Below are 50,010 nucleotides of genomic sequence, written 5' to 3'. Positions count from 1 at the left end.
AGCTGGTCGACAAGGCCAAGAACTGAAGGAAATCCACATTCGTTTCGTTGCGCGTCCTCAGGCTTCGCGCTGCGGGCGCGCGGGGGATTTCCAAAAACAAGCTGGTCGACAAGGCCAAGAACTATCGCAATTTCATTGCCGATCAAGAAAGGCCGGCGGAGCGATCCGCCGGCCTTTTCGCATAAAGATTGTGTGGTTCCCACGCTTGTGGACAGGCGCATTATCCTCATCACCGTGGTATGCCTGTGCGGGGCATGGCACAGAAGTGCCAAAGGGGGCTGAGACTTGGAACTCAAATTTCTGTTGGTCGGGTTTGCCTGCGCGGTTGCCGGCATGCTCTCCCTCGTCACGTTCCTGAAGTGGTGGGAGGTGAGGGCGGTCAGCCGCTGGTCTCCGACGCTGGGAAAGATCGTCTCGTCGCGGGTCGAGGCTCGCGAGGTGACCAGTTCGGGATCCGGTTCGGACAGCAGAGGGTCGACCGAAATGCGCAACTTCCCGGCGATCACCTTCGAATACAAGGTGAACGGCAAGACATTTCGCAGTTCGCACTACAGCGTGCAGGAGAACCTTGGAAACTTTGCCGTGGCGGAAACCCTTGCGAAATTTCCAAACGGCTCTGGCGTAACCGTCTTCTACAATCCGGCCGATCCAGCCAAGGCCGTGATCGAACGCACCATGCCCGAAGGTTCCTTCAAATTCATGGTCCAGCTTTCGGCTGGGCTGGTGGTTGGCGCGCTGGTATTGGTCTTCTCCGTCGGCGGCGCCCTGGAAGCGATCCGGCCGTTTTTGCCCAAGCCGCAGAACCTCGGCGCCGCGGCCCTGCTGCTGTTCATGGGATTGTTTGTCCTGCGCATGGGCTTCGCCCAGAAGTCACTAGCGGAACAGGCGGCGAAATGGCCCATCACGGCAGGACGCATCGACGCCTCGGGCCTGCAGAAATTTGAGACCCGCGACAGGTCCGGAGGCGGCTATCGGCCCTGGCGAACAGTCTTCAAATCCCGCATCGTCTACAGCTATAGCGTCGCCGGCCAGCGCTACGCCGCCGATCGCATCGCTTTCGGCGCAAACGTGACGGCTTCGCTGCCGAGCCTCGTCAGCGGTCAATCACGGCGCTACCTCGAGGGCGACAAGGTCGAGGTCCACTACGATCCCGCCAATCCGGCTGCCGCGGTTCTCGAATGCAGGGTGAGTGGGCTTTGGCTCCTGTGGGTCTGCGCAGTTGGCTTCATAGGTGGAGCCGCGCTGCTTGTCGGGGTGATCTAAGGCTGAAACTGCCGTCCTCGACGCTGTAGATCCAGAGGAAGGGCACTTGTCTTCAGCATCTGACAAGAACTCCGCTGTCGTAGCCCGGCCATGTCAGTCTCAACGTCGCCCCGTCGACCACAATATGGATGACACGGGAGAACGGCTCTTCCGCCGACGGGTCGGATCCGTAGCATTGGCTGGCCGGCGCCACCCAACCCGTGGGTGTCTTGAGAAACATTGCGTGTTCACAGCCGAGAGCAGGGACCGACAGCGCATCGCGGTACAATGTGTAGACAGTCTGGCGTTGAACATCCGCAACGGCGGTGCAGTTCGATCTGTCCCGGGACCATGTGCCGACATAGGGTTCCGTGGCAAAGGCGCTGCCGCACGAAAATGTTGAGATCGAAATGAGCATCAAGAGATTTCGGATCATCGATTCTTTCTTTCGACCATGACATCGGGCCATGCTAAAGCATTGATGCTTAGACTTCACAATGATGCTGCTCCAGGGACTTAAATGATCATCCGCAAGGCAGCAGCTGTTTTTCTGAGCATGCTGAGCCTGTCGCAAACAGCGAACGCAACAGAATGTTCGCTCAGCCATGCGACCTATCGCGAGCCGCGTTCGGGAGCGACGATACAGTTCCGGCCCACAGACAACGAGCCGGCTGCGCTGACGACCGAGGTCTTTTCGCTGATCGTGCCCAACACCGACCTTCGTCTGCCGTCGGACATCACCTGGACCAATGGCAAGTACTCGTTTCCTGTGGGTACGATCCGGCACACCTGCACCGACAACGATCGCGAGGCGGGTCTTGAGGACGGCACCGGACTGTGCAGAGTGTGGGACGGGCAGGTCTATGCGTTCAGTGCAGGCGGTGCCGAGCAGCTGAGTTCCCGCGAAACTTCGCCGGCACCGGCAGGGTTGCTGTTGCCTGACTTCGGCGCGATTTTTACCGAATGGTCCGATTTCGCCAAAGCCAATCCCGACGGTTCGGCCTGGGACGCCTTTAGCTTGACGGGTTGCAGCGATGAATAACAAGAGACTGCCGGCCTGCATCTGCACCCTGTCGGTCCTTGTGGCCATGGCCCCGGGGGCTCGTGCCGACCAAAGCACGCCGTCGCGTCCGCCCGTCGACAAATGCAGTTGGGAACGGTTGGCGGACAGGGATGTCGGGCTGGCTGCCTGGGTACAGCGCTGCGATTTCGGTTTTCGCCGGATTCATTTCGAGCTTGGCGGCAATGCTCTTGCCATCAAATACAGCGATGGCGGTTCGGCCGATCCCGTCGTCGAAGTCTTCGATATGCTGCCTGGCGAGGCCGCCGATGCTGCGTTGCGGCGCATTTTTACGCAGAAGACCGAGAAAGCCATCAGCACACGTTGCGTGCTCATGCCTTACACCGAAGGGGCGACGCCCGCGCGCATCCTCCGGTATGTTTTCAGTCCCGATGCCGCCTATCGTGAGGAATTGAAGACCGTCGCCAACCCTGACGAGGTCGGCGAACCGCCTTGCGGCGAATGGGGCGAAGCCCCGGACGGCATTCAGTATTTCGAGGTGCAATCACCCGAACTGCGAAAGCTGCTATTCGTTCGCGTCGGCCAGGATGAGCCGCTGTTTGACGAGCAGACACTGCAAGTCCTGCCACCCGGATAGCGCCGGTAGATATCAGCCGTAATGCCAACTGGGCTTTGGCTGGGTGCCGGTGAACATCACGCCGATGCGGTCCTCGCGGCGCCAGCGGACCACGGCCTTGTAGGCGATGCCGTCGGTCGGAACATAGAGCAGGAACTCATCGGGCACGCGCGCGTCGATCGAGACCTTCAATTCGGCGCCGCCGGCATGCATGTTGCGCAGCGTGCATGTGACCTCGGAATTGGTCATGCCGGTCAGGATCGTTGCGCCCTTCAAGACGCGCTGCCGGCGTTTGTCCCTCTGTTCGTCCTCGGCCATCGCACGCAATCCAGCCATTTTTCGCGTCTCGGGCGTTCTGATCGGGAGGATTATTAGACCTGCCTGATAAAAATAGCGTTATCAGCAGTCGGGACTGGGAGATGTTCGCGGTTCCTGGCTGGAAGAAAAAGGCGCCGCGAAGCACGGCGCCGAACGATGCTTGTTGTCGGCCTGCTTACCTATAGGGCGAGTAGCATTGCTGGCGCGGCCCGTAATAGGGCTGGAAGGTATTGTCCCAGGCGCGGTACGACCGGTAGCGATTGTAACACCATTGGACATGTGCACTGGAAAGCCGCCCTGCGCGATAATAGCGGCGCGGTGGCGGCGCGTCGTAGTAGTTGTAGCTGTTGTACAGGCTGCCAAGGCCGAGCCCCAGGCCCAAGCCAAGAATCGCGGCACCCGCACCATCATCATAGTAGCCGCCGCGGTAATGGCGGCGATGGTGGCGCCAGCGCCAGCTGTCGTCCCAGCCGCCATTATCCCAGTGTCTCGAAAAATGACGGCCGCGGAAATTGTGGGACCGCCATCTCCAATCGTCGCCGCCGTGCCATTGCCGAAAGCCGCGATTGCGCCAACGCCAGATCTGCCTGTCATTGCCGCCTGCCCAATCTTCACGAATTTGCACGATGTCGGCAGCATTGCCCGCCACCGGCAGCAGAGGTTTGGGTATTGGCCCGGCAAGCGAGGGGGACGAGAGGCCGGTGATCAGACCGAGGGCCATCAGCCCGGATCTGACAGAAGATAAAAAGAGCGGTTTCATCGCACTCTCCGAAGATTCAGGCCCCACGCCCAGAATACCCCGGGGAAGGGCCTATTGATGGAACTTTCCATCTGAACGGAAGATGAACAAAAAGGTTCCGTCAGCCATAGCGAGCGCGCGATCAAGCAGAGCCGCCTGATTTCTGCGCCCTTGTTTTCGGGCGCGCTTGCGGGCAAAGGTCAAAGCCATGTCGCTGCGCCTTGCCACTTTCAACGTCGAAAACCTGATGAACAGGTTTGATTATTCCGGATACCGCAATCAGCTCAACGAAGATCGCACGCTGGCGCTTTTCGACATTCAGAGCGAGGCCGAATACAAGATGCTCGAGCAGGCGCGGGCCATCGCGCAGTCCGACGACACGCGGCAGTTGACGGCGCTGGCGATCGCGGCCACCCGCGCCGACATCATCTGCATGCAGGAGGTCGACAATATCGAGGCGCTGAGGGCATTCGAATATGGCTATCTGTTCAAGATGGTGGGGCAAGGCTACCGGCAGAAATACACCACCGCCGGCAATGATTCGCGCGGCATCGACGTCGCCGTGATGATGCGCAACGAGACCGCGCAGGGCCAGCCGATCGAATTCGTGCGCATGACCAGCTACGCCTATGTCACGTTCGAGCAATTCGGGCTGCACACGGCGGAATTGGCAGCACTTGGACATCAGGCCAATGAGCGCATCTTCCGGCGCGACTGCCTGGAAATCGATCTGACCGTGGCTGGCGCGCCGTTGACGCTCTATCTCGTGCATTTCAAGTCGATGGGCTCGCCCCGTAACGGCCTCGACGGCCGCGAGGCGACAATGCCGCTGCGCATCGCCGAGGCGCAGGCGGTGCGCCGGATCATCGAGGAGCGCTTCGGCAAGGACCATGCCGCCGACAAGCGCTGGGCAATCTGCGGCGACATGAACGACTACCGGCAGCGCGTGAAGATCACTGGCGATGTTTTCGACGGCTATCGCTTCGAGGTGATCGACGAGACCCGGTCCTGCATCGACGTGCTCACTGCCGGCGGTTTTTGCGAAAACGCGGTCGAGCGGCGGCCGGAAATGGACCGCTGGACTTTCTATCACACGCGCGGACCGGAAGAGCGGCATCTCTGCCAACTCGACTACATCCTTTTGTCGAGGGCGCTAGCCAGGCAGAACGCCACCGCCGTTCCCGATATCATCCGTAACGGGCAGCCTTGGCGCACCATATTTCCGGCAGGCCAGGAGGTCGAGCGCTTCCCACGCGCCGGGTGGGACCGGCCGAAGGCATCCGACCATTGCCCGGTAGCAATTGCCCTCGACATGGCGTGAGACAGGCGTGAGTTTCGACCTGCCGCGCAACGTCATCCTGCCGGTCGATGCCATCGACGTCAGGCTCGATCCTGGCCCGCATCCATTCGAGCGCGATAATGCCGAGGCGATCGCGGCGAACTGGCGGCGTGAGACCGCATCGAAGCCGGCGCTTTTCGACGGCACTGTGGTGCTGCTTTCCGCACTCAGCTACCGCGACAATCGCCTCGTCGGCCGCTGCCATGCGGTGCGGTATTCGACCTTCATGCTTTGGCGCAGCAATAGACAGGTGCCTGGCGCCGAACATGCCTACGCGCACGCCTTGCTGGTCGCTGGCGACAATGCGCTGGTGGCGATCCGCATGGCGCCGCATACGGTCAATGCCGGGCGCATCTACTTCGCCGCCGGCTCGTTCGAGCCAACCGATTTCCGCGACGGCCTTGTCGACGTCGACTTCAACATGATCCGCGAGGTACGGGAGGAAACCGGCCTCGACCTATCAGGCGCGACACGCGGCAGGCGCCACTACGCCCTGTCGACGGCAAGCGGCACGGTGATCTTTCGCCGCTACCGCGAGACGGCCTCCGCCGACGACCTGGCACAGCGGATCCGCGCTTTCGTCGCGGCCGAGTCAGAGCCTGAAATCGAAGGTCCTGTGATCATCCGCAATGCAGCCGACCTGCCGGACGGATTGATGCCGCATATGAGACCGCTGATCGAATGGCACTTCGCGCAAGGATTCCGACTCTAACGTCGCGACCTGCCTTCAATAGCCTTGCGGTCGCTGCGGGCAGCGACAAAATACAGCAGTACGCCGAGACCCAGGAGTGCCCCCATGGCCGTTCCCATCGTCTGCCCAATTACCTGCTGGAAGTCAGCTGTGACGCGATCGGGATTATCCATTCCATAACGGATCAAATTCCACCAAAGCCCTGCCAATGCGGCTTCGACGATCACCATCGCCAGAGCCAGTCGCCCTCTCTTGCTCATCCATTGTTCCCCCTTAGTCCCCAACAGCATTGTTATCATTGCAGATTGTCCTGCGACAAGGGCAGGTTGCTTATAAAATTGGCAGCGTCGCGAGGCGACATTTGCTGCAACGCTCTATTCATGCCTCAGCGCGTCGATGGGGTTGAGCCGTGCGCCGCGCAGCGCCGGGAAGAAGCCGAACACCATGCCGATCAGCGCGGAAAAGCCGACCGCAAGCAGGATGACCGCCGGGCTTGGCGCAAACGGGATCGTCAGCGTCAGCGAGGCGAGGCCGGCCAATGCCAGGCCGATCAGGATGCCGATGATGCCGCCAAGCAGCGACAGCACCGTCGCCTCGACCAGGAACTGGATGAGGATGTGCTTTTCGTGGGCGCCGATGGCGAGCCTGATGCCGATCTCGCGCGTGCGCTCGGTTACCGACACCAGCATGATATTCATAATGCCGATGCCGCCGACGAGCAGGCTGACGCCGGCGACGGCGCCGAGCATGCCAGTCATGGTGGTGGTGGCGCTGGCCATGGCATCGGCGATCTGGGTCATGTCGCGGATCGAGAAATCATCGTCTCGGTCGGGCGTGATGCGGCGTGTGTCGCGCAAGATGTCCTCGACGCGCTGCTGCAGCACCGTGGTTGGCGTACGGTCGTCGGCGGCGACATAGACCGATTCGATGTCGCGATTGCCGGCAATGCGACGCTGATAGGCGGCGAGCGGCATCAGCACGACATTGTCCTGGTCCTGGCCGAAGCCGGTATAGCCCTTCGGTTCGAGCAAGCCGATGATCTTGCAGGAGGTGCGGTTGACGCGGATGATCTCGCCTTCGGGGTCACCGGCGCCGAAGAACTGCTGGCGCACCGTCTCGCCGATGAGGCAGACGCCGGTGCCCGAGCGGGTTTCCGAATCGCTGAACGGGCGGCCCGAAACCAGCTTCCAGTCGCGAGCATCGAGATAGGCGCTGTCGGTGCCGGTAACGCCCGAGGTCAGGCTTTCGGTGCCGAAAATGACGCGCACCTGCTTTTGCGACGCCGGTGAGATGGCGCGCGCGCCGTCCAGGTGCGCGACAAGCGCTGCAAGATCTCTGTCGCTCAGCGGTCGGACGACCTGATCGAGCCCTCCAGGTCCGCCAGGCCCGGCCGGACGGCCGGAACGAATGACGAGCAGGTTGCTACCAAGCTTGGAAATATCGGACTTGACCTTTTCGGTGGTGCCCGAGCCGATGGTCAGCATGGCGATGACGGCGGCAACGCCGATGACGATGCCGAGCAGCGTCAGGAACGAGCGCAGCACGTTGCGGCGGATGGAGCGGAGCGAGAGGCGGACGGTTTCCCAGATCATGGCTAGGCCATCTCGAGACTGGCTGTATCCGAGGCGACATGGCCATCGAGGAAACGGATCGTGCGCTGGGCATAGCCGGCAACATCTGCTTCGTGCGTGACCATGGCGATGGTCAGGCCGAGCTCGCTGTTCAGCTGCGTCAGGAGCTCCATGATCTCGTGCGTGCGGGCGGTATCGAGATTGCCGGTCGGCTCGTCGGCAACGAGCAGCGTCGGCTTGGTGACGATGGCGCGGGCGATCGCCACGCGCTGCTGCTGGCCGCCGGACAGCTCGGCTGGCGTATGATGCTCGCGGCCAACAAGGCCAACCTCGGCAAGTGCCTGCATGGCAAGGCCGCGACGCTCGCGGGCGCCAACGCCGCGGTAGATCAGCGGCAGTTCGACATTCTCCGCCGCCGTAGTGCGCGGCAAGAGATTATAGCCCTGGAAGACGAAGCCCACATAGAGATTGCGCAGCTGAGCGCGGCGGTTGCGGTCGAGACGGCCGGCATCGATGCCTTCGAAGCAGTAAGTCCCAGCGGTCGGCGTGTCGAGGCAGCCAATGATGTTCATGGCCGTCGATTTGCCGGAACCGGACGGGCCCATGATGGCGACGAATTCGCCGCGTCTGATGGCGAGGTCGACGCCGGCCAGCGCATGCACCCGGGCTTCGCCCTGGCCATAGCTTTTCCACACCTTGTCGAAGCCTATGAGCGTGGTCGCGACCGATGCCACGATCAGCTCCGCTGCTGCGAGGCGGTAATGACTTGTGCGCCTTCCTCCAGGCCGGAGACGATCTCGGTCAGTTCGCCGTCTGTCGAGCCGACCCTGACGTTGACAGGATGCGGCCGCCCATTCTCCAGCAGGTAGAGCGTGCGCGAGCCGTCGGTGGGCTTCGTCGCCGCCTGGTGCTGGCGGTTGCCGCCGGGGCGTCCCATGCGGCCTGTGAACAGGTCGGTGAGGCTCCAGCCGCGCTCCGCCGTCTGGGCCGGCCGGTAGCGGAAGGCGATCGACGGCACGGTGAGCACGTTCCTGGCCTGCTTGGTGACGACCGAGACGGTGGCTGTCATGCCGGGCCGCAACAGAAGTTCGCTGTTGTCGACATCCAGCCTTGCATCGTAAGTGACGACGCCGTCGGTGGTGACTGAGGCATAGTAGATGTCGCGGATTTCGGCGTCGAACGGCCGTTCCGGGAAGGCATCGACGGTGAAGCGCGCATGCTGGCCGGGTTTGACGGCGCCGATATCGGCCTCGTCGACCGCCGCCTTCAACTCCATGTTCTTCAGATCGGCGGCGATGACGAACAGGACCGGCGCCTGCAGCGAAGAGGCGACCGTCTGGCCGGGATCGACCGAGCGCGTCAGTATGATGCCGTCGATCGGAGCGTAGATGGTGCTCTTGGCAAGATCCGTCTGCTGCGCCTTGAGATCGGCACTGGCCATGGCGAGGTTGGCTTTGGCAATATCGAGCGCCGCCTTCGAGCGGTCGCGCGTGGCGGTTGCCGCTTCGAGCGACTGGTCCGTCGCCATGCCGCGCTTGGTGAGTTGTGCCGCGCGCACCAGCGCCTTTTCGTTTTCGGCCAGGGTCACAGTGGCGTCCTCGACGCTCGCCGTCGCTGCCTTGGCGGAGGCCTGGGCGCGCTCGATCTGCACCTCCAACTTTGCGGTGTCGAGCGCAGCCAGCACATCGCCCTTCTTCACCAGCTGGTTCTCGTTGACCGAAACCGAGCGGACGACGCCGGAGAGTTCGCTGGAAATATCGACCTGGGTGAGGGGCTGCAGCGTGCCGGTAGCCGAAACCGCGACGGTAAGGTCGGTCATGGCGGCCAGTGTCGTGGTATACTCGATCTTGGCGGGCGAGCCCGCATACCAGGGGTAGCCGACGACACCCGCGGCCACTGCGAGTAGCGCAAGCAGCGCGTAAAACCAACCGCGACGGCGTTTTGTCTTCAGGCCCTGGTGGTCGAGCCCGAGCGCCGTCTCGATGGCGGAAGCGGATTCCGTCTTTGGCAGATTGACAATCTGGTCCACGCCGGCCCCCTATGTTCAGTGATTTCCCATCAGTGCACAAATCAGGCCTTATGGTTCGAAATTCAAATTAAATTTCGCCCATGTTGGGAATGAGGCAGAGGACTTACTGAGATGCAGCCGCGGAATTACTTACTTTACGACGTATTCACCACCAACCGGCTGGCGGGCAATCCGCTGGCCGTGGTGCTCGACTGTAACGGGCTGGACCTTGCTGCGATGCAGGCGGTGGCGCGCGAGTTCAACCTGTCCGAAACCGTCTTCGTGCTGCCGCCTGATAATCCCAAGCATCGGGCCCGCATCCGTATCTTCACACCCGACTATGAAATGCCGTTCGCCGGCCACCCGACCGTCGGCTCGGCGATAGCGCTCGCCGAAATGGCGGGAGAGGCCGCCGGCATCTTCGTGCTCGAGGAGAATATCGGCCCGGTGCGCTGCGCTGTCAGCAAGCACGATGGTTCGACCTTTGCCGAGTTCGACCTGGCGAAACTGCCGGCGCAGCTGGAATTGTCGGCCGCTCCCGAGGCGATCGGCGCGGCCCTTGGCCTTGGGCCGCACGAGATCGGCTTCGAGAACCACCGCGTTTCGTTCTGGTCGGCTGGAGTGCCCTACGTGACCATCCCCGTCGCCAATCTGGAGGCGGCCGCCCGGATCAGGCTGGACAACCAGGCGTGGTCGGAGTTGGCACCACGCAAGAGCGAATGGGCCTTCGCCAGCCCCTATGTGTATTGCCGCGAGACGGTGCACCATGACAGTGCCTTCCATGTCCGCATGATGGTGCCCGGTAATCCGTCCTACGAAGACCCGGCGACCGGCTCAGCGGCGGCCGCGTTCGCCGGCGCGATCATGCATTTCGACGGCCCGACGGACGGCGTTTCACAACTCTGGATCGAGCAGGGGCTGGAGATGGGCCGGCCGTCGCGCATCCGCCTCGAATTGAATGTCGAAGGCGGCGAACTGGCGGCCTCCCGCATCGGCGGCCATGCGGTGAAGGTGGCTGAAGGCAGGCTTTTTGTTTGACGACCTCGGCACTTCGGCGATTTGTCGGGAAATGAATCCCACGGGGCTGGACATGGCGGATGGCGGCGGCTATATGCCCGCCAACGCCGGTTTTACCGGCCGAGTGGGTGCGTAGCTCAGTTGGTAGAGCAGCTGACTCTTAATCAGCGGGTCCACAGTTCAATCCTGTGCGCACCCACCAAAGATTTCAAAAATTTGGTGGAAAAGACCCTGGAATGCGAGACGCGTTGACGCGTCTCGGGCCTGTGGCGATAAGGCGCCGGTTTGATGCTCAGCTGCGAAGCAGCAGTAAATTTTTCTCTTGGCTAGACGTACGGAAAGACAGATGGCAATTTCCGAGCTTGCTGTCTTCTAGTCATTGAGAAGAGAACGCTTGGTACCTGATCACTATGCCATCGTTTATACGGAAGAGACGCGAAGAATCTTCGTGATAATTTCTGAAATTTTCGGTGATTTTGTCCTTACCAAGAGCTGTTCCGGCTCGAATTGCGGCTGCATCGGCTGCATGATGTTCTCGTCGAAAGTGCTGATTGGCGAAGCCGAATTCTCGGTCCTTGAGCTTGATGGATCGAAGGCTCTGGATGAAAATCTGATGGCTTATTCATTCACAGAGGAAGGAGAAACCTTTCTTTTCGGCCTTAGGCACAAGTACAAGGCTTACAAGGGTACGATTAACAAAGAGAAGCTTGACAAGATTTTCAGATTTCCAGATGCCGTTGTCATCATCAAACGTGAGGAGGACGGCACTTTTACCCATTCTTATGTTTCGCCGACCGTGGACGGGCGTGTCATATCACGGGGTTGCCGGGCAACACCGCACTGCCCATGCGTCGGATGCCGGATCGTAGATATGTGGTACACCAAGGCGCCCGGCCATATCACACCTGCGGTGGATATCTCAGAGGGGAGGGCTTCTGCAGAAGGAGAATTGATCCTTCCGGTCTTTGAGGGCGAAGAAATTATTTCGAAGATGCTGACGCGCGACCCGTCCGTTCGCCATGCCTTTTCTCCGAATATCTTCGATTCTCCCCTTGAGCGGATGTTCTACGAGCTCGCCTTTCTAGACCTGCATATATATCCACAGCATCCTGTCGGGAAATATCGCTTGGATTTTGCGATCCCCGACAAGCGCATAGCCATCGAACTCGATGGACATGAATATCATAAGACCAAGTACCAGCGTACCCACGATGCAAAACGAGACCGCTGGTTGTATGGCCAAGGATGGACCGTCTTACGATTTACAGGGACGGAAATTCATCAGAACTTGGACCACTGCCTTGACGAAATATGCACGTTGGTCGGCATCGAGCGTGTGAGTAAGTCCAATAGAGCGCCGTAGAATGTGCAGGCCCGGCCGGCCACAGCTGTGTTATGGGCGGGCTTGTCAAGGCCGGGCTTGAACTTGACCTTCATGGCAATCTAGCGGGTCACTGTGATCTGCGAACCAGGATCCATGCTGCGGTCCCAGAATGCCAGCCGCAACCTCTTGCGGATCAAGCTCATAGGCCGATGTTGAACTGGATCACTTCTCCGAAACACCAGCCTCCGCAAAACTTGCCATCCTGGCATGGCATTCGAGTGCCGAGCGGACGATGTTGACTGCGAGGCAGGCGCCGGAGCCTTCGCCGAGCCTCATACCGAGGTCGAGCAAGGGCGGCAGGCCGAGCGCCTCCAATAGACGACGGTGGCCGGATTCGGCCGAGACATGGGCTGCCAGCGTGTGGGCGAGGCCAGCAGGGTGCAGCGCTGCCAAGGGTGCCGCTGCGGCGGTGCAGACGAAGCCGTCGAGCAATACCGGCACGCCGAGATGACGCGCAGCCAGCGTCGCACCAAGGATCGCCGCGAGCTCGCGGCCGCCGAGGGCTGCCGCTACCTTCAGCGGATCGGCCAGCGCCGGGGCGTGGCGCTTCAGGCCGGCCTCGATGGCGACGATCTTGCGCACGAGGCCGGCATCGTCGACGCCGGTGCCGCGCCCAGTCCATCGTTCGGCGCCGCCGCCGAACAGCGCGGTTGAGATGGCCGCCGCCGGCGTGGTGTTGCCGATGCCCATTTCGCCGAAGCAGACGAGGTCGAGGTCCTTGCTGACCGCGTCGTAGCCGGCCGAGACAGCGGCGAGGAAGGCCTCGTCGTCCATCGACACCTCTTGCGTGATATCGCCGGTCGGATGATCCAGATCAAGCGGGATGACGTCTAGCTCCGCGCCGGCGATGCGGGCAAGCTGGTTGATGGCGGCGCCGCCGCCGGCGAAATTCGCCACCATCTGCACGGTGACCTCCGACGGGAAGGCCGACACGCCTTGCGCGGTGACGCCGTGATTGCCGGCGAAGACGAAGACCTTGACACGGTCGAGCTTTGGCATGTCGCGGCCCTGCCAGCGCGCCAGCCAGGCGACTATTGTCTCGAGGCGGCCAAGGCTGCCTTGCGGCTTGGTCAGCGTGTCCTGGCGGCGGGCGACGGTATTGGCCGCGGCGTCGCTGCCAATGGGCAGGCCGAGGCAGGCGGCGCGCAGTTCATCGAGCGATTTGAAAGGCATGGGGGCAAAATCTCCGAAACAGAGTCAGGAAAGGGAAATGGAAGCGACGAGCAGGATTGCGATCTCGCCCAGCTGCTGAAGGGCGCCGACGGTGTCGCCGGTCTGGCCGCCGATCTGATTGAGGCAAAGCGCGCGGAAGGCGGCGAATAACAGACCGAGCAGGATGATCGCGAAAACGGCAGCGCCGAACCCAAGCGTCAGCAGTGCGACCGCACCGAGTACGGCACCGATGCCAGCTGTTTTAGCCGCGACGGTGCCCGCTTCGGCCGAAAGGCCGTCGCTGCGGGCCGGCTGCAGCAGGTGCATGAAGGCGCCGAGCAGGCCGCGCGAGGCGGCATGCGCGGCAATGAGGGCCCAGAAGACATGAGCCGGGCCGGCGAGTTCTGAGAGCGCGCTCCAGCGGATCAGCAGCGAGATGCCGAGCGCGCAGGCGCCGTAGGCACCGATGCGGCTGTCACGCATGATCTCCAATTTCCTGTCGCGGGTCTTGCCGCCGCCAAAACCATCAGCAACATCCGACAGCGCGTCCTCATGCAGGCAGCCGGTGACAAGCAAGATCGCGGCAAGGGCGAACGCTGCAGCAGGACCTCCGGCTAGGCCCAGTCTCGTGCCGACGGCGTAGGCCAGCGCACCGGCCATAGCGACGGCGAGACCGGCGACCGGTGCAGCCCAGATCGCAGCGGCAAGGCTGCGGCCACGGAAGTCGGCTCGCGGCAGCGGCAGCCGGGTAAAGAAGACGAGGCAAAGCGCGATATCATCGAGAATTTGCTGTTGCGAGGCCTTCATCCGGCCCTCGCAATGGCATGGAAGAACGTGCCGCTGACATTGCCGCGCCGGTAGCCGGAGGCGCCGAGCGGGTTGCCTTGCCCGTCGGCGAGATCGGCCAGCGGCCCGTCATTGCCGGTCGCAACCATCTGCGCGTAGTGGAATTCATGGCCGCGGATCAGCGTGCCTTGGCTGCCGAGCGGACAGCCGGACCGCAGCCGCGCCTCGCGGTAGCCGAGATTCATCTTGCGCTTGGCGAAGCTGGTCGAATGGCCGAGCAGGCCAAGCATCCGATGCGTCTCGCCCGATGCATCCTCGAGCGCCGCGCCGAGCACCATGAAGCCGCCGCACTCGCCATGCACCGGCCGCGTGGCGGCGAACCTCGCCATGCCCGCCCTGAAATTCGCAGCGGCGGCGAGGCGGCCGGCGTGGAGCTCGGGATAGCCGCCGGGCAGCCAGCAGACATCGCAATTGTCGCCGGGCGCTTCATCGGCGAGCGGCGAGAATGGGACGATCTCGGCGCCGGCCTTGCGCCAATGCGCGGCAACGTGCGGATAGAGGAAGGTAAAGGCGGCGTCCTCGGCGAGTGCAATGCGCTGGCCGGGGGGCGGCAGCGCGTCGCCGAAATTGCCCGGCGCGGGCGTGAATGGCGCCGCCAGAGCCATGATGGCGTCGAGGTCGAGCGAGTGCTCGACCATATCGGCCAGCCGGTCGAGATGCGCCATCAGATTCTCATATTCGCCGGCCTGAACGAGGCCGAGATGACGTTCGGGCAGGTTGAGCGAGGGATCGCGCAGGATAGCGCCGACGACAGGCAAGCCGAGCGCTTCGATGGCATCGCCGCACAGTCGGCGGTGGCGTTCACTGCCCAATCGGTTGAGCACGACACCGGCCATGCGCACATCGGGGTCATAAGTAGCAAAGCCCTTGGCAACGGCCGCCGCCGTGGTCGACTGGCCGGAAACGTCGAGCACCAGCAGCACCGGCAGGCCATAAAGTCGGGCAAGGTCGGCGGCCGAGCCGGTGCGGCCCGGAGCAGCCGGAATTCCATCGAACAGGCCCATGGCGCTTTCGAGGAAGATAAAATCGGCATCTTCGGTCGCTTCGCCGGCCAGTGCGTTAAGCAGGGCGGGCGGCATTGCCCAGCTGTCGAGGTTGATGCCGGACAAGCCTGTGGCGGCGGTGTGGAAGCCGGGATCGATATAGTCCGGGCCGGACTTGGCGCCGCGCACCTTCAGGCCGCGCCGGGCGAGCGCGCGCAGAATGCCGATGGTGACGCTGGTCTTGCCCGAGCCCGAGCGCGGCGCGCCGATGATGATGGCGCGGGTCATGGCTCGCCCGCCAGTGCCGCACGCATAGCGACAATACCGCCGACGACGATCAGCGCCGGCGAGGTCAGACCGGCGGCTGCTGCCTCTTCCGCAATGGTGGCGAGCGTGGCGACGACGATCCGTTCCTGCGGTGTCGTCGCAGCGACAATCACCGCGGTGGGCGTCGAAGGCGCCAGCCCGCCCTCGAGCAGCGAGGCGGCGATCAGTGGCAGATTGGCCATGCCCATATAGATGACCACCGGCTGGCCGGTACGGGCGATGGCCGCCCAGTCGAGGTCGTCATCGGTGCCGGCGGCGTGACCGGTCGCCAGGATCAGCGCCTTGTTGATGCCGCGCATGGTGCCGGGAATGCCGGTGGCGGCCAGCGCGCTGAGGCCGGACGTCAGGCCAGGCAGGATGCGGAACGGGATGGTTTTCCCGGCCAGCGCAAGCGCCTCTTCGCCGCCACGCCCGAAAATATAGGGGTCGCCGCCCTTCAGCCTGACGACGCGCCGGCCCGCGCGCGCCAGCCGAACCAGCAGAGCGGTAATGTCGTCCTGCTTCATCGATGGTTTGCCACCGCGCTTGCCGGCATAGAACAGTTCCGCGCCCTCGGCGACGGCGACGACCGCGGGCGAGACCAGCGCGTCATAAACCAGCGCGTCGCACTGTCCGAGGGCGGCCAGCACTTCCAGCGTCAGGCAGCCGGGATCGCCAGGGCCGGCACCGGCCAGCCAGACATGACCGGGCTCCAGCTGGCGCGGCTTGAAGTCCAGCCGGGTGAGCGCCTGCTCGACCGTAGTGTTTCTATTGCTGCCGCTCACAACCCGCCCCGTCCGCGAAAGCGCCGCTGGTAGTGCGCGTCATACAGTGAACTTTCGCCAAAGCCTTCCGCCGCCAGCGAGCGGCCGACGAAGATGATTGCCGTGCGCTCCATCGGATCGGCGGCCAATTGCGCCTCGATGGTGGCCAGCGTGGCGGTCAGCACGCGCTCGTCCGGCCAGGAGGCACGGAAGACGACCGCGACCGGGCAGTCGGCGCCGTAATGCGGCGTCAGCTCGGCGACGACGCGGTCGATGGCGTGGATGGCAAGGTGGATGGCCAGCGTGGCGCCGGTGCGGCCGAAGCCGGCCAGCGTTTCGCCGGGCGGCATTTTCGAGGCGCGGCCGGAGATGCGGGTCAGCACCAGGCTTTGCGCGACTTCTGGAATGGTCAGCTCGCGGCGCAGCGCTGCCGCCGCAGCGGCGAAGGACGGCACGCCCGGCGTCAGCGTATAAGGGATACCATGCTTCTCCAGCCGGCGGATCTGCTCGGCAACTGCGCTCCAGACAGACAAATCACCGGAATGCAGGCGGGCGACATCATGGCCGGCCGCGTGGGCGGCCACATATTCGGCCTCGATCTCGTCGAGTGACATCGGCGCGGTGTCGATCAACCTCGTTCCGGGCGCGCAGTGCTGCAACAGCTCCGGCGCCACGATCGATCCGGCATAGAGGCAGACGGGACAACTGCCGAGCAGGCGGCTGCCGCGCAAGGTGATGAGATCGGCAGCACCCGGGCCGGCACCGATGAAGTGAACGGTCATGCCGCATCTCCGCTGATGGCGATGGCGCAGGTGACAGCACCGAGCACCGTGCGCGGTCCGAGCAGCTTTGCGCCTTTGCCGGCGGCGGCAAGCGCCGAGGCTTCGGAAACAGACGGCGTGCTGGCATGCTCCTGTGATAGGTCGGAGTGGCTGGTCGTAGATGCAGCTTTGAGTTCGTCCTGCTCGACAACGATCACCGGGAGGCGGAGTTCACGTCCGGCGGCGAAGATTGCCGCTTCATCCTGCTTGAGAGACGCGGTCGCGAGGGCTGAAAGCGCGGGCAGGGCAAGCCCGTGCGCCTCCAGCGCGGTTTCTACCGCAGCAAGCACGTCGCGTGCGCTGACACCTTTGCGGCTGCCGATGCCCGCGACCATCATGGCTTGGCCCAACTCCATTGCGTGACCGGCATAGCCGGCCGCCAGGCCTGCATCGAACCAACCGGCGAAGCACGGGATATAGCGATCCGGGTAAGCTCGCCTCCGAGCGCAGCGTGACGGGAAAGCAGCAGTACCTCCATCTCCAAGGTCACTGCGTTGGCGACTAGGCGGCCGCCGGCAGGTAAGGCATCGATGGCTGTTTCCAGCACGCCGGCATCGCTGCCGCCGCCGCCGATGAAGATCGCTGCCGGCGTTTCCAGCCCGGCAAGAGCTTGCGGTGCCGAATCTTCAACGACGGCGAGACCGGGAACGCCGCAGGCCGCGGCGTTGCGTCGGATGCGGGCGGCGCGGGACGGATCGGCCTCAACGGCGATGGCACGCATGGAAGGATGGGCCAGCATCCATTCGATGCCGATGGAGCCCGATCCGGCGCCGATGTCCCACAGCAGTTCGCCGCGCCTTGGCGCGAGAGCGGACAGGGTGACGGCGCGCACTTCACGCTTGGTGATCTGGCCGTCATGCTCGAACAAAAGATCGGCACGTCCCGCTGTCAGCGGCAGGATGGGTGCTTGCGGAGTCGATTCAACTTCGATCGCGAGCACGTTGAGCGGATTGATCTTTGCGAGGTCGAAGGTGCCGGCGCTCGCCGAGCGCAGCCTTTCGTTCGGCCCACCCAGCGCCTCCAGCACCGTCAGCCGCGACGCGCCGAAGCCGAGCTCGGTCAGGAGACGGGCAATCGCTTCCGGTGCATCGCGGTCCGAAGTCAGCGCGAGAATGCGGGTGCAATCATGCAGCAACGGCCGGATCAGGTCGAGCGAGCGGCCATGCAGCGAGACGGTCTCGACGTCCTGCAGCGCCCAGCCCAGGCGTGAGGCGGCCAGCGAAAAGGCCGAGGGCGCGGGGATCACCCGCATATCCTCTGCCGCGACCTTGCGGGCGAGGATGACGCCGACACCGTGGTAGAAGGGATCGCCGGAGGCCAGCACGCAGACGCGTCTGCCGGAGAGCGCCAGCACGTCGCGCATCTCGGCATCGAAAGGCGTCGGCCAGGCGCGCGCTTCACCTTTGACCAGTGATGCGACAAGGGCGAGGTGGCGCTTGCCGCCGAAGACGAACTCGGCCTCAGCGATCAACCGCTTGGCCTCGTCGCCGAGACCCGCTACACCGTCCTCGCCGATGCCGACGATCGTGAGCCACTTTGAGGTGAGCTTGGCGCCGCGCGGAGCTTCAGCAGGCATGATGACCCACCGCATTCTGATCCTCGGCGGAACCACCGAAGCACGGCAACTGGCCGGCAAGCTTGCCGCGCGCGCGGATATTTCGGTCATGCTGTCGCTGGCCGGTCGCACCGAAAACCCGGCCGCGCAGGGGGTGCCGGTGCGGGTCGGCGGCTTCGGCGGTGCCGGCGGGCTGGCGTTTTATCTCCACCAGAACAAGATCGACCTGCTGATTGACGCCACGCATCCCTATGCGGCGCAAATCTCCGCCAATGCTGCGGACGCTGCGGGCATGACCGGCGTGCCTATCGTTGCGCTCAGGCGTCCCGAATGGGAGGCGGTCGAAGGTGATCGCTGGATGTTGGTCGACACCGTTGCCAGCGCGGTGACGGCTTTGGGATCGGTGCCGCGCCGTGTGTTCCTGGCGCTCGGGCGGCAGGAGGTCGCTGCCTTCGAGGCAGCTCCCCGGCATCATTATCTCATTCGCAGTGTCGACCCGGTCGAGCCCAGGCTCGCTGTGCCCGACGCGGCCTATCTCTTGGCGCGCGGGCCGTTTCATGAGGTCGATGAGCGCGCGCTGCTTCAAGAGCACCGCATCGATGTCGTCGTTTCCAAAAACAGCGGCGGCGAGGCGACCTACGGCAAGATCGCGGCGGCGCGGGCCCTCGGCGTCGAGGTGGTCATGATCCGCAGGCCGGCGTTGCCGGACGTTACGTCGGCCGAAACCATCGAATCGCTTGCCGCTATGGTCGATCATTTTCTGGTCGGTCATGTTCTTAGGCCAGCTGCCGAACGCGGCGTGTAGACCAGCGCGGCCTTGTCACGCCGCTTGATGATCCTGGTTTCCGGCGAGCCGATGATGATGCAGGTCGCCATGTCGGCCTTCGCGGCATCGGCGTCGGCCAGCAGAAAAACCTCGATGCGCTCGTCGGGACGGCCGGCGGCACGGCCGAAGATCACCGGCGTGGTGCCGGGCAGGATCGCCGTCAGGCACTCGAAGGCGCGGCCAAGCTGCCAGGGGCGTGCCTTGCTGATCGGATTGTAGAGCGCGATCACGAAGCCGGCGCCCGCCGCGGCAAGTAGGCGCAGCTCGATCAAATCCCACGGCTTCAGATTGTCGGACAACGAGATGGCGCAGAAATCATGGCCGAGCGGCGCGCCGATGCGGGCGGCGACAGCGAGCATGGCGGTGATGCCGGGCACGATAGCGATATCGACCGTGCGCCATTCGGGTGGGCCCGCCTCGATCGCCTCGCAGACGGCCGCCGCCATGGCGAAGACGCCGGGATCGCCGCCCGACACGACGGCGACATCGTGGCCTTCCGCAGCCTTCAGCAGCGCGTCCCTGGCGCGTGCGAGTTCCTCGCGATTATCGGAAGCGACGCGGGTCTGGTCGGGGCGCAGATCGAGCCGGTCGAGATAAGGCTTGTAACCATAGAAGAATTTTGCCTCGGCAACGGCGCGGCTTGCCTCCGGCGTCACCTGGTCGGCGTTGCCGGGCCCGAGGCCGATGACGGTGAGGCGGCCGCTCATGCTTCGGCTCTCAATGCGCTAGGCCGGCCCGACCAGCCGGCCACCAGCACGATGGCGAAATAGGGCGCCTGGTCGTCCTTTTTGTCGGCCAGCCGCATCGAGACGCCGCCCGGCATGGTGCCGCGCTCGACATAGATGGCCCGCGCCAGCTTGTCGGTTGCCTCCAGCGCGCGCCTGATCTTGGGCAGGTTGCGGCCGACCTTCATGATCACCGCAGCGTCGGTATCGGCGAGGCGACGCGTCAGCTCGAATTCGCTCATCGTGCCCGGCAGCACCGTCAGCACGTCGTCGCCCTGGACGATCGGCAGGCCGGTCGCCGACCAGCAGCCGGACATGGCGGTGACGCCCGGGATGACTTCGGTCGGAAAACGGTGCGCCAGCCGGACATGAAGATGCATGTAGGAGCCGTAGAAAAGCGGATCGCCTTCCGAAAGCACCGCGACCATCCTGCCGGCGCTGAGGTGCGCGGCGACCTTTTCGGCCGATTGCTCATAGAAATCGGTGATCTGCGAGCGGTAATCGCTGTGATCCTTGTCGATCTCGGTCGTCACCGGATAGAGCAGCGGCAGTTCAATCAAATCGGGGCGAAAATGCGCGCCGACGATGGCGCGCGCATTGCTGTTGTTGCCGCGCTTGGCGAAATGCGCAACGACATCGGCCTCGGCCAGCGCACGCACCGCCTTCAGCGTCAGCAGGTCGGGGTCGCCGGGACCGGTGCCGACGCCGACCAGTCGACCTTTTGCGATCACGTTCATAGGCCCGGCCTCGCCAATGCATTGAGGGCGGCGGCGGTCATGGCGCTGCCGCCCAGCCGGCCGCGCACGACGGCGTAAGGCACGCCATAGGAATTTTCGGCCAGCGCATCCTTCGATTCGGCGGCACCGACAAACCCGACCGGCATGCCGATAATCGCCGCCGGCTTCGGCGCGCCGTCGCGCAGCTTTTCCAGCAGATAGAAAAGGGCTGTCGGCGCATTGCCGATGGCGACGACCGAACCGGCCATGCGCTCGCCCCACAGATCGATCGCGGCGGCCGAGCGGGTGTTGCCGATCTTTTTCGCGATGTCGGCCGTCCGCGGATCGCGCAGCGTACAGATCACCTCGTTGCCGGCCGGGAGCCGGGCGCGCGTGACGCCGTGCGAGACCATCTGCGCGTCGCAGAAGATCGGCGCGCCGGCGCCCAGCGCCGTGCGCGCAGCGGCGACGAAATCGCTCGAGAAAACGAAATGTCGCGCTGCCTCGACCTGGCCGCAGGCGTGGATCATGCGGATAGCGATTTCGGCCTCGGCTTCGGAAAAGCGCGACAGGTCGGCCTCGGCGCGGATAATGGCGAAGGAGCGCTCGTAGATCGCCGTGCCGTCATGGATGTAGTCGTAGGCGTTCTGGGCGGGCATGCTCATTCCTGTCGGTAGATTTCGGTGATGCCGGCCGCGCCGAGCCTTGCCAGGCAGGCGGCAGCGGTTTCGCCGGAATGTCGTGCGCTGCGGATCGCCGCTGCAATGCGGCCGATGCTGCGCGCGGCGTCGTAGCCCGGCCTGTATCCGGCGGACAATGCCTTTGCCGTCCCGTCCACGACAAGTCCGGCTCCGTTTTCGCCACCGACCAGGGTCAGCGCCGCCGGACCGGGATGGGCGCAGCCCTTGGCGCAGCCGGAGATGTGCAGCGTTAAGGAGGAATCGAGGATATCGCGGTTTTCCACGGCGATGATCTCGGCGATGTCGCGGGTGGCGATCCGGCCGGAGGCGCAGGCGGGTGCGCCGGGGCAGGCGGCGATCCTGGTGCGCGGATCGGCTGCGTCGGTGACGAAGCCGAGGGCTGCGGCGGTGTCTTGAAGGCGCTGGTTGGCGGCTGCCGGCTGACCGAGGAGAAGCAGGCCCCGCCTCGGGGCCAGGCGGATTTCGACTGTGCCAAGAGTGAGGGCACTCTGCGCGAGGCCGATGAGTTTATCTGCGGGCATGCTGCCGTAGGGCAGGCCGATGCCGAGAGCGTGGCCGTTACTCAGGTTGAAGATACCAATGGGCGGGCGATGGCGCTCTACGGCGCCCCCCTCTGTCCTGCCGGACATCTCCCCCTCTAGGGGGGAGATTGCACCTTGGTCTCCGCCTTCGCTAATCGCCGAAGTCGCGCCGAATACCGAGGCAGCAGAAGGACGGCCGTCGGCGGAACTGCCGATCTCCCCCCTAGAGGGGGAGATGTCCGGCAGGACAGAGGGGGGCGCGAAGGAATGCCAGCTTGCGAGTGATCTACGCTGCCGTTCCGTCAAATCCCTTGCATGAGCTTCGCGGCCTTTTTCGGCGACCATCCTGAGAATCGCGACGGCGATATCACGGGCAGCATCTTTCTCGATCATGGCGAGAGGCCTGACATTCTGCCCGTCGCCAGCAACAGCTATCCGCCAGCGGACGCCCGCGTCGGTTCTGATCGCAGCCAGTCGTATATCGGCCACTACCGCATCCATCGTCAGTTGCCCGCCGCCATCGACAACGACCGAAACCTTCGGACCGAGCCTTGCCGTTAGACCAGCCTCTTCAATCGCCACCCTGATCCGCTCTGTCAGCGGTCGCGGATCGGCGATCTCCTGCGGATCGATGCCCGCTAGCGGGCCAGTCTCGACCGGCACGCCTGTGCGCACGGCGATGCCGAGCGCGTCGACCTCCATTGCCAGCAGCCGCGCGCTTGCCGGCGTCAGGCCGCGGATCTGCAGGCTGCCGCGGGCGGTCACTTCCATGATACCGTTGCCATGGCGCAAGGCAGATTCGCAGAGTCCGATCAACGATTTCGGCAACAGTCCTCCAGCGACCGGATTGAGCCGCACCAGCAGCCCGTCGCCGGTCTGCATCGGCGCGGACAAGGCGGGGCAGGCGCCACGGCGCGAGAAAGCGTTCATGCCGCCACTCCCAGAGCTTGCACTTCGGCAATCAGTGCGGCGAGATCGTCATCGATCGAATTGCGCAGCGGATGCCAGAGCCCGCGCCGCCGTGCCGACAGCAAACGCTCGGCAATCACCTTCGCCGCCGCCGGGTTCTCGCGCAGGATGAAGGCGCGCACCACGGGGTCGCCAAGATAGGCGTCGTGCACCGCCTCGATCAGCGTGCCCGATATGGCATGGGTAGTCTCAGCAAAGCCGACAAGCCGGTCGACCGTCTCGGCGAATTCCGAGGCGCCGCGCGGTCCGTGTCGCAGCTGGCCGGCGATGAAGCGCGGATTGACGGCGCGCGCCCGCACGACGCGCGACACGGCCTCACTGATCGAGCGCGGCTTCGGTCTTTGCGGGTCCGTGGTGTCGAGCACGATCACGTCGGCGTTTTTGCCGAGCGCGGCAAGTGCTGCCGAAAAGCCGCCGATGAAGGCGACGTCGGCCGAGCCTTCGAGGATGTCGCGGCCGGGGTCGTCGCCGCTATGAACCAGAAGGTCGGCCTCGGCGAGGCGATCCTCGAACGCGCCGGGCGCCGAAATGCCTTTGCCCTCGGAGCCGCCATAGGCGTGCGAGGTGGCGGCGAGATAGGTGCGGCCGATCTCTTCGCGCGCGGCCCAGTCGCCGCTCGACAACAAGTCCTCGACGCCCGCGCCGTAAGTGCCCGGCGAGGTGCCGAAAATGCGCGGGCTGATCTTGCCGTCGATGCGGGTCCTAGCGGCGAGCGGGTTTTCCGAATCATCCTCGTCGCGGGTCGCCACCGCGTTGGCCGCGGCGTCGATCAGCGCGATCTGGGTCGGGAACATGTCGCGGAACAGGCCCGATATGCGCCAGGTGACATCGATGCGCGGACGGCCGAGTGTTGCCGGCGGCAGCACATCTATGCCGGTGATGCGGCCGGTGGCGGAATCCCATTGCGGCCGGCAGCCCATCAGCGCCAGGCCTTGCGCGATCTCCTCACCGCCGGTGCGCAGCGAGGCCGAGCCCCACAGGTCGATGACCAGCGAGCGCGGCCAGTCGCCATGCGATTGCATGTAGCTGCGGACCACTTCTTCCGCTGCCATCTTGCCCAGATCATAGGCGGTCGGCGTCGGCATGGTGCGTGGGTCGGCGGTGAACAGATTGCGGCCGGTCGGCAGAACATCGCTCCGGCCACGCGCCGGCGCACCGGCCGGACCGGCAGCGACGTGGCGGCCGTCGAGGGCGGCAAGCAGCGCGGTTTTTTCAGCTGCCGCACTTTGCCGCCGTACCGGATCAGCCTCGCCTTCCGGCGAGCGGCCGTAAATGTGCAGGCCGTCCTTGATGGCGAAATCCTTGAGATCGCAGAGCCAGGCGTCGATGCGGCGCAAAGCCTCGTCGGCTGCGTCGGTCCTGGCGACGCCTGCCTCTGAGGCGAGGCCGGTCTTTTCCGCCGTCTCGACGATCAGCTTCGCCAGGCGGTCGCGGCGGCGGCGGTCGAGCCCGTCGGCCTGGGCATATTCGTCAACCAGTCGTTCAAGCCTGTGCTGGTTTTCGTCCAGCCCGGCGCCGGTCAGCGGCGGCGGCAGATGGCCGAGCGTGACGGCGGCAATGCGCCGCTTGGCCTGCGCTGCCTCTCCCGGGTTGGAGACGATGAAGGGATAGATGACGGGCAGGGGACCGGTGACTATCTCGGGAAAGCAGTTTTCGCTGAGCGCCACGGTCTTGCCGGGCAGCCACTCCAGCGTGCCGTGGGCGCCGACATGGACAATTGCATGGGTGCCGAGCGACTTGCGCAGCCAGAGGCCAAAGGCGACCAGCGCATGGCGCGGCGGCAGCGTCGGGTCGTGGTAGTCGGCACGGCGGTTCATGGAGCGCCCGCGATCGGGGGCGAGGGCTACGGTGACGTTGCCGAAGGTGGCCGCGCGGAAGGCGAATTTTGCGGCGGCAGGCGCTTGGACACCCCCCTCTGTCCTGCCGGACGTCTCCGGCAGGACAGAGGGAGGTGCCTCGCACAAACTTGTCTCATCTGCCGCATTCCCCCATGCGGCCGTCACGGCAGCTATCGCTTCAGCAGGCAATTCCGCCGAGTACCCGAGATAGTCCTCAAACCCCAACCCTTCACCTCCACGCTCCAGCGTCTCCAGCAACTCGCGCGGCGTTTGCGGAATCCTTTCAACGGCGTAGCCCTGTTCGCTCAGGTCGTGCAGCATTGCCAGCACGCTGGACGGCACGTCGAGACCAACCGCGTAGCCGGTGCGACCGGGGGCGCTCGGATAGTCGGGGATCAGGATGGCGAGCTTGCGCTCCGCACGCGGCGTCCGCTGCAGGCGCACGAAGGCCTCGACACGGTTCGCCACTTGCGCCACGCGGTCGGGCTCAGGCCGGTTGGCGAAGGCGCGGAAGGCCAGCGCCGGGTCGGTTTCGCTTTCGCCCTTGAATGAAATGGCGCCGGCCAGGATGCGGCCGTCGAGCTCGGGCAGGACGACATGCATGGCAAGGTCGGCGGGCGTCAGGCCACGCTGATTGGTTTGCCAGATGTCGCGGCGGGTGGTTGCGACGATGACCTGGAGCACCGGCACGCCGGCGCGGTCGAACAGGGTTTCGACACCGGGCTCGGCACCCGAGGCGAAAGCCGTCGCAGTGATGATGGCGGCAGGCTTCAGGGTTGCGAGCGCGGTTTCGACAAAGGCGAGCGACGCCGGGTCCTTGAGGCTGGAGACGAACATAGGCACGGGAGCCATGCCGCGGTGGCGCAGGGCTTCGAAAAGCGCGTCGATGGGCGCGACATCGGCCGCGAGCAGCATCGAACGGTAGAAGAGAATTGGCACGACGTCCCCCTCCCCCTCAAGGGGAGGGTGGCCCGCAGGGCCGGGTGGGGTCGTCACGGCAGTGCGGGACGTTTTGTGTAGGCGCGCTTCGGAGAGGACCCCACCCCCGGCCTGCGGCCGGACCCTCCCCTCGAGGGGGAGGGGGACGACCCCCAGCCCCGGCTCGTAAAATCCCGCCTTTGGCACGCTAACAGGTTCGGCTACCGCCGCACCCGATCCAGCGAGACTTGCCAGCCTCTGCACCAGCGCCGTCATATTTGCCGGCCCGCCCTCGCGAAAATAGCCCAGCAGGGCGTCCAACTCCTCGCGCGGCAGCGTCGAGCCTTCGATCAGTCGCAAATCCTCGTCGTGGCTCTCGCCCGGTAGGAGCGCCAGCTTGATACCGCGATTTCGCGCGATAACGGCGAGCTGGTCGCAGCCATAGCGCCACCACTCGTAGCCGCCGAGAATGCGGACCAGAATGACCTTGGCGTGGCGGGCGACGCTCTCGGTCCAGAGGTCGACGGACATCGGATGGCGCAGGTCGCGCAAGGCGGCGAGCCGCATCGAGGGCAGGCGGTCCGCATCCGCCTTCCACGCCGCCGCCAGCCCGGCCAGGTCGCTGTCGGTGAAGGACAGGGCCACGACATCCGCAGGCGTTTGCCTGAGATCGACAGGCTCGGCGAGATCGTCGAGCGAGGCGGATGTGGTGGTGAGGATGTGCATCGCGGCTCGTACCTGGGGTCAGCCGGCGAGGATACGCTCTATCGCCGGGCGGTTCAGCCCTTTCAGGCCGATGACGACAAGGCGCGAGCGGCGATCGTCTTCAGCCGTCCAGGCGCGGTCGTAATAATGGTTGACGCGCGGGCCGACGGCCTGCAGCAGGAGCCGCATCGGCTTGCCGCCAACCTCGACGAAGCCCTTGACGCGCAACACGTTTTCCTCCGCCGCCGCCGTGGCGACGCGTTGTGCGAGCTCGTCCGGGTTGGACACGGACGCGATGTCGATGACGAACGAGTCAAAATCGTCATGTTCGTGGTCGAGCTCGTCGTCGTGATGGGTCTTGCGGTTCTCGATGTCGTCCTCGACGGCGAGGCCGAGGCCGAGCAGCACCGACGGATCGACCTTGCCTTGCGAAGTCGGCACGATCTTCACCGCCCGCGCAACATGCTTGCCGATGACGGCATTGGCACGGGCCGAGCCGGCTGCGTCCATCAGGTCGCTCTTCGACAGGATGATCAGGTCGGCGCAAGCGAGCTGGTCCTCGAATACTTCCTCGACCGGATCGTCGTGTTCGAGCGTCTCGTCCTGCGTGCGCTGCGCCTGCAGGGCGTCCATGTCGTTGGCGACGCGGCCATCAGCCAGCGCCGGTCCGTCGACGACGGCGATAACGCCATCGACGGTCACCCGGCTCTTGACCGACGGCCACTGGAAGGCCTGGACCAGCGGCTTGGGCAGGGCCAGCCCGGACGTCTCGATCAGGATATGGTCGACCCTCGGCATCAGCGACAGGATCTGGTCGAGCGCCGGGACGAAATCGTCGGCGACGGTGCAGCAGATGCAGCCATTGGCCAGCTCGACAATGTTTTCCTCGGGGCAGGTGTCGATGCCGCAGCCCTTCAGGATCTCGCCGTCGATGCCGATGTCGCCGAACTCGTTGACGATGATGGCCAGCCGCTTGCCTTTGGCGTTTTCGAGCAAATGGCGGATCAATGTCGTCTTGCCGGCGCCGAGAAAGCCGGTAACGACGGTGCAGGGGACGCGCGAAAGGGAGGCAGCGGTCATATCAAGTCCTTCAAAAGGTCGAGGGGAGGGATGCGGGCAACCAGACCGCGCTTCAGACAATCGGGACGGCCGCGCCACGGAATGAGCCCATCCGTCGAGGTGGCGAACAGCTTTGCGCCGGTCACGAGATCGGCGCCGCTGGTCGCGGTCAGGTCGCCGAAGACGTAACTCCAGCAGCCGCCGCGCAGCATGGCGGCGCTGAGCCGGCGCTTGCAATTGCCGAGGCATTCGACGGTGCGGATTTTGATGTTTTCGCCGGAAGCGGCGCGGCGCGTGTCCTCGGCGAGCAGTTCGCCGGCGCGGGGATGAGCGTCCGAACCGGTCTCGTCACGGCAGGAAGAGCAGACGATGACGGTAACGCCGGCCAGGGAATCGTCAGGGCCGGACAATAAATCCGCTGTCTCAGCCGAAAAACTGCTGTCGCGTTCCAAATCAGGCTCCTTGCCCGGAAAACCCGCCAGGCGATCGGATTCTTATGTCCTAGACGGCAGGTCTCCTGGCTCGCGGGTCATCGCCTTGGTGCCGCCTTCCCGGGAATATCCCAGTGGTTTTCGGCCTTGGCTCGTCGCTTACAGTTGCGGGGACAGCCGCGGATTTGAAATCGAGATTTCGCACCGCATTCCCTCTTGGCCCCTGCCGTTGCGGGCAGGGGACCGTCTGGAACGGATTTAGGCTTGTGGAGGCAGTCGTGTCAACGCACGTCTATGACGCGGCGATATCTGCGAGCGGCCGGCCAAGGTCGCCGGCAGCCGTCACCTCGATGCGCTCAAGCCCGAGCCAGCCCTGCATCTGCTTCAATTCCTCGAAGAGTTCGGCAGCGGTTTGTGGCGGGGCGCCGGGCTCCGCATAGGCGGCATGGACGCGCAATACGCCGGCCGGACGGTCGGCCCTGAGGTCGACGCGCCCGACGATGCTGTCGCCGAGCAGGAACGGCAGCACATAATAGCCATACCGGCGCTTTTCGGCCGGCGTGTAGATCTCGATGCGGTAGTGGAAGTCGAACAATCGCTCGGTGCGCGACCGCTCGAAGACCACGGGATCGAACGGCGCAAGCAAGGCGCGCGCCTCGATCCTGCGCGGCAAACGGACGTTCTTGTGGAGATAGGCTGTTTTGCTCCAGCCGTCGACGCTCACCGGCAACAGCTCGCCAGCCTCGACCAGCTCCTCGATGCGGCCCTTAATATCGGCGGGCGAGAGGCGGAAATAGTCGCGCAGGTCGCCTGCCGTGGCGACGCCATGGGCGCGGGCGGAGATGCGCAGCAATTCGCGGTGGGCGTCCTCGGGGCAGGGAACCGGTAGAGCGAGTATCGCGGGCGGCAGTACGCGCTCCGGCAGATCGTAGAACCGTTCGAAGCCGCGGCGATGCGCGGTGGTGATGCGGCCGGCCCAGAACAGCCATTCGAAGGCGTGCTTGGCATGGCTCCAGCCCCACCAGCCGCCCGAACCCTTCTGGCCTTCGAAAGCCGACGCCGCGATCGGGCCTCGTTCGGCGACCTCGCGATAGATGTCTTCGATATAGGCGGCGTGCTCGCGGCCCCATTTGGCCAGTCCGCTGTACATTTCCTCGCCGCGCTCGGCCCGCTGCATGCGCCAGCGCATCAGCGGATAGGTCTCGACCGGCAGGAAGGAGGCTTCGTGCGCCCAATATTCAAAGACCATGCGCTTGCGCGTTATGGCGGCGTCGTCGAGCAGCGCCAGCTTGTAGGGGCCAAGCCGCGAATAGAGCGGCATGTAGTGGGCGCGCACCACGGCGCTGACGGAATCGATCTGCAGCAGGCCGGTACGGGCAAGCACGCGGGCCAGATGCCGGCGGTCGGGCGTACCGGCGGGGCGGGGGTCATTGAATCCCTGTGCCGCCAGCGCGATGCGGCGGGCCATGCGAAGTGAGATTTTTTCCTTCATCAAGGCGGTATCCTGATGATGCCGGACAGAGCAGAGAATCTGTGATTCCGCGCCATGCTAGCAGGGTTTTGGCGTCATCCATGTCAGGAGAGAAAAGTGGAGTGAAAAGTGAAAGAAATCAAACAGGAGCGGATCTGACCAGTTTTCCCGGATATGCCGCCCAGTACCGCGATTTGAACAAGGTTTGACTTGCTTCGCCGAAAGCGCTGCGCTAACCCTCGCCGCGTTGCAGCATAGAGCCCCCTTAAAACGGTTCAGTGGTTAAACTGTCACGCTTCCGCAAGTGGGTCCGGTGCTGTAATCAGAGTGGATTGGCCGCCAACGGAAACTGCAGCATGAACGCACTTTTAGGTTCGTACCTGCCCATCGTCCTGTTCATCGGCGTGGCGCTGGTGGTCGGGCTGGCGCTGCTTGCCGCACCCTTCCTGGTGGCCTACCGCAACCCCGATCCGGAAAAGCTTTCGGCCTATGAATGCGGCTTCAACTCGTTCGACGATGCGCGCATGAAGTTCGACATCCGCTTCTACCTGGTGTCGATCCTGTTCATCATCTTCGATCTGGAAGTGGCCTTCCTGTTTCCTTGGGCGGTGTCGTTCAGCCAGATCGGCATGCTCGGCTTCTGGTCGATGATGGTGTTTTTGGCGGTGCTGACCATCGGCTTTGCCTATGAATGGAAAAAAGGAGCGCTGGAATGGGATTGAACGACAGTTCCGGCACGCTCGTCGCGCCGAAGCCCAAGGGCCTCATCGACCCCAACACCGGCAGGCCGGTGGGGGAGGATGATCCGTTCTTCCTGGAGATCAACAACGAGCTCGCCGACAAGGGCTTTCTCGTCACCTCGACCGAGGCGCTGATCACCTGGGCGCGCAGCGGCTCGCTGATGTTCATGACCTTCGGTCTCGCCTGCTGCGCGGTCGAGATGATCCATACCTCGATGCCGCGCTATGACTCCGAGAGGTTCGGTGTCGCGCCGCGCGCGTCTCCGCGTCAGTCCGACATCATGATCGTTGCCGGCACGCTGACCAACAAGATGGCGCCGGCGCTGCGCAAGGTCTACGATCAGATGCCGGAGCCGCGCTACGTCATCTCGATGGGCTCCTGCGCCAATGGCGGCGGCTATTATCATTATTCCTATTCGGTGGTGCGCGGCTGCGACCGCATCGTGCCGGTCGACATCTACGTGCCCGGCTGCCCGCCGAGCGCCGAAGCGCTGCTCTACGGCATCCTTCTCCTGCAGAAGAAGATCCGCCGCACCGGCACGATCGAACGGTGAGCGGCATGACCCAGGCGTTGAATGACCTCTCGACCTATCTGGGCGAGAAGCTGACCGGCCGGATCGGCGAGGCGGTGTTTGCCTATGGCGAACTCACCATCTCGGTCGAACCGCGCGACCTGATCGAGGCAGTGACCTTCCTGCGCGACGACCCGAAATGCCAGTTCATCTCGATCATCGATGTCTGCGGCGCCGATTATCCGTCGCGGGCAAAGCGCTTCGACGTCGTCTATCATTTGCTGTCGCCGAGGCAGAATATCCGCATCCGCATCAAGGTCCAGGCCGACGAAGAGACGCTGGTGCCGTCGATCACCGGCATATATCCCGGCGCCGACTGGTTCGAGCGCGAAACCTACGATCTCTATGGCGTGCTGTTTTCGGGTCATCCCGATCTGCGGCGGATTCTGACCGACTACGGCTTCGAAGGCCATCCGCTGCGCAAGGACTTTCCGCTGACCGGCTTCGTCGAGGTGCGCTACGACGACGAGGCCAAGCGCGTCATCTACGAGCCGGTGGAGCTCAAGCAGGAATTCCGCAATTTCGATTTTCTGTCCCCATGGGAAGGCACGGATTATGTTCTGCCGGGGGACGAGAAGGCGAAACAGTGAGTAGTGAGTAGTGAGTAGGAATTGGAAAAAAGGATCGAATCTTATCGCGACCTGAAGGTGTGGCAATCGGCGATGGTGCTTGCTGAAGATTGTTACCGCATCAGTAAAGGGTTTCCGAAGGAGGAGATCTACGGCATGACCTCGCAGATGCGCCGATCGGCGGTTTCGATCGCAGCCAACGTCGCGGAGGGATACGGTCGAGAAAACAGAGGTTCGTTCGTTCAATTTTTGCGCATGGCGCAAGGTTCGTTGAAGGAACTGGAAACGCACATTTTGCTGGCATGCCGGGTTGGGCTGCTACGAAAAGACGATGAGATTGAACTGCTACTGCGATGCGAAGAGATTGGAAAAATGACGAGATCTCTTATCCGGACGGTGCAGGCCAAGCAGGCGGAATGAAGCAGGCATTGAGGTTGATGATCACTACTCACTACTCACTACTGACTCTTCGCCAGAGGCGCCTCCATGGCTGAAACCTCCGTTCGCAACTTCAATATCAACTTTGGCCCGCAACACCCTGCAGCGCATGGTGTTTTGCGGTTGGTTCTTGAACTCGACGGCGAAGTCGTCGATCGCGTCGACCCGCATATCGGACTTTTGCACCGCGGCACGGAAAAGCTGATCGAGCACAAGACTTATCTGCAGGCGGTGCCTTATCTCGACCGGCTCGATTATTGCGCGCCGATGAACCAGGAACATGCCTTCGCGCTCGCAGCCGAGCGGCTGCTCGGCATCGAGGTGCCGAAGCGCGGGCAGCTTATTCGAGTTCTCTACTCTGAGATCGGCCGCATCATGTCGCACATCCTCAATGTGACGACGCAGGCGATGGATGTCGGTGCACTGACGCCGCCGCTATGGGGCTTCGTCGAGCGCGAAAAGCTGATGGTGTTCTATGAGCGTGCCAGCGGCTCGCGCATGCATGCGGCCTATTTCCGGCCGGGCGGTGTGCATCAAGACCTGCCGCAGAAGCTGATCGAGGACATCGGCAAGTGGATCGACCCGTTCCTGAAGTCGATCGACGACCTCGACGCGCTTTTGACCGGCAACCGTATTTTCAAGCAGCGCAATGTCGACATTGCCACTGTCTCCCTGGCGGACGCCTGGGCCTGGGGGTTTTCCGGCGTCATGGTGCGCGGCTCGGGTGCGCCGTGGGACCTGCGCAAATCGCAACCCTACGAATGCTATGCCGAGCTGGATTTCGACATTCCGGTCGGCAAGAACGGCGACTGTTTCGACCGTTATCTGGTGCGCATGGAAGAGATGCGGCAGTCGGCGAAAATCATGCGCCAGTGCGTCGACCTGTTGCTCGGCAAGGAGGGCGGCGGGCCGGTGTCGAACCTCGACGGCAAGGTGGTGCCGCCGAAGCGCGCGGCGATGAAGCGCTCGATGGAAGCGCTGATCCATCACTTCAAGCTCTACACCGAAGGCTACCGCGTTCCAGCCGGCGAGGTCTATGCCGCGGTCGAGGCGCCGAAGGGCGAGTTCGGCGTCTATCTCGTCTCCGACGGCACCAACAAGCCCTACCGCTGCAAGCTGCGCGCGCCGGGCTTTGCGCATCTGCAAGCCATGGACTTTTTGTGCCGCGGCCACATGCTGGCCGACGTCACCGCGGTTCTCGGCTCCCTCGACATCGTGTTTGGTGAGGTCGATCGCTAAATGTCAGTCCGCCGTCTCGCAGAAGCCAGCCTCCAGCCAGCCGCCTTTGCCTTCAACCGGGCGAATGCGGCAGCGGCGAAGCAGTGGATCAAGAAATATCCGAAGGGGCGAGAGCAATCCGCGATCATCCCCTTGCTCATGCTGGCGCAGGAGCAGGAAGGCTGGGTGACCAAGGCGGCGATCGAGGCGATCTCCGACATGCTCGGCATGCCCTATATCAGAGGGCTGGAAGTCGCCACCTTCTATACGCAATACCAGCTCAATCCGGTCGGCAGCCGCGCCCATATCCAGGTCTGCGGCACCACACCCTGCATGCTGCGCGGCTCGGAAGCGCTGATGGATGTGTGCCGCTCGAAGATCCATCACGACCAGTTCCACACCAACGACAAAGGCACGCTGTCGTGGGAGGAGGTCGAGTGCCTCGGCGCCTGCGTCAACGCGCCGATGGTGATGATATTCAAGGACACCTATGAGGATTTGACGCCGGAGCGGCTTGCCGAGATCATCGACCTTTATGACGCCGGCAAGGGCGCTACGGTGGAACCGGGACCGCAAAACGGCCGCGTCACTTCCGAGCCGGCCAGTGGCCTGACGACCCTTAAGAGTGAAAAGGCGATCCTCAAGGCGACCCGCGACCGGGAAACCAGGGCCGCGACCAAGGCCGCCAAGGAAGCGGCGCCGGCGGCTTACGCCGCAGCGCCGGTTCCGCCTGCTGCCGCGCCTGCACCGGCGCCAGTTGCGCCCTCGAATGCCAGCAAGCCGAAGACCGATGCGGTCGAGACCAGCCCGGCGCTGAAATCGCCGTCGGCGACAAAAGTCGCGCCAACGGCGGAGAAGGCGGCGAGCATTGCAGCGCCTCTGCATTCGGCCGCCAATGCCAACAAGGCCGAGCCGCAGGTCGAGGACGTCTCGAAACAGCGCAAAGGCTCCAAGAACAAGGCCGAGCCGGCGTCTGCTTTCAAAGCGCCGGAGGCCAAGGTTAAACCAGCGAAGGCTGCCGCCGAAGCGGCCAAGCCGTCGCCCGGAAACAAGAGCCGGCCGACCGGCAAGAAGCCGGTCTGAGGAACGAGCAATGCTTCAGGACAGAGACCGCATCTTCAACAACATCTACGGCCGCTTCGACAAGTCGCTGGCCGGCGCCATGGCGCGCGGCGCCTGGGACAACACGCCCGGCATCATCGCCAAGGGGCGCGAGTGGATCGTCAACGAGATGAAGGCATCGGGCCTGCGCGGCCGCGGCGGCGCCGGCTTCCCGACCGGGCTCAAATGGTCGTTCATGCCCAAGCAGAGCGACGGCCGGCCGAGTTATCTCGTCGTCAATGCCGACGAGTCCGAACCCGGCACCTGCAAGGACCGCGATATATTGCGCCACGATCCGCATACGCTGGTCGAGGGCTGCCTGATCGCCGGCTTCGCCATGGGCGCGGTCGCCGCCTACATCTACGTGCGCGGCGAGTTCATCCGCGAGCGCGAGGCGCTGCAACTCGCCATCGACGAGGCCTATGCGGCCAAGCTGATCGGCAAGAACAATACCTCCGGCTACGATTTCGACATCTACATGCACCATGGCGCCGGCGCCTATATCTGTGGCGAGGAAACGGCGCTGCTCGAAAGCCTCGAAGGCAAGAAAGGCCAGCCGCGGCTGAAGCCGCCGTTTCCGGCCAATGTCGGCCTCTATGGCTGCCCGACGACGGTCAACAACGTCGAGTCCATCGCCGTGGCGCCAACCATTCTGCGCCGCGGTGCGGCCTGGTTCTCGTCCTTCGGCCGGCCCAACAATGCCGGCACCAAGCTGTTCTGCATCTCCGGCCACGTCAACAATCCGTGCACCGTCGAAGAGGCGATGTCGATCCCGTTCCGCGAACTGATCGAGACGCATTGCGGCGGCATCCGCGGCGGCTGGGACAATCTGCTGGCGGTCATTCCGGGCGGCGCCTCGGTGCCGTTGGTGCCGGCCGAGCAGATCATCGACGCGCCGATGGATTTCGATGCGCTGCGCGACCTGAAATCGGGCCTCGGCACCGCGGCTGTCATCGTCATGGACAAATCGACCGATATCGTGAAAGCGATCGCGCGGCTGTCCTACTTCTACAAGCATGAGAGCTGCGGCCAGTGCACGCCCTGCCGTGAGGGCACGGGCTGGATGTGGCGGGTGATGGAACGGCTGGTGCGCGGCGAGGCGCAGAAGCGCGAGATCGACATGCTGCTCGACGTGACCAAGCAGGTCGAGGGCCACACGATCTGCGCTCTGGGCGATGCGGCGGCATGGCCGATCCAGGGCCTGATGCGGCATTTCCGCGGCGAGGTGGAGCGGCGCATCGACGAGTTCTCGCGCAACGCACACCGCGCCGAACCGGTGCTGGCGGCGGCGGAATAGAAGAATTCAAAAAATGCGGGCGAATGCCCGAAACGAGGAAACGAGCGCGGGGCAGACGGAAACGACCAGGAGACCACCTATGTCGCTGTTTTCGATACCCGACGATTTGACGCCCGATGGGGACCCGTTCTTGAAGATGAACCAGGACCTGACCAGGACAATGCCGAAGGAGATGGCCAGCGCCGTCAATCTCCTGGCGCATCCTGTCGCCGGCGCGGCGGCGATGACGGCACTCGGCATCGGGCTTGCCAACCACGCCTTTGGCGTCTGGATGGGCGTGCTTTCAGGCGTGGCCGAGACCTCGCAGCGGCTTTGGCAGCCGGTCACCGAGGATTTCGAGGCCCGGACCGAACGCGTTTCCGCGACCGGCAAAAGCTCCTCGACCAAGGCGCGCGCAGCCACCAAAACCCTGATTGCCGAGGCGCAGTCCTTCGCTAATGACGTGACCGACATTGCAACAAGCACTGCGGCGCGGAGCGTGGCGAATGCCAGCACCGTTGCAGCGGATGCGTCGGCCGGGCTGATGCCGGAAGATTTCAAGCAGCCCAAGCCGATGGACCGGCCAGCCGTGCCCGCCGACCTCAAGGCAATATCGGGCATCGGGCCGAAACTGGAAAAGGTGCTGAACGGCCTTGGCATCTGGACATACGCCCAGATTGCCGCGTGGACGCCGCAAGAGATCGCCTGGGTCGAAGATTACCTGTCGTTGAAGGGCCGTATCGGCCGTGACGGCTGGATCGGTCAGGCGGCCGCATTGGCCGGGGCCAAAAATTGAATTCAATACCGTGCGCGGTGTCGGCTGCGCCCGGAAGGAAAGATTGCGGAACGTCCGCAGGGGTTTGAGGCGAAATGGCAAAGCTCAAGGTCGACGGGAAAGAGATCACTGTACCCGACCACTACACGCTGCTGCAGGCGGCCGAGGACGCCGGTGCGGAAGTGCCGCGCTTCTGCTTCCACGAGCGGCTGTCGATCGCCGGCAATTGCCGCATGTGCCTGATCGAGGTGAAGGGCGGCCCGCCCAAGCCGCAGGCGTCCTGCGCCATGGGCGTGCGCGACCTGCGCCCCGGTCCGAACGGCGAGCCGCCGGAAATCTTCACCAACACGCCGATGGTCAAGAAGGCCCGCGAAGGCGTGATGGAATTCCTGCTGATCAACCATCCGCTGGACTGCCCGATCTGCGATCAGGGCGGCGAGTGCGACCTGCAGGACCAGGCGATGGCGTTCGGCGTCGATTCCTCACGCTACCACGAGAACAAGCGGGCGGTCGAAGACAAGTATATCGGGCCGCTGGTCAAGACGATCATGAACCGCTGCATCCATTGCACGCGCTGCGTCCGCTTCACCACCGAGATTGCGGGCATATCCGAGCTCGGCCTGATCGGCCGCGGCGAGGATGCCGAGATCACCACCTATCTCGAAAGCGCAATGACTTCGGAACTGCAGGGCAATGTCATCGACCTTTGCCCGGTCGGTGCGCTGACCTCCAAACCCTACGCCTTCCAGGCACGGCCTTGGGAACTGACCAAGACCGAGTCCATCGACGTGATGGACGCCGTCGGCTCGGCGATCCGCGTCGATAGCCGGGGCCGCGAAGTGATGCGCATCCTGCCGCGTACCAACGAGGCGGTGAACGAGGAGTGGATTTCCGACAAGACCCGCTTTATCTGGGACGGCCTGCGCACGCAGCGCCTCGACCGGCCCTATGTGCTCAAGGACGGCAGACTGGCCCCGGCAAGCTGGGCGGAGGCTTTTGCCGCGATCAAGGAAGCGGTGTCGAATGCCGCACCCGAAAAGATCGGCGCCATTGCCGGCGATCTCGCAGCCGTCGAGGAGATCTACGCGCTGAAGCTTCTGATGGCTTCGCTCGGCTCGAGGAACACCGACTGCCGCCAGGACGGTGCCGCACTCGATCCGTCGCTCGGCCGGGCCAGCTATGTCTTCAACCCGACCATCGAAGGCATCGAACAGGCCGATGCGGTGCTGATCATCGGCGCCAATCCGCGCTTCGAGGCATCCCTGCTCAACGCCCGCATCCGCAAGCGCTGGCGGGCCGGCAATCTGCCGGTCGGCGTCATCGGCGATGTCGGCGATACGCGCTATGATTACGAGCAGCTCGGCGCCGGACCGGAATCGCTGAAGGATCTGGCCGACGGCAACGGCAAGTTCTTCCATCTGCTAAAGAAGGCGACGCATCCGCTGATCATCGTCGGCCAGGGTGCGCTGGCGCGTCCGGACGGCGCGGCCGTGCTCGGCCAGGCGGCGAAGCTCGCCGTCGCAGTCAACGCTGCTAGGGCCGATTGGAACGGCTTTGCCCTGCTGCACACCGCCGCGGCACGCGTCGGCGGCCTCGATGTCGGCTTCGTACCGGGCGAGGGCGGCAGGAATGTCGCCGGCATGCTGGGCGAGACCGACGTGCTGTTCCTGCTCGGCGCCGACGAAATCGACATGGCCAAGACCGGCGGCGCTTTCGTCGTCTATATCGGCACGCATGGCGACAAGGGCGCGCATCGCGCCAACGTCATCCTGCCGGGCGCCGCCTATACCGAGAAGTCGGGCACCTTCGTCAACACCGAAGGCCGCGTGCAGCAGACCAACCGTGCCGGCTTCGCGCCCGGCGAAGCGCGCGAGGACTGGGCGATCCTTCGGGCACTGTCGGATGTGCTCGGCAAGAAGCTGCCGTTCGATTCGCTGCAGCAACTGCGCGCAAAGCTCTATGCGCAATACCCGCATCTTGCCCGCGTCGACCATGTCGCGGCCGGCGACCCGGCCGACATCGCCAGGGTTGCCAAGCTCGGCGGTCGGCTGAACAAGGGCACCTTCACCTCGCCGGTCAAGGATTTCTACCTGACCAATCCGATCGCGCGGGCTTCCGCGGTGATGGCCGAATGCTCGGCTTTGGCGAAAAACGGCTTCAGGCAGGCGGCGGAGTAGACATGGACACTTTCTTCTCCTTCTACGTGCTGCCGGCGCTGCTGATCCTTTTGAAGTCGGTCGTGCTGATCGTCGTTCTGTTGATCTTCGTCGCCTATGTGCTTTATGCCGACCGCAAGATCTGGGCGGCGGTGCAATTGCGCCGCGGCCCGAACGTCGTCGGCCCGTGGGGCACACTGCAGGCCTTCGCCGATCTGCTGAAATTCGTGTTCAAGGAGCCGGTGATCCCGTCCGGCGCCAACAAGGGCGTTTTCCTGCTGGCGCCCTTGGTCTCGGCGGTGCTGGCGATCTCGGCCTGGGCGGTGATCCCGGTCAATGAGGGCTGGGCGATCGCCAACGTCAATGTCGGCATCCTCTATGTCTTCGCCATCTCCTCGCTCGAGGTCTATGGCGTGATCATGGGCGGCTGGGCGTCCAATTCGAAATACCCGTTCCTTGGCGCGCTGCGCTCGGCGGCGCAGATGGTGTCCTACGAAGTCTCCATCGGTTTCGTCATCGTCACCGTGCTGCTTTGCGTCGGCTCGCTCAACCTGTCCGACATCGTCTTGTCGCAGCAGGACGGGCTGGGCACGCGGCTCGGCCTGCCCAACACCTTCCTCGACTGGCATTGGCTGTCGCTGTTCCCGATGTTCATCGTCTTCTTCATCTCGGCGTTGGCCGAGACCAACCGGCCGCCCTTCGACCTTGTGGAAGCCGAATCGGAACTCGTCGCCGGCCACATGGTCGAATATTCGTCGACGCCGTTCCTGCTGTTCTTCCTCGGCGAATATGTCGCCGTGGTCCTGATGTGCGCGCTGGCCACCATCCTGTTCCTCGGCGGCTGGCTGCCGCCCTTCAACTTCGCGCCGTTCACCTGGGTGCCGGGGCTGATCTGGTTCGTGCTCAAGGTCTGCCTGGTGTTCTTCATGTTCTCGATGGTGAAGGCGTTCGTGCCGCGCTATCGCTACGACCAGCTGATGCGGCTCGGCTGGAAGGTCTTCCTACCGATCTCGCTGTTCATGGTGGTCGCCACCGCCGCTTTCCTAAAGATCACGGGGTTTGCCTGATGTCTGCATTATCCCAGGCCGCCAAGTCACTGCTTTTGCAGGATTTCGTCAGCGCTTTCTTCCTGTCGATGCGCCAGTTCTTCGCGCCGAAGGAGACGATCAACTATCCGCATGAGAAGGGACCGGTCAGCCCGCGCTTCCGCGGCGAGCATGCGCTGCGCCGTTATCCGAACGGCGAGGAACGCTGCATCGCCTGCAAATTGTGCGAGGCGATCTGCCCGGCGCAGGCCATCACCATCGAAGCCGGCCCACGCCGCAATGACGGCACGCGGCGCACCGTGCGCTACGACATCGATATGGTGAAATGCATCTATTGCGGCTTCTGCCAGGAAGCCTGCCCGGTCGACGCCATCGTCGAGGGGCCGAATTTCGAGTTCGCGACGGAGACGCGCGAGGAACTTTATTACGACAAGGACAGGCTTCTGGCCAATGGCGACCGCTGGGAGCGTGAGCTGGCGCGCAACATCTCGCTGGATGCGCCTTACCGCTGATATTTGATGCATGAACGGGGCGAGGGCCTCGTTCAGAGGATGATCCCGAAAAGTTGCATACTTTTCGGACAAGATCATCCTCCGGAATGAAAGAGTGTCGCATGTTTTCTTTTCGATCGGGTCTTTCAACCCGATCGGAACATGCGATAGGAACACGCAACTTGCCGACCGGAGGCGGTGGCAAAAAACAGGACGAACGTCCTGTTTGGACAGGAAACCCGGGGGAACCCATGCTGAGTGGACTAGAGGCGGCCTTTTTCTACCTCTTCGCCTTTGTCGCGGTGGCATCGGCGTTCATGGTCATTTCGGCGCGCAATCCCGTGCATTCTGTGCTGTTTCTGATCCTGACCTTCTTCAACGCCGCCGGCCTGTTCATGCTGACCGGCGCCGAGTTCCTGGCGATGATCCTGCTCGTCGTCTATGTCGGCGCCGTGCTGGTGCTGTTCCTGTTCGTCGTCATGATGCTCGACGTTGACTTCGCCGAAATGAAGGAAGGCGCCCTGCAATATGCACCGATCGGCGCGCTGGTCGGGCTGATCCTGGCGGCGGAGCTGATCGTGGTGCTCGGCGGCTATACATTCGCGCCGAAACTGGCGGCGATGGTCGCCAAGCCCATTCCGGACCTGGCCGCCCGCTCGAACACGGCAGCGCTCGGCGACATCCTCTATACGGATTACCTCTATTACTTCCAGATCGCCGGCCTGGTGCTGCTGGTCGCCATGATCGGCGCCATCGTGCTGACGCTGCGCCATAAGCCGGGCGTCAAGCGGCAGTCGATCGCCGCCCAGGTCGGCCGCACGGCGGCAACCGGAGTGGAAATCCGCAAGGTCAAGACGGGCGAAGGAGTCTGAAATGGTCGTCGGCATCGCGCACTACCTGACCGTATCGGCGATCCTGTTCACGCTCGGCGTGTTCGGCATCTTCCTGAACCGCAGGAACGTCATCGTCATCCTGATGTCGATCGAGCTGATCCTGCTTGCGGTCAACATCAATTTCGTCGCCTTTTCGGCGGCGCTCGGCGATTTGGTCGGCCAGGTGTTCGCACTGTTCGTGCTGACGGTCGCGGCGGCCGAAGCGGCGATCGGCCTTGCCATTCTCGTCGTCTTCTTCCGCAACCGCGGCTCGATCGCGGTCGAAGACGTGAACATGATGAAGGGTTGACGGAACCACCATGTATCAGGCCATCGTCTTCCTTCCGCTGCTCGGCTTCCTGATCGTCGGCCTGTTCGGCACTTCGCTGGGGGCCAAGGCTTCCGAATACATCACCTCCGGCTTCCTGGTGATCGCGGCAGTGCTGTCGTGGGTTGCCTTCTTCTCGGTCGGCTTCGGCGGCGGCGAGGTGTTCACCGTGCCGGTACTGCGCTGGATCCAGTCCGGCGGCCTCGAAGCGTCGTGGGCGCTGCGGATCGATACGCTGACCGTGGTGATGCTGGTCGTCGTCAATACGGTGTCGGCGCTGGTCCATATCTACTCGATCGGCTACATGCATCACGACCCGGACCGGCCGCGCTTCTTCGCCTATCTGTCGCTGTTCACCTTCGCCATGCTGATGCTGGTGACGGCCGACAACCTCGTGCAGATGTTCTTCGGCTGGGAAGGCGTCGGCCTTGCCTCCTATCTGCTGATCGGCTTCTGGTACAAGAAGCCGTCGGCCAATGCAGCTGCGATCAAGGCCTTCGTCGTCAACCGCGTCGGCGATTTCGGCTTTGCGCTCGGCATATTCGGCGTGTTCGTGCTGTTCGGCTCGGTCAATCTCGGCACCATCTTCGCCAATGCGGCGACGTTCATTCCGGCGGAAGGCGCGCCGCAAGGCGCGGCCGTACTGACCTTCCTCGGCTATGCGCTTGATAAGCAGGCCGCGATGACGGTTGTCTGCCTGCTCCTGTTCATGGGCGCCATGGGCAAGTCGGCGCAGGTGCCGCTGCACACCTGGCTCCCGGATGCCATGGAGGGCCCGACGCCGGTCTCGGCACTGATCCATGCCGCCACCATGGTGACGGCAGGCGTGTTCATGCTGGCGCGGCTGTCGCCGCTATTCGAGCTGTCGCATTCGGCACTGACGGTGGTCACCTTCATCGGCGCCTTCACCGCCTTCTTCGCGGCGACAGTCGGTCTTGTCCAGAACGACATCAAGCGCGTCATCGCCTATTCGACCTGTTCGCAGCTCGGCTACATGTTCGTGGCGCTCGGCGTCGGCGCCTATGGCGCGGCGATTTTCCATCTGTTCACCCACGCCTTCTTCAAGGCGCTGCTGTTCCTCGGCTCGGGCTCGGTCATCCACGCCGTCTCCGACGAGCAGGACATGCGCAAAATGGGTGGCCTAAGGACGCTGATCCCGACGACTTACTGGATGATGGTGATCGGCACGCTGGCGCTGACCGGTGTCGGCATTCCGGTAACGATCATCGGCACGGCCGGCTTCTTTTCCAAGGACGCCATCATCGAAGCGGCCTTCGCCGGCCACAATGCGGTCGCCGCATTTGCCTTCATATTGCTGGTCATTGCTGCCTGCTTCACCTCCTTCTACTCCTGGCGGCTGATCTTCATGACCTTCCACGGCGAGCCGCGGGCCAGCCACGAGGTCATGCACCATGTCCATGAATCGCCGCCGGTCATGCTGGTGCCGCTGTTCATCCTGGCGGCTGGCGCGCTGCTCGCCGGTGTGATCTTCCACGGCGCCTTCATCGGCGAGGGCTATGCCGAATTCTGGAAGGCGTCGCTGTTCACGCTGCCGGACAACCAGATCCTGCACGAAATCCACGAAGTGCCGTTATGGGTCGAGTTGTCGCCGTTCATCGCCATGCTGATCGGCTTTGCGATAGCCTGGCAGTTCTATGTTCGCGCGCCGGAAATGCCTCGGAGCGTCGCTGCCAACCATCGCCTGCTCTACGCCTTCCTGCTCAACAAATGGTATTTCGACGAGCTCTACGACTTCCTGTTCGTGCGGCCGGCAAAGCGCCTCGGCCACTTCCTGTGGAAGACCGGCGACGGCACCGTCATCGACGGACTCGGGCCGGACGGCATTTCGGCGCGCGTCGTCGACGTCACCAACCGGGTCGTCAAGCTGCAGACCGGCTATCTCTACCACTATGCCTTCGCCATGCTGATCGGCGTTGCCGCACTCGTCACCTGGATGATGCTCTGATGACCGCCTGGCCGATCCTATCGCTGGTCACCTTCCTGCCGCTGGTTGGTGTGCTGCTCATCCTTTTCGTGCGTGATGACAGCGAGAACGCGCGCCGCAACATCCGCGCCATCGCGCTTTTCACGACTGCGTTCACGTTTGTGATTTCGCTGTTTATCTGGACCGGCTTCGACAATTCGCAACCTGGCTTCCAGTTCGTCGAGAAGTTTGCCTGGCTGGATTCCGGCATCTCCTACCATATGGGCGTAGACGGCATCTCCATGCTGTTCGTCATCCTGACCACCTTCCTAATGCCGCTCTGCATTCTCGCCTCGTGGGAATCGATCGAGAAGCGCGTCAAAGCCTATATGATCGCCTTCCTGCTGCTCGAGACGCTGATGATCGGCGTGTTCTGTGCGCTCGACATCGTCTTGTTCTACGTCTTCTTCGAAGCCGGCCTTATCCCGATGTTCATCATCATCGGCGTGTGGGGCGGCAAGCGGCGCGTCTATGCCTCGTTCAAGTTCTTCCTCTACACCCTGGCCGGCTCGGTGCTGATGCTGCTCGCCATCATGGCGATGTTCTTCCAGTCCGGCACCACCGATATCCCGACGCTTCTGACGCATAATTTCCCGGCCAATATGCAGACCTGGCTATGGCTTGCCTTCTTCGCGTCCTTTGCGGTGAAGATGCCGATGTGGCCGGTGCATACCTGGCTGCCGGACGCGCATGTCGAAGCACCGACGGCCGGCTCGGTGATCCTGGCCGCCATCCTGCTCAAGATGGGCGGGTACGGCTTCCTGCGTTTTTCGCTGCCGATGTTTCCGATCGCATCCGAAATGTTCGCGCCGCTGATCTTCACGCTTTCCGTCGTCGCCATCATCTACACCTCGCTGGTGGCGCTGATGCAGGAGGACATGAAGAAGCTGATCGCCTATTCGTCGGTCGCTCACATGGGCTTCGTTACCATGGGCATCTTCGCGATGAACCAGGAAGGCGTCCAGGGCTCGATCTTCCAGATGCTGTCGCACGGCCTGGTCTCCGGCGCGCTGTTCCTCTGCGTCGGCGTCGTCTACGACCGCATGCACACGCGTGACATCGACGCCTATGGCGGGTTGGTCAACAACATGCCGAAATATGCAACCGTGTTCATGATCTTCACCATGGCCAATGTCGGCCTGCCCGGCACCAGCGGCTTCGTCGGCGAGTTCCTGACCATGCTCGGCGTGTTCCGGGTCAACACCTGGGTGGCGTTCTTCGCCGCCACCGGCGTCATACTGTCGGCGGCCTATGCGCTCTGGCTCTACCGCAAGGTGATCTTCGGCGCACTGACCAAAGAAAGCCTGAAAGGTTTGCTCGACCTGTCGACGCGCGAAAAGGTGATCATCTATCCGCTGGTCGCGCTGGTCATCTTCTTTGGCGTCTATCCGGCGCCGATCTTCGACGCGACGGCCGAATCGGTCAAGGCGCTCGTTACCAATGTCACCGCATCCATCGGCGCCGCGCAGACCGCGGCGGCGAACTGACTGGGGGTTTGCGAACCATGACGCCGGACCTTCTCTCCAGCCTGTCGCTCTCGACGCCAGAGCTGATCCTCGCCATCGGCGCCTTGGCGCTGTTGATGCTCGGCGCCTATTCGCGCGCCAACACCGCCGTCACGGTGAGCGGCCTTGCTGTTGCCGTGCTGGTGATCGCCGGCGCCTGGCTGATCTTTTCCCCGGGGCAGGGCAACGCCTATGGCGAAGCCTTCATCCAGGACCCATTCGCCCGCTTCATGAAGATGTTGGCGCTGGTCGGCTCGGCGGTGACGCTGGTCATGTCGGTTCGCTTTGCCCAGGCGGAGCGTTTCGACAAGTTCGAATATCCGGTGCTGATCCTGCTCTGCACGCTCGGCATGATGCTGATGATCTCGGCCAACGGCATGATCGGGCTCTATCTCGGCCTCGAGCTGCAGTCGCTGGCGATCTACGTGCTGGCGGCGATCAACCGCGATAATCTGCGCTCGACCGAGGCCGGGCTGAAGTACTTCGTCCTTGGCGCGCTGTCGTCGGGCATGCTGCTTTACGGCATCTCGCTGGTCTACGGCTACACGGGCAACACCGGCTTCCAGGAGATCGCCGCGGCGCTCAGCGGCGGCGAGCGCCAGCTCGGCCTCGTCTTCGGCCTGGTCTTTGTGCTGGCCGGCCTTGCCTTCAAGATCTCGGCGGTGCCGTTCCATATGTGGACGCCCGACGTCTATGAGGGCGCGCCGACGCCGGTGACGGCCTTTCTGGCGGCGGCACCCAAAATGGCGGCGATGGCGCTGATGGTGCGCGTCACCATGGGCGCCTTCAAGCCGATCGCCGCCGACTGGCAGCAGATCATCGTCTTCATCTCGATCGCCTCGATGGCGCTCGGCGCATTCGCGGCCATCGGCCAGACCAACATCAAGCGGCTGATGGCCTATTCCTCCATCGGTCATATGGGTTATGCTCTGGTCGGCCTTGCCGCCAACAGCCAGGACGGCGTGCGCGGCGTCGCCATCTACATGCTGATCTATCTGGTGATGACGCTCGGCACCTTCGCCTTCATCCTGGCCATGCGGCGCAAGGAGGGCAATGTCGAGCAGATCAGCGATCTCGCCGGCCTGTCGGCGACCAACCCGATCATGGCGACGATCCTCACCATCATGATGTTCTCGCTGGCCGGTATCCCGCCGCTCGCCGGCTTCTGGGGGAAATGGTACGTGTTCCTCGCCGCCATCAATGCCAACCTCTACGCGCTCGCGATCATCGGCGTGCTGGCCTCTGTGGTGGGCGCCTATTATTATCTGCGCATCATCAAGATCATGTGGTTCGACGAACCGGTCGGCGGCTTCGTGCCGATGGCGACCGAACTGCGCGTCGTGCTCGGCGCCTGCGGCGCTTTCGTGCTGTTCTACGTGCTGATCGGCGGCCCGATCGGAACCTACGCAGCCGCCGCGGCCAAGACCTTCTTCTAACGGAATGACGTTCAGGCTGGCTCCAACCGCGGCTTCGGAAGGGTTCCGGCTCGAGGCGCACGATACGGTCGGCTCCACCAATGCGTTGGCGCTGGAGCACGCGCGGGCCGGCGATCCGGGCAAACTCTGGGTCGTCTCAAAAAAGCAGGAAGCGGGACGTGGCCGCCGCGGCCGCGCCTGGGCGACGCCCGAAGGCAACCTGGCGGCGACGCTGCTGGTGATCACCAACACCGAGCTTCGACTTGCCGCGACGCTCGGCTTCGTTGCCGGACTGGCGCTGGCCGACGCGCTCGACGCCGTCGTGCCGAAAGGCAGGATTGCGATCGGCCTCGATGGTGCGAGCCAGGGCAAGAACCGCTTCGAGTTGAAATGGCCGAACGACGTGCTTGCCTCGGGCGCTAAGCTCGCCGGCATCCTGCTGGAATCGGCGATGCTGGATGGCGACCGTTCGGCGGTGGCTGTTGGCATCGGCGTCAATGTGGTGGCTTATCCTAATGATTTGCCCTATCCAGCGACGTCGCTCAACGCGCTGGGGTCTGCTTGCGATGCCGAGACGCTGTTTCTGGCGCTGTCGGATGCATGGAGCGAGAATGCCCGGCTGTGGAACGAAGGGCGTGGGCTTGCCGCCGTCAGGCGGCGCTGGCTGGCGCGTGCGGCGGGGCTTGGCGGGCAGGTTGCTGTCAGAATTGACGGTAATGTGGTGCGCGGCACCTTCGAGACCATTGACGAAGACTGCCGTTTCGTGATCCGCGACGATGAAGGCTCGGTTCTGACGATCGCCGCCGGCGACGTGCATTTCGGCGCGGTCGCATCGGCCGTCGGTTGACTGGCCAATACGTTTGACTGGCCAGGTATTTGACCAGCTTGAATTTGACCGGCTGACAATTTTGATTGGCCGACAATTTTGACCGGCCCACAATTTGACCGGCCCACAATTTGACCGGCAAGGAAGGAAAGACCATGGCGACAGCGGAAAATGCCGAACTTGTCTTCGTGCCGCTCGGCGGTGTCGGCGAGATCGGCATGAACTTCGCCCTCTACGGCTATGGGCCGGCCAATGCGCGCGAATGGATCGTCGTCGACGTCGGCGTTACTTTTCCCGATGCAACCCTGCCCGGCGTCGACCTGGTACTGCCCGACACCCGCTTCATCGAGGAGAATGTCGCCAATCTGCGCGGCATCGTCATTACCCATGCACATGAGGACCACTACGGCGCGCTGCACGACATCTGGCCGAAGCTCAAGGCGCCGGTCTGGATGACGCCGTTCGGCGCCGGCCTGCTGGAAGCCAAGCGGCAGGGCGAGCAAGGGGCGCCGAAGATCCCGGTGACGATCTACCGGGCTGGCGAGAAATTCACCGTCGGTCCGTTCGAGATCGAGGCCATCCCCGTCGCGCACTCCATTCCCGAACCGATGTCGCTGGCGATCACCACGCCGGCCGGCGTCGTCATCCATACCGGCGACTGGAAGATCGATCCGGCGCCGACGGTGGGGCCGATGACCGACGAGGCACGCTTCCGTGCCTATGGCGACAAGGGCGTGCTGGCGTTGATCTGCGATTCCACCAACGCGCTGCGGGAAGGGGAATCACCGTCGGAAGTGGCGGTGGGCGAGGGCCTCAAAGGTGTCATCCAGAATGCCAAGGGCCGTGTCGCCGTCAGCAGCTTCTCCTCCAATGTCGGCCGCATCGTCTCGATCGCCAAGGCAGCGCGGGATGCCGGCCGCCAATGCCTGGTGCTTGGCCGCTCGATGAAGCGCGTCATCGATGTGGCTGATGAACTCGGTTATATGGACGGGTTGCCGGAATTCATCGCCGAGGAGGATTACGGCTTCATCCCGCGCGAAAACCTCGTCATCATCTGCACCGGAAGCCAAGGCGAGCCGCTTGCCGCACTTGCCAAGCTGTCGCGCGACGAGATGAAGTCGGTGGCGCTGACGGCCGGCGACACGGTGGTGTTTTCCTCGCGCACCATTCCCGGCAACGAGAAGGCGATCCTCGAAATCAAGAACCGCCTGATCGATCTCGGCATCAAGATCATCGAGGACGGCGATGCGCTGGTGCATGTCTCCGGCCATCCACGCCGCAGCGAATTGCGCAAGATGTATGAATGGGTGCGGCCGCAGATCGGCGTTCCCGTTCATGGCGAGGCGGCGCATCTGGTGGCGCAGGGCTCGCTGATGTCGACGTCCGGCATCGGCCAGGTGGCGCAGGTGCGCGACGGCGACATGCTCAGGCTGTATCCGGGTGCTGCCGCCATCATCGACCAGGTTCCGTTCGGCCGCATCTACAAGGACGGAAGGCTGATCGGCAGCGATCAGGCGATGGGCATTCGCGACCGCCGCAAGCTGTCCTTTGCCGGCCATGTCGCCGTCAACGTCGTGCTCGACGACAAATACGAGCTTGCCGGCGATCCCGATCTCGTCGCCATCGGCGTCGCCGAGGCCGACGGCAGCGGCGAGAGCCTGGAAGACCTGATGATCGATGCGGCAATCGGCGCCGTGGACTCCATCCCCCGCCAGCGCCGAAAAGACCTCGACCTGGTCCAGGAGGCGGTGCGGCGCGCGGTGCGCGGCGCGGCCAACGAAGCCTGGGGCAAGAAGCCACTGGTGACAGTGTTCGTCACGCGGTGACGAACAAGGGAATAGGGGAGTAGGGCAGTAAGGGAGTAGGGAAGTAGGAGGTAGGAGCGCAAACAGTCTGCACTTCTAGATCCTTTTTTCCCTACTCCCTACTGCCTTACTCCCCTACTCCCTTAACCCGGGAGTACCCTATGCTCGGACGTCTCAACCATGTCGCGCTTGCGGTGCCGGATCTGGCCGCGGCTGCGGCGGTCTATCGCGATACGCTTGGCGCCCGCGTAACCGCGCCGCAGGCGCTGCCGGAGCATGGCGTTACGGTGGTGTTCGTCGACGTCGGCAACACCAGGATCGAGTTGCTCGAGCCGCTCGGCGAAGCCTCACCGATCGCCGCATTCCTCGAGAAGAATCCGTCCGGCGGCATGCACCATCTCTGCTACGAGGTGGACGACATTGTTGCGGCGCGCGACCGTCTCAAGGCCAGCGGCGCGCGCGTGCTGGGCGACGGCAAGCCGAAGACCGGCGCGCATGGCAAACCGGTATTGTTTCTGCACCCCAAGGATTTCTTCGGCACGCTGGTCGAACTGGAGCAAGCATGAGTTGGGTTTCGTTTGTTGCCCTGTTCTTCGCCACATGGTGGGTGGTGTTGTTCGCCGTCCTGCCGTTCAGCATGCGGACACAGGACGAGGACCGGGACGTGACGCTTGGCACGGTTCCGAGTGCACCGCGCGGACCGCATATGCTGCGCGCGGCGCTGCGCACGACAATCGCCACGCTGGTCCTCATGGGTATCTTCTACGGCATCACGAGAGGGCTTGGCCTCGGCATCGACGACATCCCCCACATCGTGCCGGATTTCAACCAGAGCCCAGCGCATTAGCCGGCTACCTACCGTGTCCGGCTATCCCAGCCTAGCCGACGCCCTGAAATCAAGCTGAGCCAGCAAGGTAAACCCAAAGTAAAGGCCGGGGCGGGCTTGGGCTGACGCGACGTCATGTAGTCTGGTAATCTGTCGCGCTAACCAAATGATTGCACAAAAAAAATGCAAGGCGCGAGGCCTTGCAATTTAAACGCGTCCGATCTGTTTCCGGTGTCCGGCGGCAGCGAGTTACCGCGCCTAGATCGCATCCTCCCAAGACTTTGACCGCGTAGGAGGGCAGATTTTTCTCTACCCTCTCGGTTATGTGGGCACACTAGCCTAAGGCGGGTGAAAATGTCACGAAGAATTTTGCCCGGAAACAGGCAATCTCGTGCTGCAGTGCACAATAGTACGGCAGGCGTTGCTTGCGAAACGCCCAGCAAGCCGCGTGCGGCAATTGCGGCGCCTGTGCAGCGCCTGGGCCGGGTTTCCATTCCGCCATGAAATGGCTATGAAGCCGGGGCAAGCAAGCCTGTGCCGCGCCGATTCCGGCGCCGCCATCCTCTCTCACGGACCAGTTCATGCGTTTGTCGCGCTATTTCCTGCCCATCCTCAAAGAAAACCCGCGCGAGGCCGAGATCGTCTCGCATCGGCTGATGCTGCGTGCCGGCATGATCCGCCAGCAGGGGCAGGGCAGCTTTTCCTGGCTGCCGCTCGGCAAGCGGGTGCTGGACAAGGTCTGCCGGATTATCCGCGAGGAGCAGAATCGCGCCGGCGCGCTCGAAATCCTGATGCCGACCATCCAATCGGCCGA

General features: G+C 63.6%; 53 protein-coding genes, 1 tRNA gene and 1 riboswitch (1 of these 55 running past the window's edge). Of the genes, 30 read left to right on the top strand and 24 right to left on the bottom strand.

Going from position 1 to position 50,010, the window contains the following annotated elements; all coding sequences use genetic code 11:
* The coding region (locus NKI63_RS11510; RefSeq protein WP_352821534.1) for a hypothetical protein at nt 1-221 on the bottom strand (221 nt) is incomplete at its 3' end.
* Between the two features lie 64 nt (nt 222-285).
* Here NKI63_RS11510 and NKI63_RS11505 point away from each other — a divergent pair.
* Nucleotides 286-1,263, top strand: a complete 978-nt coding sequence (locus NKI63_RS11505; RefSeq protein ID WP_352691642.1) for a DUF3592 domain-containing protein — start codon at nt 286-288, stop codon at nt 1,261-1,263.
* Nucleotides 1,264-1,315: 52 nt separating this feature from the next.
* On the opposite strand, the gene NKI63_RS11500 is transcribed toward NKI63_RS11505, so the two are convergent.
* Nucleotides 1,316-1,678 (bottom strand): hypothetical protein, encoded by a 363-nt coding sequence (locus NKI63_RS11500; protein ID WP_352821532.1) that lies wholly within the window; start codon nt 1,676-1,678, stop codon nt 1,316-1,318.
* 84 nt (nt 1,679-1,762) lie between these two features.
* On the opposite strand from NKI63_RS11500, the gene NKI63_RS11495 reads away from it, so the two are divergent.
* Both NKI63_RS11495 and NKI63_RS11490 read left to right on the top strand, forming a co-directional pair.
* A complete protein-coding gene (locus NKI63_RS11495) occupies nt 1,763-2,284 on the top strand; it encodes a hypothetical protein (RefSeq protein ID WP_352691643.1) in 522 nt (173 codons plus the stop codon).
* Nucleotides 2,277-2,900 (top strand): hypothetical protein, encoded by a 624-nt coding sequence (locus NKI63_RS11490; RefSeq protein ID WP_352703605.1) that lies wholly within the window; start codon nt 2,277-2,279, stop codon nt 2,898-2,900. The genes NKI63_RS11495 and NKI63_RS11490 overlap by 8 nt, the downstream gene beginning before the upstream one ends.
* A gap of 12 nt (nt 2,901-2,912) precedes the next feature.
* On the opposite strand, the gene NKI63_RS11485 is transcribed toward NKI63_RS11490, so the two are convergent.
* The 3 genes from NKI63_RS11485 to NKI63_RS11475 form a co-directional block, all read right to left on the bottom strand.
* Nucleotides 2,913-3,197, bottom strand: a complete 285-nt coding sequence (locus NKI63_RS11485) for a PilZ domain-containing protein (RefSeq protein ID WP_352691662.1) — start codon at nt 3,195-3,197, stop codon at nt 2,913-2,915.
* A gap of 175 nt (nt 3,198-3,372) precedes the next feature.
* Nucleotides 3,373-3,957 (bottom strand): BA14K family protein, encoded by a 585-nt coding sequence (locus NKI63_RS11480; protein ID WP_352509639.1) that lies wholly within the window; start codon nt 3,955-3,957, stop codon nt 3,373-3,375.
* 51 nt (nt 3,958-4,008) lie between these two features.
* Nucleotides 4,009-4,146 (bottom strand): hypothetical protein, encoded by a 138-nt coding sequence (locus tag NKI63_RS11475; protein WP_254820699.1) that lies wholly within the window; start codon nt 4,144-4,146, stop codon nt 4,009-4,011.
* Between NKI63_RS11475 and NKI63_RS11470 the strand changes: the two genes are divergently transcribed.
* Both NKI63_RS11470 and NKI63_RS11465 read left to right on the top strand, forming a co-directional pair.
* Nucleotides 4,145-5,257, top strand: a complete 1,113-nt coding sequence (locus NKI63_RS11470) for an endonuclease/exonuclease/phosphatase family protein (protein WP_352509641.1) — start codon at nt 4,145-4,147, stop codon at nt 5,255-5,257. The two genes, NKI63_RS11475 and NKI63_RS11470, sit on opposite strands and share 2 nt — an antisense overlap.
* A gap of 7 nt (nt 5,258-5,264) precedes the next feature.
* Entirely contained in the window at nt 5,265-5,987 is a 723-nt protein-coding gene (locus tag NKI63_RS11465; protein ID WP_352691645.1) for a hypothetical protein, read from the top strand.
* Here NKI63_RS11465 and NKI63_RS11460 read toward each other — a convergent pair.
* The 4 genes from NKI63_RS11460 to NKI63_RS11445 form a co-directional block, all read right to left on the bottom strand.
* Nucleotides 5,984-6,226 carry a hypothetical protein gene (locus tag NKI63_RS11460; protein WP_352477528.1) on the bottom strand — a complete coding sequence of 81 codons (243 nt, stop codon included), beginning with the start codon at nt 6,224-6,226 and terminating at the stop codon, nt 5,984-5,986. The two genes, NKI63_RS11465 and NKI63_RS11460, sit on opposite strands and share 4 nt — an antisense overlap.
* A 114-nt stretch (nt 6,227-6,340) precedes the next feature.
* Nucleotides 6,341-7,558: an ABC transporter permease gene (locus NKI63_RS11455; protein WP_352753525.1), complete on the bottom strand. Its 1,218-nt coding sequence runs from the start codon at nt 7,556-7,558 to the stop codon at nt 6,341-6,343.
* Nucleotides 7,559-7,560: 2 nt separating this feature from the next.
* Nucleotides 7,561-8,271 carry an ABC transporter ATP-binding protein gene (locus NKI63_RS11450; RefSeq protein WP_352751380.1) on the bottom strand — a complete coding sequence of 237 codons (711 nt, stop codon included), beginning with the start codon at nt 8,269-8,271 and terminating at the stop codon, nt 7,561-7,563.
* A 2-nt stretch (nt 8,272-8,273) separates the two neighbouring features.
* A complete protein-coding gene (locus tag NKI63_RS11445) occupies nt 8,274-9,566 on the bottom strand; it encodes an efflux RND transporter periplasmic adaptor subunit (RefSeq protein ID WP_352751378.1) in 1,293 nt (430 codons plus the stop codon).
* Between the two features lie 111 nt (nt 9,567-9,677).
* Here NKI63_RS11445 and NKI63_RS11440 point away from each other — a divergent pair, with 111 nt between their 5' ends.
* The 3 genes from NKI63_RS11440 (at nt 9,678) to NKI63_RS11430 (ending at nt 11,925) form a co-directional block, all read left to right on the top strand.
* On the top strand, nt 9,678-10,583 hold the full coding sequence (locus NKI63_RS11440) for a PhzF family phenazine biosynthesis protein (RefSeq protein WP_352821524.1): 906 nt from the start codon (nt 9,678-9,680) through the stop codon (nt 10,581-10,583).
* 105 nt (nt 10,584-10,688) lie between these two features.
* Nucleotides 10,689-10,764: transfer RNA gene (locus tag NKI63_RS11435), tRNA-Lys, on the top strand.
* 192 nt (nt 10,765-10,956) lie between these two features.
* On the top strand, nt 10,957-11,925 hold the full coding sequence (locus tag NKI63_RS11430; protein ID WP_352751375.1) for an endonuclease domain-containing protein: 969 nt from the start codon (nt 10,957-10,959) through the stop codon (nt 11,923-11,925).
* Between the two features lie 183 nt (nt 11,926-12,108).
* Here the strand turns inward: NKI63_RS11430 and cobT are convergent, their stop codons facing one another.
* The 7 genes from cobT to cbiE are packed head-to-tail and all read right to left on the bottom strand — an operon-like array spanning nt 12,109 to nt 18,394.
* Nucleotides 12,109-13,119 carry a nicotinate-nucleotide--dimethylbenzimidazole phosphoribosyltransferase gene (gene cobT / locus NKI63_RS11425; RefSeq protein ID WP_352821521.1) on the bottom strand — a complete coding sequence of 337 codons (1,011 nt, stop codon included), beginning with the start codon at nt 13,117-13,119 and terminating at the stop codon, nt 12,109-12,111.
* A gap of 24 nt (nt 13,120-13,143) precedes the next feature.
* The gene (cobS, locus tag NKI63_RS11420) at nt 13,144-13,905 is read right to left on the bottom strand and encodes an adenosylcobinamide-GDP ribazoletransferase (protein ID WP_352751373.1); all 762 of its coding nucleotides are present in this window, start codon (nt 13,903-13,905) and stop codon (nt 13,144-13,146) included.
* Nucleotides 13,902-15,215, bottom strand: coding sequence for a cobyrinic acid a,c-diamide synthase CobB (locus NKI63_RS11415; RefSeq protein ID WP_352751371.1), 1,314 nt, complete (start codon nt 15,213-15,215; stop codon nt 13,902-13,904). The genes cobS and NKI63_RS11415 overlap by 4 nt, the downstream gene beginning before the upstream one ends.
* A complete protein-coding gene (gene cobA / locus NKI63_RS11410; protein ID WP_352477538.1) occupies nt 15,212-16,018 on the bottom strand; it encodes a uroporphyrinogen-III C-methyltransferase in 807 nt (268 codons plus the stop codon). The genes NKI63_RS11415 and cobA overlap by 4 nt, the downstream gene beginning before the upstream one ends.
* Complete coding sequence (gene cobM / locus NKI63_RS11405) at nt 16,015-16,779, bottom strand: precorrin-4 C(11)-methyltransferase (protein ID WP_352751370.1); 765 nt, start codon at nt 16,777-16,779, stop codon at nt 16,015-16,017. Before cobM ends, cobA begins: the two co-directional genes overlap by 4 nt.
* Nucleotides 16,776-17,156, bottom strand: a complete 381-nt coding sequence (locus NKI63_RS11400; RefSeq protein ID WP_352505688.1) for a cobalamin biosynthesis protein — start codon at nt 17,154-17,156, stop codon at nt 16,776-16,778. Before NKI63_RS11400 ends, cobM begins: the two co-directional genes overlap by 4 nt.
* Nucleotides 17,153-18,394 carry a precorrin-6y C5,15-methyltransferase (decarboxylating) subunit CbiE gene (gene cbiE, locus NKI63_RS11395; protein WP_352505689.1) on the bottom strand — a complete coding sequence of 414 codons (1,242 nt, stop codon included), beginning with the start codon at nt 18,392-18,394 and terminating at the stop codon, nt 17,153-17,155. Before cbiE ends, NKI63_RS11400 begins: the two co-directional genes overlap by 4 nt.
* 1 nt (nt 18,395) lies before the next feature.
* On the opposite strand from cbiE, the gene NKI63_RS11390 reads away from it, so the two are divergent.
* Entirely contained in the window at nt 18,396-19,178 is a 783-nt protein-coding gene (locus tag NKI63_RS11390; RefSeq protein WP_352505690.1) for a cobalt-precorrin-6A reductase, read from the top strand.
* On the opposite strand, the gene NKI63_RS11385 is transcribed toward NKI63_RS11390, so the two are convergent.
* From NKI63_RS11385 to NKI63_RS11350, 8 genes are all read right to left on the bottom strand, one after another.
* Nucleotides 19,142-19,906 carry a precorrin-3B C(17)-methyltransferase gene (locus NKI63_RS11385; RefSeq protein WP_352505691.1) on the bottom strand — a complete coding sequence of 255 codons (765 nt, stop codon included), beginning with the start codon at nt 19,904-19,906 and terminating at the stop codon, nt 19,142-19,144. The two genes, NKI63_RS11390 and NKI63_RS11385, sit on opposite strands and share 37 nt — an antisense overlap.
* Nucleotides 19,903-20,661 carry a precorrin-2 C(20)-methyltransferase gene (locus tag NKI63_RS11380; RefSeq protein WP_352505692.1) on the bottom strand — a complete coding sequence of 253 codons (759 nt, stop codon included), beginning with the start codon at nt 20,659-20,661 and terminating at the stop codon, nt 19,903-19,905. The genes NKI63_RS11385 and NKI63_RS11380 overlap by 4 nt, the downstream gene beginning before the upstream one ends.
* The gene (locus NKI63_RS11375; protein WP_502896042.1) at nt 20,658-21,305 is read right to left on the bottom strand and encodes a precorrin-8X methylmutase; all 648 of its coding nucleotides are present in this window, start codon (nt 21,303-21,305) and stop codon (nt 20,658-20,660) included. The genes NKI63_RS11380 and NKI63_RS11375 overlap by 4 nt, the downstream gene beginning before the upstream one ends.
* Nucleotides 21,302-22,792, bottom strand: a complete 1,491-nt coding sequence (gene cobG, locus NKI63_RS11370) for a precorrin-3B synthase (protein WP_352821515.1) — start codon at nt 22,790-22,792, stop codon at nt 21,302-21,304. Before cobG ends, NKI63_RS11375 begins: the two co-directional genes overlap by 4 nt.
* Nucleotides 22,789-26,313: a cobaltochelatase subunit CobN gene (gene cobN / locus NKI63_RS11365; RefSeq protein WP_352821512.1), complete on the bottom strand. Its 3,525-nt coding sequence runs from the start codon at nt 26,311-26,313 to the stop codon at nt 22,789-22,791. Before cobN ends, cobG begins: the two co-directional genes overlap by 4 nt.
* Nucleotides 26,314-26,331: 18 nt before the next feature.
* Entirely contained in the window at nt 26,332-27,372 is a 1,041-nt protein-coding gene (gene cobW, locus NKI63_RS11360) for a cobalamin biosynthesis protein CobW (protein ID WP_352738735.1), read from the bottom strand.
* Entirely contained in the window at nt 27,369-27,803 is a 435-nt protein-coding gene (locus NKI63_RS11355; RefSeq protein WP_352821509.1) for a DUF1636 family protein, read from the bottom strand. Before NKI63_RS11355 ends, cobW begins: the two co-directional genes overlap by 4 nt.
* A 38-nt stretch (nt 27,804-27,841) precedes the next feature.
* Nucleotides 27,842-28,045, bottom strand: a riboswitch (cobalamin riboswitch).
* Between the two features lie 29 nt (nt 28,046-28,074).
* Complete coding sequence (locus tag NKI63_RS11350; protein ID WP_352821506.1) at nt 28,075-29,274, bottom strand: winged helix-turn-helix domain-containing protein; 1,200 nt, start codon at nt 29,272-29,274, stop codon at nt 28,075-28,077.
* 335 nt (nt 29,275-29,609) lie between these two features.
* Here NKI63_RS11350 and NKI63_RS11345 point away from each other — a divergent pair, with 335 nt between their 5' ends.
* From NKI63_RS11345 to proS, 21 genes are all read left to right on the top strand, one after another.
* Nucleotides 29,610-29,975, top strand: coding sequence for an NADH-quinone oxidoreductase subunit A (locus NKI63_RS11345; RefSeq protein ID WP_023720750.1), 366 nt, complete (start codon nt 29,610-29,612; stop codon nt 29,973-29,975).
* Nucleotides 29,966-30,547, top strand: a complete 582-nt coding sequence (locus NKI63_RS11340) for a NuoB/complex I 20 kDa subunit family protein (RefSeq protein ID WP_023720749.1) — start codon at nt 29,966-29,968, stop codon at nt 30,545-30,547. The genes NKI63_RS11345 and NKI63_RS11340 overlap by 10 nt, the downstream gene beginning before the upstream one ends.
* Nucleotides 30,548-30,552: 5 nt before the next feature.
* Nucleotides 30,553-31,155 (top strand): NADH-quinone oxidoreductase subunit C, encoded by a 603-nt coding sequence (locus NKI63_RS11335; protein ID WP_352505697.1) that lies wholly within the window; start codon nt 30,553-30,555, stop codon nt 31,153-31,155.
* A gap of 21 nt (nt 31,156-31,176) precedes the next feature.
* Nucleotides 31,177-31,554 (top strand): four helix bundle protein, encoded by a 378-nt coding sequence (locus NKI63_RS11330; protein ID WP_352505698.1) that lies wholly within the window; start codon nt 31,177-31,179, stop codon nt 31,552-31,554.
* 66 nt (nt 31,555-31,620) lie between these two features.
* A complete protein-coding gene (locus NKI63_RS11325) occupies nt 31,621-32,811 on the top strand; it encodes an NADH-quinone oxidoreductase subunit D (protein WP_254818103.1) in 1,191 nt (396 codons plus the stop codon).
* Nucleotides 32,812-33,873 carry an NADH-quinone oxidoreductase subunit NuoE gene (nuoE, locus tag NKI63_RS11320; protein WP_352821502.1) on the top strand — a complete coding sequence of 354 codons (1,062 nt, stop codon included), beginning with the start codon at nt 32,812-32,814 and terminating at the stop codon, nt 33,871-33,873.
* Nucleotides 33,874-33,883: 10 nt separating this feature from the next.
* The gene (nuoF, locus tag NKI63_RS11315; RefSeq protein ID WP_352505700.1) at nt 33,884-35,188 is read left to right on the top strand and encodes an NADH-quinone oxidoreductase subunit NuoF; all 1,305 of its coding nucleotides are present in this window, start codon (nt 33,884-33,886) and stop codon (nt 35,186-35,188) included.
* 79 nt (nt 35,189-35,267) lie between these two features.
* The gene (locus tag NKI63_RS11310; protein ID WP_352505701.1) at nt 35,268-35,963 is read left to right on the top strand and encodes a helix-hairpin-helix domain-containing protein; all 696 of its coding nucleotides are present in this window, start codon (nt 35,268-35,270) and stop codon (nt 35,961-35,963) included.
* Between the two features lie 74 nt (nt 35,964-36,037).
* A complete protein-coding gene (nuoG, locus tag NKI63_RS11305; RefSeq protein ID WP_352505702.1) occupies nt 36,038-38,119 on the top strand; it encodes an NADH-quinone oxidoreductase subunit NuoG in 2,082 nt (693 codons plus the stop codon).
* Between the two features lie 2 nt (nt 38,120-38,121).
* Nucleotides 38,122-39,165 carry an NADH-quinone oxidoreductase subunit NuoH gene (nuoH, locus tag NKI63_RS11300; RefSeq protein WP_292663045.1) on the top strand — a complete coding sequence of 348 codons (1,044 nt, stop codon included), beginning with the start codon at nt 38,122-38,124 and terminating at the stop codon, nt 39,163-39,165.
* Complete coding sequence (gene nuoI, locus NKI63_RS11295) at nt 39,165-39,656, top strand: NADH-quinone oxidoreductase subunit NuoI (RefSeq protein ID WP_023676622.1); 492 nt, start codon at nt 39,165-39,167, stop codon at nt 39,654-39,656. The genes nuoH and nuoI overlap by 1 nt, the downstream gene beginning before the upstream one ends.
* A 230-nt stretch (nt 39,657-39,886) precedes the next feature.
* A complete protein-coding gene (locus NKI63_RS11290; RefSeq protein WP_352505703.1) occupies nt 39,887-40,507 on the top strand; it encodes an NADH-quinone oxidoreductase subunit J in 621 nt (206 codons plus the stop codon).
* A 1-nt stretch (nt 40,508) separates the two neighbouring features.
* The gene (gene nuoK, locus NKI63_RS11285) at nt 40,509-40,817 is read left to right on the top strand and encodes an NADH-quinone oxidoreductase subunit NuoK (RefSeq protein ID WP_023676620.1); all 309 of its coding nucleotides are present in this window, start codon (nt 40,509-40,511) and stop codon (nt 40,815-40,817) included.
* 10 nt (nt 40,818-40,827) lie between these two features.
* Nucleotides 40,828-42,801, top strand: a complete 1,974-nt coding sequence (gene nuoL / locus NKI63_RS11280) for an NADH-quinone oxidoreductase subunit L (RefSeq protein WP_352505704.1) — start codon at nt 40,828-40,830, stop codon at nt 42,799-42,801.
* Nucleotides 42,801-44,306, top strand: a complete 1,506-nt coding sequence (locus NKI63_RS11275) for an NADH-quinone oxidoreductase subunit M (protein WP_352450009.1) — start codon at nt 42,801-42,803, stop codon at nt 44,304-44,306. Before nuoL ends, NKI63_RS11275 begins: the two co-directional genes overlap by 1 nt.
* 17 nt (nt 44,307-44,323) lie before the next feature.
* Nucleotides 44,324-45,760 (top strand): NADH-quinone oxidoreductase subunit NuoN, encoded by a 1,437-nt coding sequence (gene nuoN, locus NKI63_RS11270; protein WP_352477554.1) that lies wholly within the window; start codon nt 44,324-44,326, stop codon nt 45,758-45,760.
* 4 nt (nt 45,761-45,764) lie between these two features.
* Entirely contained in the window at nt 45,765-46,586 is an 822-nt protein-coding gene (locus NKI63_RS11265; protein ID WP_352477556.1) for a biotin--[acetyl-CoA-carboxylase] ligase, read from the top strand.
* A gap of 134 nt (nt 46,587-46,720) precedes the next feature.
* Nucleotides 46,721-48,391 carry a ribonuclease J gene (locus NKI63_RS11260; RefSeq protein ID WP_352703652.1) on the top strand — a complete coding sequence of 557 codons (1,671 nt, stop codon included), beginning with the start codon at nt 46,721-46,723 and terminating at the stop codon, nt 48,389-48,391.
* 140 nt (nt 48,392-48,531) lie between these two features.
* On the top strand, nt 48,532-48,936 hold the full coding sequence (mce, locus tag NKI63_RS11255) for a methylmalonyl-CoA epimerase (RefSeq protein WP_352477558.1): 405 nt from the start codon (nt 48,532-48,534) through the stop codon (nt 48,934-48,936).
* Nucleotides 48,933-49,217 (top strand): DUF1467 family protein, encoded by a 285-nt coding sequence (locus tag NKI63_RS11250; RefSeq protein WP_254818117.1) that lies wholly within the window; start codon nt 48,933-48,935, stop codon nt 49,215-49,217. Before mce ends, NKI63_RS11250 begins: the two co-directional genes overlap by 4 nt.
* A gap of 560 nt (nt 49,218-49,777) precedes the next feature.
* Nucleotides 49,778-50,010, top strand: partial view of a proline--tRNA ligase gene (proS, locus tag NKI63_RS11245; protein ID WP_352821495.1) — the 5' end (the start) only. The gene runs 1,096 nt beyond the window's last position; 233 of the gene's 1,329 nt are visible here — the first part of the coding sequence; it begins with the start codon at nt 49,778-49,780; the stop codon falls past the right edge of the window.

The sequence above is a fragment of the Mesorhizobium sp. M0410 genome (assembly GCF_040321435.1).
Lineage (GTDB): Bacteria > Pseudomonadota > Alphaproteobacteria > Rhizobiales > Rhizobiaceae > Mesorhizobium.
This window is presented reverse-complemented; position numbering and strand designations above follow the sequence as displayed.

Coding starts and splice junctions, on each gene's coding strand:
- NKI63_RS11470 (WP_352509641.1), top strand. CDS start 4,145: ATGTCGCTGCGCCTTGCCACTTTCAACGTCGAAAACCTGATGAACAGG.
- NKI63_RS11375 (WP_502896042.1), bottom strand. CDS start 21,305: ATGAGCATGCCCGCCCAGAACGCCTACGACTACATCCATGACGGCACG.
- NKI63_RS11495 (WP_352691643.1), top strand. CDS start 1,763: ATGATCATCCGCAAGGCAGCAGCTGTTTTTCTGAGCATGCTGAGCCTG.
- NKI63_RS11475 (WP_254820699.1), bottom strand. CDS start 4,146: ATGGCTTTGACCTTTGCCCGCAAGCGCGCCCGAAAACAAGGGCGCAGA.
- cobN (WP_352821512.1), bottom strand. CDS start 26,313: ATGCACATCCTCACCACCACATCCGCCTCGCTCGACGATCTCGCCGAG.
- NKI63_RS11455 (WP_352753525.1), bottom strand. CDS start 7,558: ATGATCTGGGAAACCGTCCGCCTCTCGCTCCGCTCCATCCGCCGCAAC.
- NKI63_RS11385 (WP_352505691.1), bottom strand. CDS start 19,906: ATGAGCGGCCGCCTCACCGTCATCGGCCTCGGGCCCGGCAACGCCGAC.
- NKI63_RS11460 (WP_352477528.1), bottom strand. CDS start 6,226: ATGAGCAAGAGAGGGCGACTGGCTCTGGCGATGGTGATCGTCGAAGCC.
- NKI63_RS11440 (WP_352821524.1), top strand. CDS start 9,678: ATGCAGCCGCGGAATTACTTACTTTACGACGTATTCACCACCAACCGG.
- nuoK (WP_023676620.1), top strand. CDS start 40,509: ATGGTCGTCGGCATCGCGCACTACCTGACCGTATCGGCGATCCTGTTC.
- cbiE (WP_352505689.1), bottom strand. CDS start 18,394: ATGCCTGCTGAAGCTCCGCGCGGCGCCAAGCTCACCTCAAAGTGGCTC.
- NKI63_RS11310 (WP_352505701.1), top strand. CDS start 35,268: ATGTCGCTGTTTTCGATACCCGACGATTTGACGCCCGATGGGGACCCG.
- NKI63_RS11290 (WP_352505703.1), top strand. CDS start 39,887: ATGCTGAGTGGACTAGAGGCGGCCTTTTTCTACCTCTTCGCCTTTGTC.
- NKI63_RS11335 (WP_352505697.1), top strand. CDS start 30,553: ATGACCCAGGCGTTGAATGACCTCTCGACCTATCTGGGCGAGAAGCTG.
- cobS (WP_352751373.1), bottom strand. CDS start 13,905: ATGAAGGCCTCGCAACAGCAAATTCTCGATGATATCGCGCTTTGCCTC.
- nuoL (WP_352505704.1), top strand. CDS start 40,828: ATGTATCAGGCCATCGTCTTCCTTCCGCTGCTCGGCTTCCTGATCGTC.
- NKI63_RS11500 (WP_352821532.1), bottom strand. CDS start 1,678: ATGATCCGAAATCTCTTGATGCTCATTTCGATCTCAACATTTTCGTGC.
- NKI63_RS11340 (WP_023720749.1), top strand. CDS start 29,966: ATGGGATTGAACGACAGTTCCGGCACGCTCGTCGCGCCGAAGCCCAAG.
- NKI63_RS11325 (WP_254818103.1), top strand. CDS start 31,621: ATGGCTGAAACCTCCGTTCGCAACTTCAATATCAACTTTGGCCCGCAA.
- NKI63_RS11400 (WP_352505688.1), bottom strand. CDS start 17,156: ATGATGGTCGCGGGCATCGGCAGCCGCAAAGGTGTCAGCGCACGCGAC.
- NKI63_RS11485 (WP_352691662.1), bottom strand. CDS start 3,197: ATGGCCGAGGACGAACAGAGGGACAAACGCCGGCAGCGCGTCTTGAAG.
- cobW (WP_352738735.1), bottom strand. CDS start 27,372: ATGACCGCTGCCTCCCTTTCGCGCGTCCCCTGCACCGTCGTTACCGGC.
- NKI63_RS11390 (WP_352505690.1), top strand. CDS start 18,396: ATGACCCACCGCATTCTGATCCTCGGCGGAACCACCGAAGCACGGCAA.
- cobT (WP_352821521.1), bottom strand. CDS start 13,119: ATGCCTTTCAAATCGCTCGATGAACTGCGCGCCGCCTGCCTCGGCCTG.
- nuoE (WP_352821502.1), top strand. CDS start 32,812: ATGTCAGTCCGCCGTCTCGCAGAAGCCAGCCTCCAGCCAGCCGCCTTT.
- NKI63_RS11265 (WP_352477556.1), top strand. CDS start 45,765: ATGACGTTCAGGCTGGCTCCAACCGCGGCTTCGGAAGGGTTCCGGCTC.
- NKI63_RS11345 (WP_023720750.1), top strand. CDS start 29,610: ATGAACGCACTTTTAGGTTCGTACCTGCCCATCGTCCTGTTCATCGGC.
- nuoI (WP_023676622.1), top strand. CDS start 39,165: ATGTCTGCATTATCCCAGGCCGCCAAGTCACTGCTTTTGCAGGATTTC.
- NKI63_RS11480 (WP_352509639.1), bottom strand. CDS start 3,957: ATGAAACCGCTCTTTTTATCTTCTGTCAGATCCGGGCTGATGGCCCTC.
- mce (WP_352477558.1), top strand. CDS start 48,532: ATGCTCGGACGTCTCAACCATGTCGCGCTTGCGGTGCCGGATCTGGCC.
- NKI63_RS11415 (WP_352751371.1), bottom strand. CDS start 15,215: ATGACCCGCGCCATCATCATCGGCGCGCCGCGCTCGGGCTCGGGCAAG.
- nuoH (WP_292663045.1), top strand. CDS start 38,122: ATGGACACTTTCTTCTCCTTCTACGTGCTGCCGGCGCTGCTGATCCTT.
- NKI63_RS11490 (WP_352703605.1), top strand. CDS start 2,277: ATGAATAACAAGAGACTGCCGGCCTGCATCTGCACCCTGTCGGTCCTT.
- cobM (WP_352751370.1), bottom strand. CDS start 16,779: ATGACCGTTCACTTCATCGGTGCCGGCCCGGGTGCTGCCGATCTCATC.
- NKI63_RS11260 (WP_352703652.1), top strand. CDS start 46,721: ATGGCGACAGCGGAAAATGCCGAACTTGTCTTCGTGCCGCTCGGCGGT.
- NKI63_RS11275 (WP_352450009.1), top strand. CDS start 42,801: ATGACCGCCTGGCCGATCCTATCGCTGGTCACCTTCCTGCCGCTGGTT.
- nuoF (WP_352505700.1), top strand. CDS start 33,884: ATGCTTCAGGACAGAGACCGCATCTTCAACAACATCTACGGCCGCTTC.
- nuoG (WP_352505702.1), top strand. CDS start 36,038: ATGGCAAAGCTCAAGGTCGACGGGAAAGAGATCACTGTACCCGACCAC.
- nuoN (WP_352477554.1), top strand. CDS start 44,324: ATGACGCCGGACCTTCTCTCCAGCCTGTCGCTCTCGACGCCAGAGCTG.
- NKI63_RS11350 (WP_352821506.1), bottom strand. CDS start 29,274: ATGAAGGAAAAAATCTCACTTCGCATGGCCCGCCGCATCGCGCTGGCG.
- NKI63_RS11380 (WP_352505692.1), bottom strand. CDS start 20,661: ATGAACGTGATCGCAAAAGGTCGACTGGTCGGCGTCGGCACCGGTCCC.
- NKI63_RS11250 (WP_254818117.1), top strand. CDS start 48,933: ATGAGTTGGGTTTCGTTTGTTGCCCTGTTCTTCGCCACATGGTGGGTG.
- cobG (WP_352821515.1), bottom strand. CDS start 22,792: ATGAACGCTTTCTCGCGCCGTGGCGCCTGCCCCGCCTTGTCCGCGCCG.